This is a genomic window from Streptomyces sp. ISL-1, from assembly GCF_018614585.1.
Taxonomy (GTDB): domain Bacteria; phylum Actinomycetota; class Actinomycetes; order Streptomycetales; family Streptomycetaceae; genus Streptomyces; species Streptomyces maoxianensis.
The window spans coordinates 1-57,329 of sequence record NZ_JAGGOI010000032.1; the positions used below are offsets into that span (position 1 = coordinate 1).

The following is a 57,329-nucleotide window of genomic DNA, read 5'->3' on the forward strand; positions in this document are numbered from 1 at the left end:
CGGACCCCCGCACCCCGGACCCCGCGCCGCGGACGACCGCACCGTACGGCGCCGGGCAACCCGTGGACCCGCACCGCGGACCCCCGCGCCCCGCACCGCGGACCCCCACAGCGACCAGCGACCAGCGACCAACACGTGCGCTCCCCGCCCCCGCCGTGCACCATGGCCCCATGCTGCTCGCCCGGCTCGTCGACGTGTCCCGAGAGGTCGCCGCCACCTCCGCGCGGTCGCGGAAGATCGCCGCGCTCGCCGGGTTGTTCGCCGACGCGCAGCCCGACGACGTCGCCCTCGTCATCTCGTACCTCGCCGGACGCGTCCCGCAGGGCCGCATCGGCGTCGGCTGGAGCGTGCTCAAGGAAGCCGTACCGCCCGCCGCCGTCCCGAGCCTGAGCGTCGCCGACGCGGACGCCGCGTTCACCCGTCTCGCCGAGATCACCGGATCCGGCTCACAGGCCGAGCGTAAACGCCTCGTGCGGGAGCTCATGGCCCGCGCCACCGCCGAGGAGCAGCAGTTCGTGATGCGGCTGCTGATGGGCGAGGTACGACAGGGCGCGCTCGACGCGATCGCGCTGGAGGGCGTCGCCCAGGCCGCCGGCGCGCCCGCCGCGGATGTGCGGCGGGCCGTGATGCTGGACGGGTCGCTGCCCCGCGTCGCCCGCGACCTGCTCGCCGAGGGGCCCGCCGCGCTCGAGCGGTTCCAGTTGCGCGTCGGCAGCCCCGTGCTGCCGATGCTCGCCCACACCGCGAAGTCGGTCACCGAGGCGGTCGGCGCGCTCGGCACCGCCTGCGTGGTCGAGGAGAAGCTCGACGGCATCCGCGTCCAGGTGCACCGCAGCGGGCAGGACATCCGGATCTACACGCGGTCCCTCGACGACATCACCGACCGCCTCCCCGAAGTCACGGACGCTGCCCGGCAGATGACGGGCGACCGGTTCATCCTGGACGGCGAGGTGATCGCCCTGGACGCCACCGGCCGCCCCGTCCCGTTCCAGGACATCGCCTCCCGTGTCGGCTCCCGCGTCGACGTGAACGCGGCACGCGCCGTGCTTCCCCTGTCGCCCGTCTTCTTCGACGTCCTCGCCACCGACGGGGAGCCCACGCTCGACCTGCCCGGCAGCGAACGGCACACCGTCCTCGCCCGCCTCGTCCCCGAACCGATGCGCGTGCGCCGCGCGGTCGTCGAGGACCCCGCATCCAGCCAACAGGTCGCCGCCGCCGAGGAGTTCTTCTCCGAGACGCTGCGCCGCGGCCATGAGGGCGTCCTCGTCAAAGCCCTCGACGCGCCGTACGTCGCCGGCCGCCGCGGCCGCTCGTGGCTCAAGGTCAAACCCGTCCACACCCTCGACCTCGTCGTGCTGGCCGCCGAGTGGGGCCACGGCAGACGCACGGGCCTGCTCTCCAACCTCCACCTCGGCGCACGCGCCGCCGACGGTACGTACGTCATGCTCGGCAAGACCTTCAAGGGCCTCACCGACGAGATGCTGCGCTGGCAGACGCAGCGACTGCGCGAACTGGCCGTCAACGACGACGGGTTCACTGTCACGGTCCGTCCCGAACTCGTCGTGGAGATCGCCTTCGACGGCGTGCAGAGCTCCCCGCGCTACCCGGCCGGCGTCACCCTGCGCTTCGCCCGCGTGCTGCGCCACCGCCCCGACAAGCCGGCCCAGCAGGCCGACACCATCGAGCAGGTCCTGGACTCCCGCGGCTGAACCCCGCGTATGCCCCCGCGCCGCGCAGCTGAGGCGCGCCAAGTTCAGTGCGCTTCAGCGCAGGCCCATCACCTTGTCGGCGAAGGCCGTGAGGTTGCCGACCGTACGGGTGATCCGCTCGTCCAGGGCGAGCGTCTCCTCGTGGAGGCCGCCGCGCAGCTTGGGCTGCTTCCGGCCGCGGATGTACAGCGAGCAGGCGAGGTCCGTGCACAGATACGTGCCCACGGTGTTTCCCTCCCGCCCCGCCGCGCCGGCCAGCGGGGCCGCGAAGAGGGTCACCCCGGACGAGGCGTGTCCCGTGAGGCAGGCCTGGCACATGCTGGACTTGACGGCGCTGGTCCGTCCGGCCGACGGCACCCGCAGGGTGACGCCGACAGGGCCGTCCGCCCGGGGGAGGACGATATGCGCCCGCAGCGGCGCACCCGGATCGCTCCAGCCGAGAAAGTCGAGGTCCTGCCAAGGGAGTTCGGCGAAGTCCATGGGGAGCTTCAGGCGGGTCGCCTCGCCTTTCGTGCAGTTGACGAAGGATGCGCGTATCTGCTTTTCGGTCAGAGCTTCCACCGGTGGAACGTACACAGAGCGCCCCAGGACGGGCATCCCATTTATGGTGGCCGAAGCCGCCGCCGTTTCCTGAAGGGATCCTGGTCATGCCCACAGAGCCGCTGTCGCAGAAGGACATCGAGGACCGCTTGCTGGAACTCCCCGGCTGGTCCCTGGAGGGCGACCGCATCGCCCGCGCGTACCGTCTCTCCTCACATTTCGCGGCGACCGCGATGGTCGTGCACATCGCGCAGATCCAGGACGAGCTGAACCACCACTCGGATCTGACTCTCGGCTACAACACGCTCGCCCTGTCGGTGAACTCCCATGACGCGGGCGGCGCGGTCACCGAGAAGGACTTCGACCTCGCCCAGCGGGTGGAACAGATCGCGCCGGGGCACGGCGCGAGCTGACAAGCGGCCCGCGAAGGCCGCAGGCGCCGGGCCCGCGTGCCCGGCGGCTCCGGTACCCGCGCCGGCCCAGCGGGACGCCTGAAGTACGACGGTCAGGGGCCCGGATCAGTACGGCCCGGGCCCCGGCACCCTCTTGTCAGGCGTTCCAAGCGCCCGACCGGGCCGTGTGCCGCGCGAAGTCCGCGAAGTCCTTCGGCGCGCGGCCGAGTACCTGACGCACGCCGTCCGTCAGTGAGGCGTTGTGCCCGTCGAGCAGCGTCCCGAACAGTCCCGCGAGCCACTGCGCGTCCGGCGCCGGCAGTCCGTACTGCTGGAGCATCTGCGTGTACGCCTCGACGGACACCGGGACGTAGCGCATCTCGCGGCCCGTCGCCCGGCCGATCTCCGCCGCCACCTCCGCGAAGGTGAGCAGCCGCGGCCCCGTCAGCTCATGGACGGCTCCGGTGTGACCGTCCTCGGTGAGCGCGGCGACCATCACGTCCGCCAGATCGTCAGCGTCGACGAACGGCTCCGCGGTCTCGCCCGCCGGGAACGGGATCTCGCCGGTCAGCACCCCTTCGGACATGGCGCCCTCGCTGAAGTTCTGCGCGAAGAAGCTGGCCCGCACGACCGTCATGTCCAGGCCCGACTCTCGCAGCGCGCCCTCGGCCACCACCGCTTCCGGCTCACCGCGGCCGGAGAGCAGCACCAGACGCCGTACCCCGTTCCCGGCCGCCTGCCGGCCGAAGGACCGCATCGCCTCGGGGGCGCCCGGCGCCGCGAGGTCCGGGAAGTACGCGACGTAAGCCGCGTCCGCGCCGCGCAGCGCGGGTCCCCAGGTGGACTCGTCCTCCCAGTCGAAGAGGACCTCTCCCTTGCGCGATCCGGCCCGCACATCCACTCCGCGCGCGGCGAGCCGCTGCGCCACCCGGCGGCCGGTCTTGCCCGTGGCCGCCGTCACCAACACCGTTTCCTGCTTCAGGTTCTCTGCCATGCCTCAAGGTTTGCGGCTGCGGCGTGGACTCTCCATGCTCCAGAGGCTCAATCCCATATGCGTGCGTCTACGCTGTGGTTCATGGACGCTCTCGCCGGGCTACTGGACGGACCGCGGGCCAGGGGGGCCATTCTGCTGCGGATGGTGATGGAGCCTCCGTGGTCCCTGCGCATCGAGGACCAAGCCCCGCTCTCCCTGCTCTGCATGACCGCGGGCGAGGCCTGGATATTGCCCGACGCCGGTGACCCGGTGCTGCTGCGCCCCGGCGATGTCGCGATCGCCCGCGGCCCGGGTTCGTACACCACGGCGGATGAGATCACCCGCGAGCCGACGGCGCTGATCGGTCCGGGCGGCACCTGCCACACCCTGCGGGGCGAACCGCTCGCGGAGTCCATGTACTTGGGCGTACGGAGCTGGGGCAACGACCCCGCGGGCTCGGCAACCATGCTGGTCGGCACCTACCAGATGAGGGGCGAGGCCAGCGGGCGGCTGCTCGACGCGCTGCCCGAGCTGCTCCATCTGCCCGCCGGTTCGTGGAACTGCCCGCTGATGCCGGTGCTCGACGACGAGATCTCCCGTGACGAGCCCGGCCAGAGCGTGGTGCTCGACCGAATCCTGGACCTGGTGCTGATCGCCGTAGTGCGGGCCTGGTTCTCGCGCCCGGACGCCGCGGCCCCGGCCTGGTATCTGGCGATGGGCGACCCGGTGGTCGGCCGGGCGCTGCGGCTGCTGCAGGACGATCCCGCCCACTCCTGGACGGTGGCCTCGCTGGCCGCCAAGTGCGGGGTCTCCAGGGCTGGACTGGCCCGCCGCTTCAACGAGTTGGTGGGGGAACCCCCGATGGCGTACCTCACGGGCTGGCGGCTCACGCTCGCCGCGGATCTGCTGCGGGACACGGACGCGACGGTCGACGCGGTGGCCAGGAAGGTCGGCTACAGCGGTTCGTTCGCGCTGAGCGCCGCCTTCAAGCGGGTACGTGGGGTCAGCCCGCAGGAGCACCGCGGAGGCGTCGTTTTGCCGGAACCGCAACAACATTCGCCGTAACCGCACCGCCGCGCGAACCTTGGGTCCATGAGCCATCACCACGACACGACGCATATCGACTGGGACGAGCTGGGCCCGCTGCTGGAGCGCGGCGCGGAGCTCCAGACTCCGCTGTACCGCCAGGCGGCGGCCTGGCTGGGCGAGCTGCTGCCCGCGACCGGCATCAGGCGGATCCTCGACATCGGCAGCGGCCCCGGAGTGCTGACCACGCTGCTCGCCGAGGCGTTCCCGTACGCCGAAGTGGTCGCCGTGGACGCCACCGAGCCGCTCCTCGCCCGGGCACGCGCTCGCGCCGAGCGCGCCGGGTTCGGCGACCGCATCCGTACACGCCATGCCGAAATCCCGGACCAAATCGGGGAGTTGGGCGAGGCGGACCTGATCTGGGCGGGCAACTCGGTGCACCACATCGGCGACCAGCGCGCCGCGCTCGGCGGCTTCGCCCGGCTGCTGCGCCCGGGCGGGCTGATCGCGGTGGTCGAGGGCGGGCTGCCCACGCGTCACCTCCCGCGCGACATCGGCATCGGCCGGCCGGGGCTCGAAGGCCGGATCGACGCGGCCGCGGGCGAGTGGTTCACCCGGATGCGGGCGGAGCTGCCGGGCGCGAAGGACGAGGTCGAGGACTGGCGGGCACTGCTCGGCGCGGCCGGTCTCACGCCGAGCGGAACCCGTTCCTTCCTGCTCGACATCCCCGCGCCGGCGCCTGAGGTGGTGCGCGAACAACTGGTCTCCGCCTTCACCTGGCAGCGAAAGATCCTGGACGACCTGCTGCCCGCCGAGGATCTGGCGCTGCTCGACCGGCTGCTGGACCCGGAGGACCCGCAGGGACTGCGGCACCGTCCGGACGCGTATCTGCTCACCGCGCGCACGGTGCACACCGCCCGCCTGGGCTGAATCCGGGGCAGGATGACCCCATGGCGAAGAAGTCCAACAAGTCCAGGCCCACGGGGTCTACCTCACTGCTCTCCCTCTGGTCGCAGGACTCCGTGCTGTCGATCGGCTCCGTAGGCTCGGTGCTCTCCATCGGCTCCGTCGGCTCGGCGCTCTCGGTCGGCTCGGTCGGCAGCGCCCTGTCGGTCGGCTCGATCGGATCCGCCCAGTCGCTGTTCTCGGCGGGGTCATGGATGAGCACGGGGTCGATGCTGTCCGCGCAGTCGCGGTGGTCCGCGTTCTCCTGGCGCTCCTCCCACGGCTTCCTGGCCGTGGGTGCGGTCGGCGCGGGCGCGGTCGCCCTGGCCGTCGCCGGGGCGATGCTCCTGGCCAGGGAGTGACGGCTCCGACTGCCACCACGGGCAGCGGCCCGCGGCCAGGGAGCGCGCCCCGCGAGAACGACATCGCCGCCCGGCGCGAACCGGGCGGCGACAGCAGCTTCAGGCAGCGATCAGGCGCCGTAATCGAATGTCGCCGGGTCGGGGCCCAGACGCTTGCCCTCGTCCAGCGCCGCGAACGCCGCCAGATCGTCGGCATCCAGCTCGAAGCCGAACACGTCGAGGTTCTCCTTGATCCGGGACGGGGTCACGGACTTGGGGATCACGACATTGCCGATCTGCAGATGCCAGCGCAGCACCACCTGGGCGGGGGTACGGCCGTACTTCTGCGCGACTGCGACGACCGTCGGGACCTCCAGGAGGCCCTTGCCCTGGCCCAGCGGTGACCAGGCCTCGGTCTTGATGCCGTGCCTGTCGTGGAAGGCGCGCAGCTCACCCTGCTGGAGCTGCGGGTGCAGCTCGATCTGGTTCACGGCCGGGACGACCGAGGTCTCGCCGATCAGGCGCTCAAGGTGCTCCGGAAGGAAGTTGGAGACGCCGATCGCCTTGGCGCGGCCGTCCGCGCAGATCTTCTCGAAGGCTTTGTACGTGTCCACATAGGCGTCCTTGGACGGCAGGGGCCAGTGGATCAGGTAGAGGTCGACGTAGTCGAGTCCCAGCTTGTCCAGCGAGGCGTCGAAGGCGCGCAGAGCCTTGTCGTAACCCTGGTCGCTGTTCCAGAGCTTCGTGGTGATGAAGAGTTCCTCGCGGGGAAGACCGGAGGCGGCGACGGCACGGCCGGAGCCCGCTTCGTTCTCGTAGATGGCCGCGGTGTCGATGCTGCGGTAGCCGGCCTCAAGGGCCGTGGCAACCGCCTTCGCCGCCTCGTCATCCGGAACCTGCCAGACACCGTAGCCGAGCTGCGGCATGGCGACGCCGTTGTTGAGGGAGATGGAGGGGACCTTGCTCACGAGCGGTCGATCCTTAACGTCGTCGGTTGGTACTCCCAGGATCAACGATCACTCCGGCGGACGCATTCCCGACCTCGAAGTTGGCCTGATACAGCTCCGACCTTGTCGGTCCGGACCATTGACCGCGTCTCATCAAGACGCAACCCTATGGCACATAACTGAACTCCGGACACTCATGTGAATGGACATTCAGTCCTGCTCAACCATGCGTCACAGAGCAATCACTCCTGAATCACTCCTGACCCCCACATCTCAGGAAAGCAGGTACAGCTCATGCCGGACAGCAAGGAAACATCGGAGCAGACCATCAACTGGCAGACTCCCGAGTTCGAGGTCGTCGAGACCGCGCTCGAAGTCACCGCCTACGCGCTCACCGACCGGTAGACCCCGGCGCCATGCTGCTGCAGGTGCTCGGCACCGCGGCGGGCGGCGGACTGCCCCAGTGGAACTGCGCGTGTCCCGGCTGTGCCGGGGCGCGCGCACACCCGCACCGGCGCCGTCGTCATGCCTCACTCGCCCTGCGCGCGGACGAGGGCCGCTGGTATCTCGTCAACGCCACCCCCGACATCGGCGACCAGATCGAGGACAGCCACGCGCTGCGGCCCGGGCCCGGGCCGCGCGAATCGCCCGTGGCCGGAGTGATCCTCACCGACGCGGAACTCGACCACACTCTCGGCATCGCCCGGCTGCGCGAGGCCGACGGCTTCGACATCCTCGCCACCGGGCCGGTACGGGACGCCCTGCTCGGCCGGCTGCGCCTGGGCGAGGTACTCGCCCCGTACACCCGTATCGAATGGCGCGAGTTGGGCCACGAGGCGGAACCGCTCGTCAAGAGCGGCACCGTGGAAATAGATGCCGTACCCGTCTCGGCCAAACGGCCGCGGTACGCCACCGGCGCCGGACCGAACGAGCGCACCTGGGTGGTCGCGCTGCGGCTGCGCGAGACCACGACCGGCCGCAGTCTGATCTACGCGCCCGCCCTCGCCCGCTGGACCGACGAGTTTCAGGAAGCTGTCGAGGAAGCCGACTGCGTCATTCTCGACGGCACCTTCTGGGACGACTACGAGCCGGTACGGACGTCGATCTCGGCCAAGACCGCCACCGGCATGGGCCATCTGCCGATCGTCGGGCCGAACGGCACCGCACGACGGCTCTCCGGCCTGGACGCCCGCTGTCTCTATACGCATCTGAACAACACCAACCCCCTCGCCGACCCGGACGCCCCGCAGCACGCACTGCTCGGCGAATGGGGACTCGAGGTCGCCGCCGACCGAATGGTGATCGAGCTGTGAGCGCCACGATCTGGAGCCGGGAGGAGTTCACGACGCGGCTGCGCGCCGTGGCCACCGAGCGCTACCACGACCGCCACCCCTTCAACGTACGGATGCACGAAGGCGCCCTGACCCCCGCCGAGTTGCGCCGCTGGATTCTCAACCGCTTCCACTACCAGCGCCACATCCCCGTCAAGGACGCCCTGATCCTCGCCAAGTTCGACGACTCCGAACTGCGCCGCACCTGGCTGCGCAGGATCCAGGACCACGACGGGGAGAAGGACGGCGACGGCGGCATCGAGCGCTGGCTGCGGCTCGGCGAGGCCGCTGGGATCGATCGCGCGCGGCTCGAATCGGGGGAGGAAGTACTGCCCGGCGTACGGCTGGCGGTCGATGGTTACGTCAACTTCTGCCGGCTCCACAGCCGGCTGGAGGCCGTCGCCGCCTCGCTCACCGAGCTGTCCGCGCCCGCCATCATGCGCCGCAGAATCGCCGCGTTCGAGGAGCACTACCGCTGGATCGACGCCGACGGGCTCAGCTACTTCCGCAACCGGATCGGGCAGGGCAGCCGGGACAGCGAGGAGGCGCTCGCGCTGGTCCTCGAGTGGGCCCACACCCGGGATCAGCAGGAGGCGGCCGTCGCGGCGCTCGCCTTCAAATGCGACGTGCTGTGGTCGCTGCTCGACGCCGTCGAGTGCGCCGGGGAGCGGCCATGACCTGGAGGCCTGTGCTCTCGCGGTCGGTGGTGTTCCGGCACGACCGGGTGCGCGGCGCCGATCTGCTCGTACTGCCGGAGCGGGTGGTCGTGCTCCAGGGCAACGCCGGGTCCATCGTGCGGCTCTGCGACGGGGTACGCGACGTGGACGCGATTGTCGCGGAGCTCGCCGAGCGGCATCCGGGTGCGCCCGTGGCCGAGGAAGTGCCGGTGTTCCTGGGGCGGTTGCGCAAGGAGGGCTGGCTGAAATGACCGAGGTCGTCACGGGAGTCTCCGGAGTCACCAGGGACAGTGGGGTCCAGCCGCCGTGGGCGCTGCTCGCCGAGCTCAGCCATGGCTGTCCCTTGCACTGCGCCTACTGCTCCAACCCCACCGAACTGGTCGGTCGGTCAGAGGAGTTGACCACCGCGCAGTGGGCCGAGGTTTTCCGGCAGGCCGCTGACCTGGGCGTCGTACAGTCTCATCTGTCCGGCGGGGAGCCGCTGTTGCGCCGCGATCTGACCGGGATCGTCGCCGCCGCCGACGGCGCGGGAATCCACACCCAGCTCGTCACCAGCGGTGTCGGGCTGCACGAGAAGCGGCTCGCGGCCCTGACGGCGGCCGGTCTGCGCAGCGTCCAGCTCTCCGTCCAGCATGCCGACCCCCGCGCCTCGGAGCTCATCGCGGGAGCCCGCTCCTTCGCCGCGAAGGAGCGCGCGGCCAGGCTCGTACGGGACGCGGAGCTGCCGCTGGGCCTCAACGTCGTACTCCATCGGGCCAATCTCGACGCCGTCGACGACCTTGTCGAACTCGGCCTTGCCTGGGGCGCGGAGCGGATCGAGCTCGCCAATACGCAGTTCTACGGCTGGGCCCTGCGCAACCGGGAGGCACTGATGCCGGACCGCGAACAGATCGCACGGGCACGCGAAGGCGTCGAGCGGTGGCGGGGACGGCTGGCCGGCCGGATGGAGCTGGTGTGGGTCGTGCCCGACTACATCGACGGCACCGCCAAACCCTGCATGGGCGGCTGGGGGGCGCTCTCGCTCACCGTCGCGCCCGACGGCACGGTCTATCCCTGCCCGGCCGCCGCCGCGCTGCCGGGACTGGACGCGCCGAACGTCAAGGACCACCGCCTGGAGTGGATCTGGCGCGAGTCGAAGACCTTCAACCTCTACCGCGGCGAGGAGTGGATGGGGGACCCGTGCCGCGGCTGCGAGCTGCGCACCAAGGACTTCGGCGGCTGCCGCTGCCAGGCGTACGCCCTCACCGGCGACGCCACCCGCACGGACCCGGCCTGCCACCTCTCGCCGGACCACGCTCTCGTACGCGACCTCGTCGACCGCCCGCGGCTCCCCGGGCCGATGGTCGCGCCCGCGTACGCCTACCGCAAGGAAGGACCATGAATCGATTAGCCACCCTGCTGCTGGCAGCCGCACTCGCCGGCAGCACACTGTCCGCCGTGCGCGCCGATCATCCGCGCCGCGCCCTGCTCCTGACCCTGCTGCGGAATCTTGCCGCCGGCATCGAGAAGCACCAGGACCCGGCCACCGGCCGCTGGTTCCAGGTCGTCGACAAGGGGTCGCACGGCGACAACTGGACCGAGACCTCCTGCTCCGCCATGTTCACCTTCGCCCTGTCCCGCTCGGTGCAGCAGGGATATCTCGACGCGCACTACGCGCAGGTTGCGCAGCGCGGATACCAGGGTGTGCTGGAAAAGATCTCGGTCGGCGGCGACGGCCGCACCAGTCTCACCGACATCTCCATCGGGACAAATGTCGGGAATTACAGCTACTACATCAACCGCGACCGGAAGACGAATGACTTCCACGGTCTCGGCGCCTTTCTCATCATGAACGAACAACTCCGGGCGAGGTAGAGGGAAATGACCGCATCACGCAGAGCCGTACTGGGCGCAGCCATCGGCGCCGCCGCGGCGGGACTGCCCCAGCTCGCGACCCCGGCGAGCGCCGCCTCCTGGCAGCTGCGCTGGTCGCCGTCCGCGAGCGGCGACAAGCTCAAGGCCTTCGAGACCATCGAGGACGACCGGGCGGACTCGCACCCGGCCGCAGCGCCGCACATCTTCGCCGAGGGAGACAACTTCCGGTTCAACATGCACACCCAGGACCGGGACACCAGCACCGACCGGCAGCGCCACGAGGTCACCGGCTGCCGCACCGGCAGCTCCTACCTCCAGTGGAAGTCCGGCCAGACCTGGCGGATCACGTACTCCATGTTCATACCGAGCACGCTGAAGGCGACGACCAGCTTCACGCACATCATGCAGATGAAGCAGCCCGGAGCGGGATCGTCGCCGATCGTCGTGCAGTCGCTGCGACGCGTCAACGGCGTGCAGACCATCGAGCTCAAGGTCATCGAGGGGGAGGTCCTCGTCGGCCGTACGAACCTGGAACCGCTGCACAACAAGTGGATCGACGTCGACTTCCAGATCAAGATCGGCAACGGCACGTCCGGCTCCGTCCGCTGGATCCTCAAGACCGGCGGCAGCACGGTGATCGACAAGTCGAAGTCGGGAGTCGACACCTTCCTCGCGGACCGGGTGCGCCCCAAGTGGGGCATCTACCGCTCCCTCGGCGACAGTTCGGGCTCCCTGCAGAACTGCCACATGCTCCTCACCAATATGCGCGGCTATCAGCTCGTCTGAGGAGGACGAGATGACCAGCTTACGGAGAACAGCCGCTACCGCCTTACTGGGCTTCCTGGTCGCCCTGGGCGTCGCCCAGCCGCCGGCCGGGGCCGAGCCGCCCGCGCCACCGCCGCTCCGGCGGCCGCCCCCCTCGCCGCCGAGTTCAATGTCCGTGACTTCGGCGCGGTGGGCAACGGCTCCACCAACGACACCTCCGCCATCAACAAGGCCATCACCGCGGCCAACACGGCCGGCGGCGGGATCGTCCGCTTCCCGTCGGGGACGTACGAGTCCAAGAACACCATCAGGATGAAGAGCGATGTCACCCTGCAACTGGACGCCGGGTCGACGATCAGCGGCAACGGCGCGGACACCTATGATCCGCCCGAGCCGAACCCGTGGGACGACTACCAGGACTACGGCCACAGTCACTTCCACAACGCCGTGATCTACGGAGACAACCTCACCAACATCGGTTTCACCGGCTCCGGAGTCATCGACGGCGACGGCGCGCTGATCATCGGCAACCCGAAGCCGGGCGAGGCCGACAAGATCATCTCGTTGACCCGCTGCAAGAACCTCACCCTCAGCGGCATCACCCTGCGCGAGGGCGGCCACTTCGCGGCGCTCATCAACGACTGCGACAACGTCGTCTCCGACCGGCTCGTCATCGACACGGCGATGGACCGCGACGGCTGGAACATCATCTCGACCACCAACGTCAGGATCAGAGGCGCCCATCTGGAGGCCAACGACGACGCGCTCGCCTTCAAGAGCGACTACGCGCTCGGCGCGAAGCTCAACAACGGGCATGTCACCGTCACCGACTCCTATCTCTCGGCCGGCTGCTGCAACGCCCTGATGTTCGGCTCCGAGACCTGCGGCGACTTCACCGACTACCGCTTCGAGGGGATCACCATCAAGGGCTCCGGCAAATCCGGCCTCGGTCTGGTCTCCATGGATGGCGCCAAGATCTCCGACGTCCATTACAAGGACATCACCATGACCGATGTCCGCTCGCCGATCATGCAGAAGGTCGGTACGAGAAAACGCTGCGGGAACAACCCCGGCGTCGGCTCCATCAGCAACGTCACGTACACCGACATCAAGGCCACCGGCACCACCCCGTCCTTCTCGCCGACCCTGTGGGGCGAGTCGGGCAGCGGCCGCATCCACGACATCGGCTTCACGAACGTCGACATCACCGTGCCGGGCGGAAACGGCACCATGTCCACCAACCCGCCGGGCAACGACCCCAAGGACTACAACCCCAAGGCGATCGGCACCCGGCCCGCCTGTGGCTGGTACATCCGAAATGCCGACAACGTCCGCTTCACCGACAGCGAGGTGCGGTTCGCGGCCAACGACGGACGGCCCGCCGTCATCGCCAACAACAGCGCCGGCATCCACTTCGACCGCTTCACGGCCCAGCGTGGCAGCAACAGCCCGTCGGACCTGCTCTTCCAGAGGTGAACGGATACTGCGTCGTGGGCAGCGCCAACACCGGCGGCGGCGCGCTGCGCGTGAGCCAGACCGGCTCCAGCCAGAACTGCGACGGCGGCGGCCCCTCGCCCACCCGGTACGAGGCGGAGAAAGCCGCCTACTCCGTGGGCTCCACCGTCGACTCCGACCACACCGGCACGGGCTTCGTCAACACAGCCAACGCGGTCGGGGCGTATGTGGAGTGGACGGTGAACGCCACCACAGCGGGCACAGCCGACCTCGTACTCGCCTACGCCAACGGCACCCCCACCGCCCGCCCCATGGACATCGCCGCCAACGGCGTCACCGTCGCCGCCGACTCCCCCTTCGCCGGCACCGGCGCCTGGACCAGCTGGCGAACCGTCACCCTGCCCGTCGCACTCAAGGCGGGCGCCAACACCGTCCGGGCCACCGCCACCACGGCGGGCGGCGCACCCAATCTCGACTATCTGGACGGCCCGGCATGACCAGTCGCCTCTGGGCGCGTCTGCTCTCGTGCCGGGGTACGCGCCGAGGGCCTTCGGGTCGGCGCGTACCCCGGCCGCCATGCCCTCGGCGAGCACCCTGCCCGGAAACATGCTCAGTGCCTGTTTCCGAACACTGCCCTTGGGAGGCCAGTTGGCCAGACGTGGAAGGGTGACCGTCGTCCGCGTGGGCGGCACTATCCAGTTCGGATTCGGTTGACGTCGAGGTTACTCAGTCAAGGACCGCGAGGTGGTCGGCGGCGCCGCCGTGCCACTCGATCATGAAGAGGGTGGCGTCGTCGCTGGTGCGCCCGCCCCGTTCCTTCTTCAGTGTGTGGGAGAGCCGGCGCAGATCCGCCCGCATTCCGTCTGACGGCTCCTGCCCCAGGCGGTTGACGCACTGGATGAGGCGTTCCTCACCGAAGGTCTCCCCGCCGTCGACGCGCTCCTCGATGATGCCGTCGGTGTAGCACAGGACCCGGTCGCCCTGCCGGAGCGTGTGCTCTCTGATGCGGGGCACCTCACCTCCGAAGCCGACGGGCAGCGTCGTAGCACTCTCCAGCTGCCGCACGACCTGGCCGTCGCGGATCAGCAGCGGCGCGGGGTGGCCCGCGTTGACCAGCTCCAGCTCACCGGTTGTGATGTTCAGGTGCATCAGCTGCGCGGTGACGAAGTGGTCGTTGCCGAACTGCCGGGAGATGGCCTGGTCCATGAACGCGTACTTCTCGGCCAGGCTGACGAACACACGCCGGGCATGGCGGTAGGCGCCGATGGCGATGGTCGCCATCGCGGCGGCGTCCAGGTCGTGGCCCATCGCGTCGATCACGGCCATGTGCAGGATGTTGTCGTTGAGGGCGTAGTCGAAGCTGTCACCGGCGACGCGGTAGGCGGGCTCCAGGATGCCTGCCACCTGAACCTGGGGCACGGTCATCGTCAGCGGCGGCAGCAGCCCCCACTGGATCTCCGCGGACACGCTCATCGGCTCCCGACGCCGGGCCAGGAAGAACTGGTCGGTGTAGGCGTTCTTGGTGACCAGCATGTCGGCGACCAGGCCGGCGAGCCGGCGCAGCAGGCGCCGGTCATCGTCGCCGACGACATCCAGCGTCAGGGCCATGACGCCCACCTGATCGCTTCCGTCCAGCAGGGGCAGATACATCCGCACGCCGCCGGCCTGCGGTACCTCGACGACGTCCACACGCAGGAAGGCCCGGCCGGCGGGGGAGTCGGCCATCGGCTCGGGCTGGCCCACGTGCAGCTTCCTGCCCGGAAGAGGCACCAGCAGCTCCTGCGCATAGTCCTGGAGCAGGATGGACACCTCGCGGCCGCCGATCCTGGCCACCTCCTCCGCGACCAGAGGGGCGATCAGCTGCGGCGGCAACAGCCGCGCCCGATCCAGCAGCAGACCGAGCAACCGCTCACCGAAACCCTCCGACCGATCCACGCTCTCCTCGCCCATGCCCCGCCTCGCCACCTCCTCCCTGCCACCCATACCGGTCACCGCCTCCGCACAACGTGAACCTGGGAAGCCGCCGGAGCGGCTCATTACGCCATGCGCAGCATGTCGGCCCGCGCCCGCAGGACGGGAGCTCGTGTGGATGGTGCCGCCGGGACTGCCCCCGCGTCCTGCGCAGGTCGGCGGTTGGATGCGGGAAACGTGGGTGTGGCCGACGTACGCCGATCCCAGGTCAGGTACCGGGCCATCAGGGTGAGTTGCCGCTTAGGCTTGGGATGTCAGGCCGCTGCCTGCGTCAGGTAGTACGGGGTGATGTCGCGCCGTTCGGCAGGCCGGGCCTTGCGGCGGTCGAGTCGTCGCGGGGCTCCGGGCGGCCAAGTTCTTTGAGCCATCCAACGGCGACAAGCTCACAGCCATACCCAGAACCCCTGGGTCCGCCGATCTTACGAATGACCAACTCAGACCCACGCTTGGAAGGTTGGACAAGCTCAGCGGTAGAGCGCGTCCACCTCGACCGCGTACGCCGCCTCGATCGCCTTCCGCTTGAGCTTCAGGGACGGGGTGAGCAGCCCGAGCTCCTCGCTGAAGGGGTGTGCCAGTATCCGGAAGGTACGGATCGACTCGGTCTTCGACACCAGGGTGTTGGCGGCCACCACCGCGCGGCGGACCTCCATCTCCAGATCCGGGTCCCGCACCAGTTCGGCCGGCGACAGCGGCGGCTTGCCCTGCATGGCGAGCCAGTGGTCGACGGCCTCCTTGTCCACGGTGACCAGGGCCGCGATGTACGGGCGGTCATTGCCGACGGCGATGCACTGGGCGACCAGCGGATGGTTGCGCACCCGCTCCTCCAAGCCCACGGGCGAGACGCTCTTGCCGCCCGACGTCACCAGGATCTCCTTCTTGCGCCCGGTGATGGTCAGATAGCCGTCGTCGTCGAGCGCCCCGAGGTCGCCGGTGGCCAGCCAGCCGTCGTGCAGCACGGCGTCGGTGGACTTCGGGTCGCCCAGATATCCGGAGAAGATGTTTGCGCCGTGCAGCCACACCTCGCCGTCCTCCGCGATGTGCACCGTGGTGCCGGGGATGGGCTGGCCGACCGTGCCGTACCGCGTGCGCTCGGGCGGGTTCGCCGTCGCCGCCGCGGTCGACTCGGTGAGTCCGTATCCCTCGAAGACGGTGACGCCCGCACCCTCGAAGAAGAGGCCGAGCTGCCGGTTCATGCCGGAGCCGCCCGACATCGCGTGCCGGACACGGCCGCCCATGGCGTCGCGGACCTTGCCGTACACGAGCTTCTCGAAGAGCTGATGCTGCAGCCGCAGTCCGGCCGACGGGCCGGGGCCGATCCCGAAGGCCCGGTGTTCCATCGCTTCCGCGTACTTCACCGCCACCTGGACGGCCTTGTCGAAGGGGCCCGTCTTCCCCGCGGCCTCTGCCTTGCGGCGGGCGGCGTTGAAGACTTTCTCGAAGATGTACGGCACGGCCAGGATGAACGACGGCCGGAAGGCCGCCAGATCCGGCAGCAGCGCGCTCGCCTGGAGCACCGGCTGATGGCCGATCTTTACCCGGCCGCGGATGGCCGCGACCTCGACCATCCGCCCGAAGACATGCGCGAGCGGCAGAAAGAGCAGCGTGGACGCCTCGTCGCCGGGCTTGGAGTGGAAGACCGGCTCCCAGCGGTCGATAAGGGTGTCGGTCTCGAACATGAAGTTGGCGTGGGTGATCACACAGCCCTTGGGGCGGCCGGTGGTGCCGGAGGTGTAGATCACGGTGGCGACCGAGTCGGGGGTCACCGCCCGCCGGTGCCGGTGCACCACCTGGTCGTCGATGTGGCTCCCCGCCTGGACCAGTTCGTCGATGGCCCCGGCGTCCAGCTGCCAGAGCCGCTTCAGCCGCGGCAGCTGGTCGATCACCGAGCCGATGGTCATGGCGTGGTCCTCGTGCTCGACCATGCACGCGGTCACCTCGGCGTCGTGCAGCATCCAGAAGACCTGCTCCGCGGAGGAGGTGGGGTAGACCGGGATGGACTGGGCGCCTACCGTCCACAGTGCGAAGTCGAAGAGCGTCCACTCGTAGCGCGTGGGGCACATCAGCGCGACGCGGTCCCCGAAGCGCACACCGTGCGCGAGCAGTCCTTTGGCCAGGGCCAGCACTTCGTCGCGGAACTGCGCGGAACTCACGTTCTGCCAGTTGCCCTCCGCGTCCTTTCGGCCGAGCGCGACCCGGTCCGGATCGTCGGCGGCATGGTCGAAGACCGCGTCCGCAAGTCCACCGACCTGAGGCGCCGCGGCCATGGGTGGGACCGTGAACTCGCGCAATGGCTGCTCCTTGTGGCGCTCCCCGCACAGCGCCGTGACGCTACCCCACCCGGCGGACGGGCGGGAGAGCCTTCCAGAACTGTGGACGAATGGCATCACCACAGGTCAGCCGCGCATATCCGGCCACATTGGGAAGGCTCGGGCGACTTTCTGACCGTTGGGTAAGTAGGCTGCGCCGGAATCTCCACCGAATCTGTACGACGCGATCACCGTCGCTCTACGGGGACGGGGTCGTGGTCCGTACCTGATCGGGGCAGCCGGGGCGAGCGGTGATCGTGCTCAGTGGCCGACCGGTCCGTGCAGCCGGTCGCCGCTCGCGAGGATCGCGGCGGCCAGCGCGTCCGCGGCCTCCTGCGCCGCGTCCCGGCGGCGGCCGTGCAGCAGTACGAAGTCCACCGTGCCCAGCTCCGGCAGCCCGGCTCGGTCGGGAACCGGCACCAGACCCGGCGGGACCAGTGAGCGGGTGTGGGCCATCACGCCGAGACCCGCGCGGGCGGCGGCGACCAGTCCGCTGAGGCTGCCGCTCGTGCACGCGATGCGCCACGGGCGGCCGTGCCGCTCCAGGACGTCGAGGGCACGGGCCCGGGTCACGGCCGGCGGCGGGAAGAGGATCAGCGGGACCGGGCGCTCCGGATCGATGCGTACGCCGTCGGCCGCGATCCAGATCATGCGATCGCGCCACACCAGCTCGCCGTGCGATTCGCCCGCCCGGCGCTTGGCGAGCACCAGATCCAGCCGGCCCGCCGCCAACTGCTCGTGCAGCGTGCCGGACAGCTCGACGGTGAGCTCCAGGTCGACTTCGGGGTGATCGCGCCGGAACGACTCCAGGATCTCCGGGAGCCGGGTCAGTACGAAGTCCTCGGACGCCCCGAAACGCAGCCGCCCGCGCAGCCGCGTACCCGTGAAGAACGCGGCCGCGCGTTCGTTCGCCCGCAGGATCGTGCGGGCGAAGCCGAGCATCGCCTCGCCGTCCTCGGTGAGCTCCACGCTGTGCGTGTCCCGGGTGAACAGCTGCCGCCCGGTCGCGTCCTCCAGCCGGCGCACATGCTGGCTCACCGTCGACTGCCGCAGCCCGAGCCGGCGGGCGGCCTGGGTGAAGCTCAGGGTCTGGGCGACCGCGAGGAAGGTACGGAGCTGAGCCGGGTCGTACATCCTTCGAGGTTAGCCCGCCATCGCGAATCGTGATGACAGTCAGAGTGGTATGTGGGATTCCCGATCGCGCCGATCCACGGGAGCATAGGAGGGCACGATCTGAACCGAGAGCAAGTGGAGCACATGAGCCGCCGCACGCCGCAGTTCCCGTCCTGGCTGCCGATCGATCCGTACATCCTGGCGATACTCGGGTCCGTGGGCCTCGCGGCTCTGCTCCCGGCGTCGGGCGCGGCGGCCGATGTGGCGGGCGGGGCGTCGACCGGCGCGGTGGCGCTGCTGTTCTTCCTGTACGGGGCTCGGCTGTCGACGCGCGAGGCGCTCGACGGGCTCAGGCACTGGCGGCTCCATCTGACGGTGCTGGCCGCGACGTTCCTGCTCTTTCCGCTACTGGGACTGGCGGCGCGCGGCCTCGAGCCGCTGGTGCTCACCCCACAGCTCTACAGCGGTCTGCTGTTCCTGTGCCTGGTCCCGTCGACGATCCAGTCGTCGATCGCCTTCACCTCGATGGCCCGCGGCAACGTCCCGGCGGCGATCTGCGCGGGCTCCTTCTCCAGCCTCGCCGGCATCCTCGTGACACCGCTGCTCGCGGCCCTGCTGCTGGGTGGCGGTGCGAGCGGCTTCTCGGCGGACTCGCTGTTGAAGATCGTGCTCCAGTTGCTGGTGCCGTTCCTGGCGGGGCAGTTGCTGAGGCGGTGGATCGGCGGCTTCCTGACCCGCCACAAGCAGGCGCTCGGGTATGTGGACCGCGGCTCGATCCTGCTGGTCGTCTACACGGCCTTCAGCGAAGGCATGGTCGCGGGCGTCTGGCACCAGGTGACGCCGCTGCGGCTGGGGGCGCTGCTGCTGGTCGAGGCGGCGCTGCTGGCGGCGATGCTGGGGCTGACGTGGTACGGCTCGAAGCGGCTCGGGTTCGGGCGGGGGGACCGGATCGCGATCCAGTTCGCGGGCTCGAAGAAGAGTCTGGCGGCCGGGCTGCCGATGGCGAGCGTGCTGTTCGGGGCGCAGGCGAGCCTGGCCGTGCTGCCGTTGATGCTGTTTCACCAGATGCAGCTGATGGTGTGCGCGGTGATCGCGAAGCGGCGGGCGCGGGACGCGGAGACGGTGTCCTTCCCCTCCTCTTCCTTCCCCGTTGCATCGACTGCCCGGGTCCGCCGCGTGGTGGGCGAGGCCCCCAAGGCCGAGGAGTACGCAGGCGCTGACGCCTCCGTGCCCCGGTGAACGCCGCCGCACGCGAACCCGGGCAACCCGCACCCGTGGTCTGACAAGATCACCCGGTGACGAAGTACGCCATACGCCCCTTCCATGCCCGCCCCTGCACTCTGGTCGTCTGCCGCGGATGCTGCTGCGGCGACGGCCGCAAGAACCCCGGCACCGACCACGAAGGGCAGTTGGCCAGGCTGCGCGCCGCCGCCGCGGGCTCCGAAGGTCGGCTCGCCGTCCGCACCAGTGACTGCCTCGGGCCCTGCGGGCAGGCCAATGTGATCGTGGTCCAGCCCTCCAGCGAGGGCCGGCGCCGGGGGGCTCGCGCGGCCTGGGTCGGCTGGGCGCTCGACGACGACGCGACGGACGACGTCCTGGCGTGGGCCGTCGCCGGCGGCCCCGGGCTCGCCGAACCCCCGGCCACCCTCGCGCTCCAGCTGATCCCGCCGCCGTCCGACGCGCGCCGTCGTGCCCGCTGATCCACCGTCAGCCCGCCCTGCCCCGCCCCGCGCCGCCTGAGTCATTCATGGATTCTTCGCCGGGACGTCGCCGCCCCGGCCCCGTCGTGCCCCGGACCCTCGCCTAACTTGCACACGTTCACCCCGACGAACGCACCGCGGAGACGTCCATGTGCAGTCCGCTTCACCAGCCCGACGGCCCACTCCCGAACGCCGCCAGCCGTCGTACGTTCCTGCGTGCCACCGGACTCACCGGCGCCGCCACCGCTGCCGCAGCCGCCACCGGGGGGCTGGCCGCGGCGCCCGCCGCGGCCCTGCCGCGGCAGAAGTCCGCTGACAACGTTGCCAGTTGGCGTCCCGACCCCGAGAGTCCCAGATTCACGCTCGTCGTCATGCCGGACACCCAGTACCTCTTCGACGGCGCAAGCATCAGTTCCGCGCCCGTCGAGGCATCCCTGCGCTACATAATCGACCACGGACGCGACGAGAACATCGTCTTCCTGTCCCATCTGGGCGATCTCACCGAGAACGGGCAGCCGCGCGAATTCGGACCGCTGAGCGAGGCCTTCGGGCTCCTGGACCGCCGACGCGTCGGCTACAGCGTCGTCGCCGGCAACCACGACATCAAGTCGTCGACCGACGACCAGCGCGGCCGCACCCCCTACCTGGACGCCTTCGGCCCACAGCGGATGCGCCGGCTGCCCACTTTCGGCGGGGCCACGCCCGACGGCTACAACACGTACCACCGCTTCCGCGCCGCCGGGCGCGAGTGGCTGATCCTCGCCCTCGACTGGCGGCCGTCGGCGGCTTCTCTGGCCTGGGCCAGGGACGTCATCGCCAAGCACCCGAAGACGCCGGTCGTACTGACCACGCACGAGCTCGTGTACGCGGACCAGTACGGCGACGAGGCCGAACTCTCCCCGCACGGCAAGCACCTGTGGGACGAGCTGATGGCCGACCACGACCAGATCTTCCTGACCCTCAACGGCCACTACTGGCCCGCCGCCCGCACCACCCGCACGAACACCGCCGGTCACGACGTGCATCTGCACATCACCAACTACCAGAACCGCTACTACGGCGGCAGCGCGATGATCCGCCTCTACCGCTTCGACCTCGCCAGGAACACCATCGACGTGGAAACGATCTCCCCGTGGATCCTCGGCCGCGCGGGCGACGGCCTCAATGAACTGGAGCGCCGCGAGATCGAAATGACGGGCCCGCAGGACAGCTTCTCCGTCCCCATCGACTTCGAGAAGCGCTTCGCCGGCTTCGCACCCGTCCCCGCCCGGGGACCCCGCCCCGCCGCGAAGATGCTCCTTCCCGGAACCGTCGCGTACTGGCGCTTCGACGGCACACACCAGGACGGCTCCCCGGCCGACGCCGCGCTGCGCGTCCCCGATCTGTCGGGCCACCGCAACGACCTCACGCGGGAAACGGTCCCGGGCGCCCCGGCCGACGCCCTGCGCTGGTCGAAAAGCCACCACTTCGACCAGCCGGGCCACGGCAGCCTCTACTTCGACGGCGGCAAGCCCCCGTTGCGCGGCGCGTATCTGCGTACGGAAGCCAACGCACCGCTGAACTCCCACACGTTCCGCTCCGGATACACCATCGAGGCGTTCATCAAGCTCCCCGCCGACTGGGACGCCGGCCGCCACGCCTGGGGCTCGATCCTCAGCCGCCGCGGCACACTCGGCGCCGCCGGTAAGACCGAAGGCGATCCGGAAGAGCCCGTCGCCACCCTCTCCCTGTCCGACGGACCCGGCCCGCAGTGGGCGGCAGCGCCGCTCAACCAGCCCGGAGCCGTCACCAACTGGGGCCATGAGCTGGAGCGCGAGGTCTGGTGGCATCTCGCCGTCGTCAACGACGCAAAGCACACCACGATGTACGTCGACGGCTGCCAGGTCGCCCGTAACCCCGCCACCCGTACCAGCGGCCTCGCCACCATCGGTCTGCCCTGGCTGGTGGGCGGCTACGAGTACGGCGGCACCCTGGACCAGCTGCTGCACGGCTGGCTCGGCGACGTGCGGATCGTCGAACGCGCCCTGCCCGTACGCGACTTCATGAACGCCTGACCCGCGCAGAGCCACCGAAGGAGGAGCACTTCATGCCGAGCCAGAGACCCACTCAGCCCCTGCCGCGCTGGGCGGACCCCGACGTACCCGCCGATTCGCTCGACCCCCAGGGACTTTCGCGCCGCGGACTGCTGTGCAGCGCGGGCCTGTTCGGGGCCGCGTTCGCCGGCGGCGCCCTGCTCGCGCCGACGGCCGCCGAGGCGCACACCCTGGCCGTCGGCGACCCGAACCTCGTCTACCTCGTCGGCGACCACCATGTGCACTCGGTCTACAGCCACGACGCGAAGTACACGTTCTCCCAACTGGCCACCGCCGCCTCCCGGTACGGCCTGGACTGGATGGTCCTGACCGAGCACAGCAACTTCGGTCACGCCAGGGCCGGCGGCGCCGAGGCCGAGCACCGGGAGATCCTCAAGGCCCGCGCCGACAACCGGCGCATGCTGATCTTCCAGGGCCTGGAGTGGTACATCCCCGGCGCCGAGCACTGCACCGTCTTCTCGCCGCCCGGACGCCACGAGGTCGAACTGCTCACCCGCTTCGAGGAGGCCTACGACGGCAAACTCCTCGGCTACACCGCGGGCCGCCCGGACCACCCGGACACCCCGCGCAACGAGGCCCACGCCGTCGACGCGCTCAAATGGCTCGACCAGCAGCGCTGCCGCGGATACGTCGACGATGTCCTGGTCCTCGCCAACCACCCGCTGCGCCTGGGCATCGACTCCCCGCACGAGCTGCGCGCCTGGCGGGACGCGGCCCCCGAGATCATGATCGGCATGGAGGGCGCGCCCGGCGCCCAGGCCGGGGCCTTCCCCGGCTGGGCCGGCCCCGACAGCATCCGCGGCGAGTATGTGAACAAGCCGTCCCAGAACTCCTGGCCGGGCTACCCGGCGGCGGCGTATGTGACGTACGGCGGCTTCGACTGGGCGACCGCGACCGTCGGCGGCCTGTGGGACGCGATGCTCGCCGAGGGCCGGCTGTTCTCCATCACGTCCAACTCGGACGTGCACCGCGTCGCGTACGACACCTGGCGCAACGGCGACTGGCTGCCCGGCCAGAACTTCGACAACACCGGCCGGCTGCCCGATCCGGTGAACACGGCGGAGCCTCAGCCCGGCGGGGACTTCTGGCCCGGCCAGTTCAGCCGCACGCACGTCGGCGTCACTCGCTACGGATACCGGCAGGTGATGGCCGGCCTCAGGGCGGGCCGCGTCTGGGTCGACCACGGCCAGCTCATCGACGGCATCGAGGTACGGGTGAACAGGGAGCACGGCATCGGCCGCGGCGTGACGCTCGGCGGGCGGCTGCGCGTACGCCGGGGAGAGAAGATCGTCCTCAACGTCACCGTCACCACCGCGTCACGCCCCAACCACCACGGGGAAGTGCCGCGCCTCGCCCATCTCGACGTGATCCGGGGCGCGCTACGCGGCCCGGTCGCCGACCGCGACGAGTGGCGGGCACCGGACACCCGGGTCGTGCACACCGCCGATGTCGAGGGCCGCGCGGGCCGGTACACGCTGCGCATCGCGGTGGGCAGGGCAGAGGAGTCCTTCTATCTGCGGCTGCGCGGCAGCGACGGCAAGCGCAACGGGCCCGGATTCCTGGGCGCCACGACAGACCCGCACGGGCCGGTTCCGCACGAGCCCGGCAACGGCGACCCATGGCTGGACACTTGGTGCTACACCAACCCGGTCTTCGTCGATGTCGTGAAGTGATCTCTCACACGAACCGACCTCTGAGACGGAGAGGCCCGGCCGGCGCAGGGGGCGCTCCCCGCCGGCCGGGCCCGTATCCCGTGCAGCGGGGGCGCTTCAGACCCCGGTGCTCAGGGCGAGGCGCTCGTCGCCCGCGTACACGTTCATATTGGCGCCGCGCAGAAAGCCGACCAGGGTCAGGCCCGCCTCGGCAGCCAGGTCCACGGCGAGCGAGGTCGGCGCGGAAACCGCGGCCAGCACCGGGATTCCGGCCATCACCGCTTTCTGTGCCAGCTCGAACGACGCCCGTCCCGAGACCAGCAGAATCACCCGGGACAGCGGCAGCCGGCCGTCCTGTAGCGCCCGGCCGACCAGCTTGTCGACCGCGTTGTGCCGGCCGACGTCCTCCCGGATGTCGAGCAGCTCGCCCTCCTCGGAGAACAGCGCCGCCGCGTGCAGACCCCCGGTCCGGTCGAAGACCTGCTGTGCCGCCCGCAGCCGGTCGGGGAGGACGGCGAGCAGAGCGGGCTCGACGCGGACCGGGGGAGTGTCGGCGATCGGGAAGCGGGCGGTGGTGCGTACGGCGTCGAGGCTGGCCTTGCCGCACAGTCCGCACGAGGACGTGGTGTAGACGTTGCGCTCGAGGGTGATGTCGGGGACGGGCACACCGGGCGCGAGCTGCACGTCCACCACGTTGTAGGTGTTCGACCCGTCGTCCGTGGCGCCCGCGCAGTACACGATGTTGCGCACCTCGGCCGGGGAGCCGAGGACGCCCTCGCTGACCAGGAAGCCGGCCGCGAGGGCGAAGTCGTCGCCCGGTGTGCGCATGGTGATGGCGAGCGGCTTGCCGTTGAGGCGGATCTCGAGCGGCTCCTCGGCCACAAGGGTGTCGGGACGGGTCGACACCGCCCCGTCCCTGATGCGGATGGTGCGGCGGCGCTCGGTGACCCGTCCCATGGAGATCAATTCCGATTCTGTACGTGGTGGGAGCCGAAACGACCCTTGACGATTTCATTCTCCTGCACAGGCGGAGTCATGCCGCGGCCCCTGTCGAGGAGTCCGCGGTGGTCGTCGCCAGCAGATCGGCGAGCGCGTGCACGGCGCACAGCTTCGGTACGGGAGTCCTGGTCAGCGCGGCCAGTTCGACGACGGCCGCGAGCAGCACGTCCAGTTCGAGCGGCTTGCCCTTCTCCAGGTCCTGGAGAGTGGAGGTCTTGTGGTCGCCGACGCGCTCGGCGCCCGCTATGCGCCGTTCCACGGAGATCTTGGGGTGGCAGCCGACCGCGGCCGCGACCTCGAGCGTCTCGCGCATCATCGTCTCGACCAGCGCCTTGGTGTCCCGGTGGCGGCAGATCTGCGCCATCGTGGCCCGCGAGAGCGCGCTGATCGGGTTGAAGGAGATATTGCCGAGCAGCTTGATCCAGATGTCGTTGCGCAGATCCGGCTCGACGGGGCACTTGAGCCCGCCCGCCACCATCGCCTCGCTGAAGTCGAGACAGCGGCGCGACACGGTCAGGTCCGGCTCCCCGATGGAGAACCGAGTGCCTTCCAAGTGGCGTACGACACCTGGGGATTCGAGCTCGGTGGCGGCGTAGACGACACACCCGATGGCGCGCTCGGGCGGCAGTGTCGCGCTGACCGTGCCGCCCGGGTCGACACTCTCGATGCGGCGTCCGGTGTACGGCCCGGGCAGGCCGTGGAAGTACCACCAGGGGATGCCGTTCTGCGCGGCGATGACGGCCGTACGCTCGTGCAGCAGCGGATGCACGAGTGGGCCCGACACCGCATAGGAATTGGCTTTGAGGCCGAGGAAGACATAGTCGACGGGCCCGACCGAGGCCGGGTCGTCGGTGGCGGCCGGCCGCGCGGTGAAGTCGCCGCGCGGGCTGAGCACCCGCACGCCGTCACGGCGCATGGCCGCCAGGTGCGGGCCGCGGGCGATGAGATGGACCTCGGCGCCGGCGCGATGGAGCGCGGCCCCGACATATGCGCCGATGGCACCGGCGCCGACAACTGCGACTTTCACGGGGCTCTCCGTTCGGTTGAGCGACCGAGCGAGGGCGGGACGGTGCGGATGACACCGCGGGCTGAGTCGACAGAATATTGTCTACAGTATGCCTTCGAGGCGGTCAAGAGTCGGCGCATCCTTCGGGAAAGCTCCAAAGTCCGGTCCCCGAACCTGTGGGATCACATGCCGTCGTACCGGGTGGTAGCAGCCAAGACTGGGAAATTCCACTGTCTTATCGAGGGGGAACCGCAAATGACCGGCTCACGCATCGTCGCGCTCGGGCACTACCAGCCCGCCAAGGTGCTCACCAATGACGACCTGGCCGCCATGGTCGACACCAGCGACGAGTGGATCCGCAGCCGCGTCGGGATCGAGACCCGGCATGTGGCCGGACCCGACGAGCCGGTCGACGAGCTGGCCGCGCACGCCGCCGCGAAGGCGCTCGCCTCCGCCGGACTCGCGCCCGACGACATCGATCTCGTCCTGGTCGCCACCTCCACCGCGATCGACCGCTCGCCCAACACGGCGGCGCGCGTCGCGGCCCGGCTCGGCATGAGCTCGCCCGCCGTCATGGACCTCAATGTCGTATGCGCGGGCTTCACACACGCGCTCGCCACGGCCGACCACGCCGTGCGGGCCGGAGCCGCCGCCCGCGCCCTGGTCATCGGCGCCGACAAGATGGCCGAGGTCGCCGACTGGACCGACCGCACCACCTGTGTGCTGGTCGGCGACGGCGCGGGCGCCGCGGTCATCGAGGCGACCGGCACCGGCTCGGACGGAGAGATCGGCCCCGTCCTTTGGGGCTCGGTCCCGGAGATGGGCCACGCCGTACGGATCGAAGGCACCCCGCCCCGCTTCGCGCAGGAGGGCCAGTCCGTCTACCGCTGGGCTACCACCCAGCTGCCGCCCATCGCCCGCAAGGTCTGCGAGCGCGCGGGCGTCACCCCCGAGGAGCTCGCCGCGGTCGTCCTGCACCAGGCGAATCTGCGCATCATCGAGCCCGTCGCCCAGAAGATCGGCGCGGTGAACGCCGTGATCGCCCGCGATGTGGTGCATTCCGGCAACACCTCGGCCGCCTCGATCCCGATGGCGCTCTCCAAGCTGGTCGAGCGCGGCGAGATCGAGTCCGGCGATCCGGTGCTGCTCTTCGGCTTCGGCGGCAATCTCTCGTACGCGGGCCAGGTCGTCCGCTGCCCCTGAGGCCGGCGCCGCCGCCCCCGGGGCAGACTGAACCGCATGGCAGCCAAGCGCAGCGCGGGCCTGTTGCTGTTCCGCAGGCGGGGTACGGACACCGAGGTGCTCGTCGGTCATATGGGAGGGCCGTTCTGGCAGTCCCGCGACGAGGGGGCCTGGTCCGTGCCGAAGGGTGAGTACACCCCTGAAGAGGAGCCGATGGCCGCCGCCCGGCGGGAGTTCGTGGAGGAGCTCGGCGTCCCGCCGCCCGACGGGGAGTGGCTGTCGCTAGGTGAGGCACGGCAGAGCGGCGGCAAGATCGTCACCGTCTGGGCACTCGAAGGCGTCCTCGACACCGACCTGGTGGAACCGGGCACTTTCGTCATGGAGTGGCCGAGGGGCTCGGGCCGGATGCAGGAGTTCCCCGAGATCGACCGGGCCGAGTGGATGTCCGTGGCGGAGGCCAGGGGGAAGCTGGTGACGGGGCAGCGGGTCTTCCTCGACCGGCTGGAGGAGCTGCTCGTTTCCGGCCCGGGGTGACGTGGATCTCGGCATGGAAGCGATTGCGCTCGGTAGACTGTAGACGATAGCCAATTGTCGCTCGCCGTCGCCGGCCAGGAAGGGGACTGTGATGTTGTCCGCAGGACTGCCGCAGGGAACCGTGCCCAAGCTGGAACGCCCCGGTCCGCTGCGTGAGCGGGTCTACGAGGCGCTGCTCGAACTGATCACGACCCGCGCACTCCGCCCGGGCCAGCACCTGGTCGAGAGCGAACTCGCCGGCCATCTCGGGGTGTCCCGCCAGCCCGTTCGAGAGGCGCTGCAGCGGCTGAACACCGAGGGATGGGTCGATCTGCGCCCGGCGCAGGGTGCGTTCGTCCATGAACCGACCGAGGCGGAGGCGGACCAGCTGCTCTCGGTCCGTACGCTGCTCGAGGCCGAGGCCGCCCGGCTCGCCGCGGCGAACTCCGGCTCCGCGGGCATCGCCGCGCTCGAAGAGCTGTGCGTACAGGGCGAAGGGGCCGTCGCGGACGACGACGTCGACCTGGCGGTGGTCACCAACGCCGCCTTCCACGCCAAGGTGATGGAGCTCGCCGGGAACCTTGTCCTCGCCGAGCTGGCGGCACAGGTGGACCGCCGGGTCCGCTGGTACTACACGCCCGTCGCACGACAGCGCGGCCGCCAGTCCTGGATCGAGCACCGGGAGCTGATCGCGGCGATCTCGGCCCGCGACGAGCGGCGGGCGACGGAAGTCATGCGGGCGCACACGGAGCACACCCGCAAGACCTACCACCAGCGCGAGGAGTAGTACGGGTCGCCCGCAACGGCTGCCGTCGCGCGCCACCGTGGCGCGTATTCGCCTTCGTCGCCTTCGTACGAGATGAACCAGAACCTGGTTGCGGCGATCCGCTCGTGGCGGAACTCGGCCCCGGCACAGGGACGTTCACTTCGGAGAGCCGGCAACGGGTCGTCGCGGTGGCCGGGGGCCTCCGGGCCTGAGGGTTCGGCCTGCGAATCCGGCGGCTGGTGGCGGTGAGGCGGCCGGCGCGCCGTCGCCGATGTCGTGTCCGGCGGGGCGGGGCGCGGGTGCGTGATGTGGTTCGGATCGTTCCAGGACGGTGGCCAGTTCGCGGCGCGTGGTGACGCCGAGTTTGGCGTAGGCGTGCTGGAGGTGGTTGTTGACGGTGCGCACCGACAGGTGCAGCACGTCGGCGATGTCCTTGCTGCGGGTGCCGTTGGCGGCGAGCAGGGCGACTTCGCGTTCCCGGTCGGTCAGCGGGGCGCCGGGGGCGGCGGCGGTCAGCAGGGCCGTACGGGCGTCCTCGCAGCGGCCGGCGATGGCGGTGGCCAGGCTGGTGGCGGCGGTGGCGCGACGGGCCTGACCGGCGCGCTGCCAGGCGGCGGCGGCCGCGGCAGCGGCTTCGGCGGCCAGCAGGTCGGCGCCGGCCCGCTCGAACGCCGTGGCGACGTCGAGGAGTTGGTCGGGGGCGTCGGCGGCCAGGGCTGCGGCCAGTCGGGCCCCGGTGCCGGTCAGTACGCCGTCGCTCCGGCGGGCGAGTTCGGCCAGCCGCCCGGCCACCTTCTTGGCGCCGCCAAGACGGGCGATGTCGGTGAGCAGCAGGGCCTCGGGGCTGACCAGGCCTGCGGTGCGGGCGCACCGGGCGGCGTCGGTGAGGACCGTACGGGCCTGGGCCACGTGGCCCCGGGCGGCATGCAGCCAGGCTCGTCCCAGATACTCCTCGGCCGCGAAAACGTCCGGCCACAGGTAGTTACGGGCTTCGGCGCAGGCCAGTTCGGCCGCCTCGAGGTCGCCGAGTACCGCTGCGCATGCGGCCAGGCCGCTCAGCGCCGGGCCCAGGGGCCTGATGTGGTGGTACGCGCGGGCCAGGGCGGCGGCCTCGGCGTACCAGCGGCGGGCACTGGCCGGATGCCCGGCCAGCCACTCGGTGCGGCCAAGGCTGAAGGCCAGCCAGATCTGGGGGACGGGAGTGGAGCTGACCCGGGCGAGTTCGGCGTAGCCGCGCCGGCCCACCTCGCGGGCTTCGGCCAGCCGTCCGTGGCTGCTCAGAGCGTGGTTCACCGAGATCAGCTGGACTGCCGGGTGGGGATAGAGGGTGTGTTGGTCGACTGTGGCATGGGCGGCGTAGGCGCGTTCGGCCCAGGCCACCGCGTCGCCGGTGCGGCCGACCAGTTCCAGCCCGAGTGGCTTCATCAGGGCGCCGGTGAGCCAGGCCACCGGGTAGGGAGCGTCGTTGATGTCTTCTTCCATGTCCTCCAGCAGTTCCAGCCCGCGGACCGCCTCGCCGGAGGCGATCCGCATGGACCCCTCGCAGTACCGCAGCATCCGCAGGGCGTCAGCACTCGTGACCCGGGCGCGGGCGGCCTCGTTGACCGCCAGCGCCTCGTCGGCCTCCGCGGCCCCCCAGAACAGATTGCAGGTGCGTGCCATCGTGACGGCCAGCTCGTCCTGCTCGCTCTCGGCGCCCGCGACGGCCTTGGCCAGCACTCTCTCGGCCTGCTGCGGTTCGCCCAGCTCGAAGAGCGTCTCGCCCAGCATCAGGCGGGTGGCGGTGGTGTGGTGCTTTTCGGGCAGGGCCTGCAGCAATGCGCGGGCCTGCCCGTAGTCGTGGGCGTACCGGGCCAGCGCCGCCGCCTCGGTCAGCGCCGCCGGATCCGCCGTGCCGGTAGCCGCAAAACGCCAGGACGCGACGTGCAGCGCGTCAGTGCGACGCCTCATGCCTCGTACTTCGACCCTTGCGGCCTGCCGCAACAGCAGCGCCCGCCGGCGCGTCACCGGCAGGCCGGCCCGCAGTACCTCGCCGTACAACGGATGCGCCAGCGCGACCGAGGTGCGCCGTCCCTCCTGTCGCACACGCACCAGTCCGGCGTACTCCAGCCCGGTCACCGCCTCCGGTGAAGCGAACTGCTCCGCGTCGGTCAGGGACAGCGGCTCACACAGTGCCAGCAACTCAAGCAGTGGACGGGCCTCGGCACCGGCTGCCGCCAGCCGCGCACTGATCAGCTCCACGAGCCGGGTCGTCCCGCGCACCGGACCCGCAGCCAGTTCCCAGATCTCCCCGTCACTGACCAAAGCGCCCCGGTCCAGCGCCCCGGTGACCAACTCCCGCAGATACAGCACATTGCCACGGCAGGCCGCGTGCAACTCCCACAGCATCCCTTGCGCCACAGGCGCGCCCAGCACCGCCTGCAACAGCTCCTCGACGTCGCCACGGTCCAACTCCGCCAGTTCCACCCGCCACATCGTGTCGCCGTGGCACACCGCCTCCACCGCGTCCCCCACCGGCGCACCGGAGCAGATCGTCCCGAGAAGCCGCACCACACCCGCATCCATCAACTGCCGCAGCAGTACCGCCGAGACGGCATCCAGCAGGTGTATGTCATCAATGAGCAGTACGAGCGCACGCCCGTCCCGACCGGCCAACCGCCGTGCCACTGTGGCGAAGCCCGTCACGGGATCCGACAAGTCCGCCCCTGCAGGCACCAGATGAGCGATCGCGCCCAACGGAACCGTCCCGGCCGCCGCGCTCGCGGTCGCCCGCGCAACCCGGAACCCCATGCCCGCCGCCCGCGCCAGGCACTCCTCGGCCAGCCGCGACTTGCCCACGCCCGGCGAACCGGACACGACAAATCCTTGGCACCGTCGATCCGTCAGCCCCTTGGTGAACAACTCCAACTGTTCGCCGCGGCCAACAAACACATCCGCAAAACCGGGGACTCTCACAGCACCCCTCAAGGTCCGCGATGCTCTGCGTCGGCATGGGATGGCGCCTCAGGTGCGAGCGGCCGGGGCAGGGCGTTCATGGGGTGTCTCTCCCGGTGAGTCCGACGATGAGGGCTTCGGTGGCGGGGCGCAGCAGGGCCGCGCCGTCGGGCGTCAACTCCAGGCCCAGAACAAGGGCGATGGCGATGTCGGCGGCCTGCGCCGGGGTCACGGTCGTGGTGCCGGCCGCGGCGAAGGCTTCGGCGAGCAGGTCGTGCAGATCCTTGGTGAACTGCTGAACGGTGGGCCCGCAGAGCCGGTCGGTGGTGTCGATCAGCTCGGAGGCGTGCGGTGAGTCCTCGACGACTTTCTGGAAGAGGTCGAGCTTGGCGCCGAGGATCCCGCGGACGCGATCCTGTGCCGTGACCTCGGCGACCGCGGCCTCTCTGGCCTGGGCCAACGCCTGGCCGTGCAGGCGCTCGGCAAGCCGCAGGAACGCGTCGTCCTTGTTGCGTACGTACTGGTAGACGGCGGCACGGGACATGCCGGCCGCCCGTGCGATGTCTTCCATGGTGGTGCGGCGCACGCCGTGCTTGGTGAACGTCACGTACGCCGCGTCGAGCACCTGGTCGAGTCGGGAGTTCATGGCTCCATTGTGGTGAGCTGGAAAACGGCGGGGGCATCGAACTCGAACGCGCAACCCGGCGTCCAATGCGGCGCCCCCGCGATCGTCATGCTGACACTTTATGCACGAAACGTCAGGTTGTGCAACAAGGCTGCTTGCCTTGTGCACGGCGGGCCGGGCGCCGGAACCGCTCAGTCGGCCCTTCGCCCTCGCCGGAAACCCTCTGCGGCAGCAAACTGACACTCAAGAGCAGGTGGCACTCGAGGCTGATGGGCGCCGCGTGCCGGAACCGGAAATGAGCAGTTTTTACTCATCCCGTTGCGCTCTTGATCCAGCAGGGTTGCCTCGACTGCGGCAAGCGGGCTGTGCGGCAGCGACAAGCGGCAGGTACCCGACTTCTCCTCTTCCAAGGACTTTCGCAAATGGATGTAACAGTCAATGGATCCGCGCGTCAGGTCGGGAGTGAACCGGACGCCACCGCGGTCCAGTTCCTGCGTGAGACGTTGGGCCTGACGGGCACGAAACTGGTCTGCGGGGCAGGTGTGTGCGGGGCGTGCACGGTCCACGTCGACGGTGTCCCCAAGGTGGCCTGCCTGACCCCGGCGGCAGCTCTGGAGGGCACCTCCGTCACGACTGTGGAGGGTCTGCGGGGCAAGCACCCGGTGCAGCGCGCGTTCGCTGCCCATGACGCGCTGCAGTGCGGCTACTGCACGCCCGGGTTCGTCATGGAGGCCTCGAGTTTCGTGGACCGGTGGCGGGCCGAGCACGGCGACACCACGCCTTCGCGGGCCGATATCGCCGCCGCTCTGGCGGGACACCTGTGTCGCTGCGGTGCGTATGAGGGGATCTACGCGGCGGTCGCCGCGGCGTGCGCGGGCGCACACGACACGGATGACGCTCCGCCTCCGCGGGTGGAGGCGATGCAGAAGATCACCGGCCAGGCCCTCTACACGACAGACGTCCACCCGGCCGGTCTGCTCGACGGCGTCATCGTCCGTTCCAGGCACGCGCATGCCCGCGTCAGGTCCGTGACGGGTGACGACAAGTTGGTCGACCTGCTGCCCGGGGACCGTACGGTCCGATACGTCGGCCAGCCGATTGCCGCCGTCGCGGCCGAGACCCTCGCCGCGGCCGAGGCTGCCGCCGAGCGCGTCCGGGTGGAGTACGAGGTGCTGCCGGCCACCGTCGATCCTGGCCTGGCCGAGCTCCCGGACAGTCCCGTGGTCTATCCCACCAAGGAGGAGCGGAAGCAGGCACCCGCCTCCGCCGAGGGGCTTTTGATACCCGCCAAGTGGAACGGGAACGTACGAGGACCGGTGCGGATGAACTGGCACGGCGGTCTGGCCCTCAAGCGGATCGAGCAGGCCCGCGCGCAAGGGGAGAGCCGGCGTCTGGTCGAGGCCACTTTCACGGCCGAACCACAGGTGCACACACCGCTGGAGCCGCACGCGTGCCTGGCTTCGTGGGACAGCGGCGGCGACCTTCATCTCTGGGTGTCCACCCAGGCTCTCGCCGAGGTTGCCGAGCGCGCCGCCGAGCGATTTCGTCTGCGGCCCGAGCAGGTGCATGCCTCCGCGGTGCACGTCGGAGGCGGATTCGGTTCGAAACTCAGCTTGACCAGCGACGTCGTTGCCGCGGCGGAACTGGCCAGGGTGCATGCGGCCCCGGTGCGGGTCGTCCTCAACCGGGCAGAGGAATTCACCGACGGCGGCCATCGTCCCGGTACCCGGGCCGACATCGCCATGCTCACCGACGACAACGGGAATCTGGCCGCGCTGACCCTCGATGTGCACGGAGACGGTGGCGTGTCCGTCGGGTCGGGCGTGGCCTCGCTGGCACGGTTCATCTACGGGAACGCTCCACGCCGGCTGCGGGACTTCGACATCGTCACCCACCGGCCTCCTGCCACACCCTTCCGCGGACCCGGCGGACCACCCCTGGCCTGGGCGCTGGAGCAGACCGTCGACGAAACGGCCCACCGGCGGGGGGAAGACCCCATCGCGCTGCGCCGCCGCTGGGACGGCAACTCCAAGCGGCGAGCACTGTACGACGTGGCAGCGGCTCTGCCGCTCTGGACGCAGCGGCCCGCCGTCGGTTCCCAGACCGGCCGCTTCCGGCGCGGTGTGGGCGTCGCCGCCGCCAACTGGATGTACTTCCTGGACCCCAGTACGCAGGTCGAGCTCACCGTCGAAGAGGGCATCGTGGTGGCGCGCTCCGCCACCCAGGACATGGGCCAGGGCGCCCGGTCCGTCATCGCCGACGTGATCGCCGCCGAGTTGGGCCTGGCTCCGGACCGGGTGCGCGTCGACATCGGCCGTACGGGAACCGTCCACGGACCCACCTCGGGCGGCAGCCGGACCACCACCTCGATCGCGCCCGCCGCCCGCGACGCCGCCGCTCGCCTGCGCTCCGCGCTGGCCGCCAAGGCTCCGGGGCAGGGCACCGGCGGCGCGGTGGAAAAGCTCCTCGCCGACGCCGAGGGCCTTCGGGTGGTCGGCAAACGCCGACGGGACCGCCTTGGGTACGCCGCTCCCGTACGGGTCGGCGGCGTGATCATCGGCAGAGGCTTCACCGGCGCAGTCCATGTCACCGAGGTCGAGGTCGACACCCGCCTCGGCCACACACGCGTCACGCGCGTCTGGGGCGGGATCGCCGCCGGACGCCTCTACTCGCCGGCTCTCGCCCTCGGCCAGTGCCAGGGGGGCGTCATCCAGGGCATCGGATACGCCCTGTACGAGGAGCGCGTCACCGACCCGCTGACCGGTGTGGTCCTGAGCGACAACCTCGAGGACTACCGCATCCCCGGGATCGGCGACATTCCCGAGATCGACATCCACTTCCACGAGGAGGGCTTCGATCACGTCGACGGCGGCGGCGTCGGGCTGGGAGAAGTCTGCACATTGCCGGTGGCCGCGTCCGTCGGCAACGCCGTCCACGCCGCCACCGGGTGGCGCCCTCATCACCTGCCGATCCGCCCGGACCGGCTCCTGGAAGGACTGCGCGCGTGAACCAGCCCCTCACCCTCGACGAGGCCGCGGCCGTCGTTCTCGACAGCGGCGCGGAACTGCGCGCCGGCGGCACCGACACAACCGCCCGCCGGCGCGGGGGAGTCACTCGCAGTGCCGCGGTCCAGATTCCCCTGCTCCCCGCCTTGCACGGCATCACCCGCCAAGCCGACGGGACCACGCGGATAGGGGCGTTGACCGGTGTGGCCGAGCTGTCCGACGACGCCGGTCTGCAGGCGGACTACCCGGCCCTGACCCGGACGGCGGGTGCCCTGGCCACGCCACAGATCCGTACCGCGGGCACCCTGGGCGGCAACCTTCTCCAGCACAACCGCTGCTGGTACTACCGCAATCCCCACTTCAGTTGCTACCGCGACGGAGGCGAGGGCTGTCCCGCACGTACCGGGATCCACCTGCACGCAGCGGTGATCGACCAGGGGCCCTGCATCGCTCCGCACCCCTCGTCGATCGCGATCGCCCTGCTCAGTTATGACGCCCGGATCGACGTACATGAACTCGGGACCTTGAACGTAGCTGACCTGTACGGCGACGGATCCGACCCGACCCGCGACCATCTGCTCGCCCCGCAGCAGATCCTCACCGCCGTCACCCTTCCGGCTCCGCTCCCCGGCGAACGGGCCGCCTACAACCGGGCCATCAGCCGCGCCGGGGCGGAATGGCCGCTCGTCGAGGCGGTGGCCCGCGTGAGAGTCTCCGACGGCATCGTCACCGCCGCCGGGGTCGCCGCCGGCGGCATCGCCCACACCCCCCTGCGGCTGCCGGAAGTCGAGGACGCCCTGCTCGGGCGTGAGCCGACCCCCGAGATTCTCTTCACCGCGGCGACCGCGGCCACCGAACGCTGCTCACCCCTGCCGCAGACCCGCTACAAGGTGGAGCTGCTCCGTGACACCGTGCTCGACGTGCTCGAAAAGGCGGTCGGGGTCGAGGCCCCGACCGGGGCCGAGAACGCTTGACGATCACTCAGAAACGAATCAGAGAGTCAGAGTTCGCCGATGCGCGAGATTGCCCAGCAATTGCAAGCGTGGCGAGCCGCGGGCCGCGGCTTTGCCGTGGCCACCGTGGTGGCGGTCTCGGGCAGCGCCCCTCGCCCGCCCGGTGCCGCGATGGCGGTGAGCACGGACGGCCAGACCGTTGGCAGCGTCTCCGGAGGTTGTGTGGAGGCGGCCGTGTACGAGCTGTGTCTCGAAGCCCTGCGCAGCGGACAACCGGTGCTGCAGCGCTTCGGATACAGCGACGAGGACGCCTTCGCGGCAGCCCTGACCTGCGGCGGGATCATCGATATCTTCGTCCGGCCGGTGCCGCCGGGCCCGGAGCCGGGCCTTGACGCCGCACTGGACTCCATCAGCGGGGACGAGCCCGTCGCTCTGCTGCGGGTCATCGAGGGGCCGGCCGTTCTGCCGGGGGCCGCGCTCGCGGTTCATCCCGACCGTCACGTGGGCACGCTCTCCGACGGCGCCGACCTCGAACACGCCGCAGTGACGCAGGCCCGTGCCCTTCTCGAAGCGGGAAAGACAGCGACATTCCAGCTCGCCCCGGACGGCCGGTCGTGCGACCCGCACACGCAGCAGACCGTCACCTTCTTCGTCGAGTCCCATGTGCCCGCGCCCCGGATGCTGATCTTCGGCGCCGTCGACTTCGCCGGCGCCGTCTCACGCCTGGGAGGGTTTCTGGGCTACCGCGTGACGATCTGCGACGCCCGGGAGGTATTCGCCACCGAGGCGCGCTTCCCGTACGCCGACGAGGTCGTGGTCGGCTGGCCGCATCTCTACCTCGACCGCGAGTCCGCCGCCGGCACGCTGGACGGCCGCACCGTGATCTGCGTACTCACACACGACCCCAAGTTCGACATCCCCCTTCTGGAGCGGGCCCTGCGGATGCCGCTCGGCTACATCGGAGCCATGGGCTCCCGACGCACCCACCACGACCGCCTCGGCCGGCTGCGCGAGGCAGGCCTCACCGAATCCGAGATCGGCGGACTCCACTCGCCCATCGGCCTGGACCTCGGGGCCCGCACCCCTGAGGAAACCGCCGTCGCCATCGCGGCGGAGATCGTCGCGCGCAACCGCGGTGGCGGCTGCCTTCCGCTCACTGGCGGCGACGGCCCCATCCACCGCGCACGGCACGTCCCCGCAGTTGCCGAAGTCCCTTGAGCCGAAGCCGCCGGGACCGTTCCGCAGACGGTGTACACAGCGGTTCGCTGAAACCGGACCCTAGGCGAACGCGCCCGCGTTGGCCTGCGCCCACTGCCGGAACGTACGCGGCTCCCCCGCGCGCACGCCCGTGAGCGCGGGGATCAGAGACTCGGGGCTGTTGAGATCGCCCGCCGCGGCTTCGGCGCCCGGCGGGAGCCGGGAAGCGTCCCCGCCGCGGCTCAGCCCGCGGACCGGCTCGCCCGCCATGGCCAGCTGCTTGACCAGCGCCGATCCCACGTTCCCCGTGGCACCTGTCACCAGGATCATGCGAATTCCCCTCTCGAAGCCCCGCCGTGTCCCTGAGTTCAGTCTGTGTCCCCCGGTCTCCATCGGCGAGCAGAGCTTTGTCCCGGGTGTGGAGAAAGTTGTACCGGAACACTGCTCAAGTTCTTCCCACTCAGGGAAAGCGCTGCTACGTTCCCCTCGAAAGCACGACGGAGAGGCCTGGAACGGCGGGGAGGGGCACGTGAGACGCATGACCGCTCGACCCGCGAACGCGCACCAGGCGCGACTGCTCAGGCTGTTGCGCGACGGCGGGCCCAACTCCCGTGCCCAGCTGGGCGATCAGGTGGACCTGTCCCGTTCCAAGCTCGCCGTGGAGGTCGACCGGCTCCTCGAGACCGGGCTGGTGGTCGCGGACGGCCTTGCCGCCTCGCGCGGCGGGCGGCGCTCACATAACATCCGCCTCGCCCCCGCGCTGCGCTTCCTCGGCGTCGACATCGGCGCCACCTCGGTCGACGTGGCCGTCACCAACGCCGAGCTGGAAGTGCTCGGCCACCTCAACCACCCCATGGACGTACGCGAGGGCCCGGTCGCCGTCTTCGAGCAGGTGCTGTCGATGGCGGCCAAGCTCGGGGCATCCGGACTCGCCGAAGGCTTCGACGGCGCCGGCATCGGCGTCCCCGGCCCGGTCCGCTACCCCGAGGGCGTGCCGGTCGCGCCGCCGATCATGCCCGGCTGGGACGGCTTCCCGGTGCGCGAGGCGCTCAGCCAGGACCTGGGCTGCCCCGTCATGGTCGACAACGATGTGAACCTGATGGCGATGGGGGAGCAGCACGCGGGCGTCGCACGCTCCGTCGGCGACTTCCTCTGCGTCAAGATCGGTACGGGCATCGGCTGCGGCATCGTCGTCGGCGGCGAGGTCTACCGCGGCACGACGGGCAGCGCCGGCGACATCGGCCATATCCAGGTCGAACCGGACGGCCGCGCCTGCGCCTGCGGCAACAAGGGCTGCCTGGAAGCCCACTTCAGCGGCGCCGCGCTGGCCCGCGACGCCGAGGACGCGGCCCGAACCGGCCGGTCGGAGGAACTCGCCGCCCGGCTGGAGACGGCGGGACGGCTCACGGCCGCGGATGTCGCGGCCGCCGCCGCAGCGGGCGACGCCACCTCGCTCGACCTCATCCGCGAGGGCGGCAACCGCGTCGGCCAGGTCATCGCCGGACTGGTCAGCTTCTTCAACCCCGGTCTTGTGGTGATCGGCGGCGGGGTGACCGGCCTCGGCCACACGCTGCTGGCGAGCGTACGCACCCAGGTCTACCGCCAGTCGCTGCCGCTGGCGACGGGCAATCTTCCCATTGTGCTGGGCGAGTTGGGGCCGACCGCCGGAGTGATCGGCGCGGCCAGGCTCATCAGCGACCACCTGTTCTCGCCGGCCTGACCCCGGGCCGGACGACCGCACGACGCCAGGCGCGCCGCAAGGCGTGAGCACCACCGGCAACAGAGCCACGCGTAACGGAACCACCCGCAACAGCGCCACGCGTAACGGAACCACCCGCAACAGCACAGCGCCCTGCCCGCTCACCGGCCGCACCCGCCGAGGGGATTCGTCATGGCACCAGAACCGGCACCAGATCTAGAACCACCCCTGCTCACCATGTCCGGCATCACCAAGTCGTTCCCGGGCGTCCGCGCCCTCGACGGTGTGGACCTTCAGGTCCAGGCCGGCGAGGTCCACTGCCTCCTCGGCCAGAACGGCGCCGGCAAGTCCACCCTGATCAAGGTGCTCGCCGGAGCCCACCAGCCCGACACCGGAGAGATCACCTGGCGCGGCGACGTGGTCTCCCTCAAATCGCCCATCGCCGCTATGCGCCTCGGCATCGCCACGATTTACCAGGAGCTCGACCTGGTAGAAGGACTGTCCGTCGCCGAGAACGTCTTCCTCGGGCACGAGCCCACCTCGGCCGGATTCGTCGTACGCGGCAAGGAAGCACGGTCGGCAACTGCCCTGATCCTGGGGCGACTCGGACACCCGGAGATCGACCCGGCCCACCACGTCGGCGACCTCTCAGCCGCCCAGCAGCAAATCGTCTCCATGGCTCGCGCGCTCTCCCACGAGGTGCGCCTCATCGTGATGGACGAGCCCTCCGCCGCCCTGGACCCCGACGAGGTCGACAACCTCTTCCGTATCGTCGGCGGTCTGACCGCCGACGGCGTCGCCGTCGTCTACATCTCCCACCGGCTCGAAGAGATCCGCCGCATCGGCGACCGGGTGACCGTGCTCAAGGACGGCCGGGCGGTCGCCGTCGGCCTGCCCGCGCGGGACACTCCCACGCGCGACATCGTTGCCATGATGACCGGGCGGAACGTCGAGTACGTCTTCCCCGAGCGGCCCGACCCGGCCCGCGCGGTGGACCGGCAACCGGTGCTGCGGGTCGAAGGGCTCGCCAGGGAAGGGGAGTTCGCGCCCGTAGACCTGGAACTGCGCCCCGGCGAGATCGTCGGGCTCGCCGGACTGGTCGGCTCCGGACGCTCCGAGATCCTGGAGACGATCTACGGGGCACGCAAGCCCAGCGCCGGACGCGTCCTCATCGACGGCAGCCCGCTGCGCCCCGGCAGCGTCCGCTCGGCCGTCCGCGCCGGAGTCGGACTCGCCCCGGAGGAACGCAAGGCGCAGGGGCTGCTGATGCTGGAGTCCGTCACCCGCAATGTCTCCGTCTCCTCGCTCTCCCGCTTCTCCCGCAGCGGCTGGCTGGACCGCCGCCAGGAGCGCGCCGCCGCGCAGCGGGCGACCAGGGAACTCTCGCTGCGCCCCGACAACCCCGACGCCCGCATCCGTACCCTCTCCGGCGGCAATCAGCAAAAGGCCGTGCTCGCCCGCTGGCTGCTGCGCGGCTGCCGGGTGCTGCTCCTCGACGAGCCCACCCGCGGCGTCGACGTCGGCGCCCGCGCCGAGCTGTACGCCGTGATCCGCCGGCTGGCCGACGAAGGCCTCGCCGTACTTCTCGTATCCAGCGAAGTGCCCGAAGTCCTGGGCCTCGCCGACCGGGTGCTGGTGCTCCGCGAGGGCAGCGTCGTGCACACGGCCGACGCCCGGGAGCTCGACGAGCACCGCGTACTCGATCTTGTGATGGAAGGGAGCCCGACGGCATGACGCAGCCAGCCTCTCCGGCGCAGCAGGACGCGCCGATACCCACCGCCAAGTCCGCACCGGCAGGCGAAGGTTGGCGTCGCCCGCTCGGACTGCGCGCCGATGTCCGCAATCTCTCGCTGCTCGGCGTCCTCGCCGTGCTGATCGCGGTCGGCGGCATCACCAAGCCCGATGAATTCCTCGCCACCAGCAATCTTCAGCTCGTCCTCACCCAGGCATCCATCATCGGCGTCGTCACCGTCGGCATGACCTTCGTGATCACCAGCGGCGGCATCGACCTGTCGGTCGGCGCGATCGTGGCCCTTGCCTCGGTATGGGCGACGACGGTGGCCACTCAGGAGTACGGCTTCGCGGGCATCCTCTTCACCGCGGTGATCGTCGGACTCGGCTGCGGTCTGGTGAACGGACTGCTCATCGCGTACGGCGGGATGGTGCCGTTCATCGCGACGCTGGCCATGCTGGCGTCCGCCCGCGGACTCGCCCTGCAGATCACGGACGGCAAGACCCAGATGGTCACCGTGAACTCCGTACTGGACCTGGGCATCAGGGACGCGTACATCCTCGGCATCCCGCCGCTGGTGCTGGTCTTCGCGGCGGTCACGGTCATCGGCTGGCTGCTGCTGAACCGTACGACCTTCGGGCGGCGGACCGTCGCGGTCGGCGGCAACGCGGAAGCCGCCCGCCTCGCCGGCATCGACGTACGGCGCCAGCGGCTCTATCTGTATCTGCTCTCCGGACTGTGCTGCGGAATCGCCGCCTTCATGCTGATCGTGCTGGCCGGCTCGGGACAGAACACCAACGGCAATCTCTACGAACTGGACGCCATCGCCGCGGCGATCATCGGCGGCACCCTGCTCAGTGGCGGCCGGGGCACCATCGCCGGTTCGGTGCTCGGCGTCCTCGTCTTCACGACCATTACCAACATCTTCGCCCTCAACAACTTGGAGAGCGCCGTCCAGCAGATCGCCAAGGGCGCGATCATCGTTGCCGCCGTTCTGGTCCAGCACCGCACGTTGCGCGGCGGCGACGCCTGACCCCACCCCACCCACTCCCCAGCCCACCCCCCATCTGTCGAAATCCCCTCTACCGCCCAGCTGAAGGGTTGATCCGTCATGCCACAAATCCCAGCCACCAGCCGCCGAGGTCTGCTCTTCGGCACGGCCGCCGTCTCCGCCGGCGCGCTGCTGACCGCCTGCACCAGCAACGAGCCCAAGAAGACCGAACAGGCCGCCGACAACGCGCCGGCCGCCGACGACAAGCCCGGCAAGGCCGTCACCATCGGCTTCGCCGGTCCCCAGGCCGACCACGGCTGGCTCAACGCCATCAACGACAACGCCAAGTCGCGTGCCAAGAAGTACTCCGAGGTGACCCTGGAGATCACCGAGGGCTCCAACGACACCGCGGCCCAGATCGGCCAGGTCCAGACGCTGATCAACAAGAAGGTCGACGTACTCGTCATCCTGCCGGCCGACGGAAAGGCGCTGACCCAGGTCGGTCTGCAGGCCATGAAGGCGGGCATTCCCGTCATCAACCTGGACCGGATCTTCGCCTCCCCGCAGGCGTACCGCTGCTGGATCGGCGGCGACAACTACGGGATGGGCCTCAACGCCGGCAACTACATCGGCGAGCAGCTCAAGGACAAGCCGAACGCCAAGGTCATCGAGCTGGCCGGGCTCGACAATCTGGAGCTCACCAAGCAGCGCACCCAGGGCTTCGACGACGCCCTGAAGAACTACCCCAACATCCGGAAGGTGGCCCGCCAGGCCGCCGACTTCACCGTCGAGTCCGGCCAGGCGAAGATGGCCCAACTCCTCCAGGCACAGAGCCAGTTCGACGCCCTGTGGAACCACGACGACGACCAGGGCGTGGGCGCGCTCCGCGCCATCGCACAGGCCGGCCGCAAGGACTTCCTGATGGTCGGCGGCGCCGGAGCCAAGTCCGCGATGGACGCCATCAAGGCCGACAACAGCGTCCTTAAGGCCACCGTCCTCTATCCGCCGACGATGGCCGCCTCCGCCATCGACCTCGCCCGCGCGCTGGGACAGTCCAAGGGCCTCAGCGGAATGTCCGAGCTGGAGATCCCCGCCTCGCTCACCCTGTACTCCGCCGTCGTGACCAAGGAGAACGTCGACGAGTACCTGCCCACGGGCTTCAGCTGACCGGCGTGCCCACCCCCACCGAGCAACCGATGAGGAGGAACCCGTATGGAACAGAGGGACAGTGAGGCCGCTGCGCCGACACTCGGCGTCGGCATGGTCGGTTACGCGTTCATGGGCGCCGCCCACTCGCAGGGGTGGCGCACCGTGGGACGCGTTTTCGACCTGCCGCTGAGGCCGGTCCTCGCCGCGATCGGCGGCCGTGACGAGGCAGCCGTGCGGGCCGCGGCCGCCAAACACGGCTGGGCCTCGGCGGAGAGCGACTGGCGCGACCTCGTGACCCGCGACGATGTGCAGCTCGTCGACATCTGCACACCGGGGGACAGCCATGCGGAAATCGCGATCGCGGCGCTGGAGGCGGGCAAGCACGTCCTGTGCGAGAAGCCGCTGGCCAACTCGGTCGCCGAGGCCGAGGCGATGGTCGCGGCGGCCGAACGGGCCAGGCAGCGTGGCCAGTTGGCGATGGTGGGCTTCAACTACCGGCGCGTGCCCGCGATGGCGTACGCGCGCCGGCTGATCGCCGAGGGCAGGCTCGGCACCCTGCGGCATGTGCGTGTCAGCTATCTGCAGGACTGGCTGGTCGACCCGCAGTTCCCGCTCACCTGGCGGCTCAAGCGCGAGCACGCGGGCTCGGGAGCGCTGGGCGATCTGGGCGCGCACATCGTGGACCTCGCGCAGTACCTGGCGGGGGAGCCGCTGGTCGGGGTGTCGGCGCTGTCGGAGACATTCGTACGGGAACGTCCGCTGCCGGCCGGGGCGTCGGCCGGTCTGTCCGCGCCGGGCGGCGCCGAGCGGGGGCCGGTCACCGTCGACGACGCGGCGCTGTTCACCGGGCGGCTCGCGTCGGGTGCGCTTGCCTCCTTCGAGGCCACCCGCATGGCGGCGGGTCGCAAGAACGCGCTACGGCTCGAAATCAACGGAGAGCTGGGGTCGCTCGCCTTCGACCTGGAGCGGCTCAACGAGCTGTCCTTCCACGACCACACCGAGCCCGCCGCCTCCTCCGGCTTCCGGCGGATCCTCGTCACCGAGTCGGAGCATCCGTATCTCCAGGCGTGGTGGCCGCCCGGCCATGGGCTCGGATACGAGCACACTTTCGCCCACCAGGCCCGTGACCTGGTCGTGGCGATCGCCACGGGCACCGACCCGGTGCCCTCGTTCGCCGACGGGCTGCAGGTGCAGCGGGTGCTCGCCGCGGTGGAGGAGAGCGCGGCGAAGAGTGCCGTCTACACCCCCGTACCGACATCTGTACGGGCGTTCGTACCGGAGTCCGCACAGGCATCCGCACCAGCATCCGCACAGGCACAGGTCTAGGAGGTCCGAATGCCACGTCCGTTCACGCTCTTCACCGGTCAGTGGGCCGATCTGCCGCTGGAGGAGGTCTGCCGGCTGGCCCGCGACTTCGGCTACGACGGCCTCGAACTCGCCTGCTGGGGCGACCACTTCGAGGTCGACAAGGCGCTGGCCGACCCCGCGTACCTCGACGGGCGGCACGCCCTGCTCGACAAGTACGGCCTCAAATGCTGGGCGATCTCCAACCATCTGGTCGGACAGGCCGTCTGCGACAGCATCATCGACGAACGCCACCAGGCCATCCTGCCCGCGCGGATCTGGGGCGACGGCGAGGCCGAAGGCGTACGGCAGCGGGCAGCCGCCGAGATCAAGGACACCGCGCGGGCCGCGGCCGCCTTCGGGGTGCGCACCGTCATCGGCTTCACCGGTTCGTCGATCTGGCATCTGGTGGCGATGTTCCCGCCGGTGCCGGAGCGGATGATCGAGCGCGGATACGAGGACTTCGCCGAACGCTGGAACCCGATCCTCGACGTCTTCGACGCGGAGGGTGTGCGCTTCGCCCACGAAGTGCATCCCAGCGAGATCGCGTACGACTACTGGACCACCAAGCGCGCGCTGGAGGCGGTCGGCCACCGGCCGGCCTTCGGGCTCAACTTCGACCCGAGCCATTTCGTCTGGCAGGACCTGGACCCGGTCGGATTCCTGTACGACTTCCGGGACCGGATCTACCACGTGGACTGCAAGGAGGCGCGCACGCGCCTCGACGGCCGCAATGGCCGGCTCGGCTCCCACCTCCCGTGGGGGGACCCGCGCCGCGGCTGGGACTTCGTCTCGGCCGGACATGGCGACGTGCCGTGGGAGGACGTCTTCCGGATGTTGCGGTCGATCGGCTACGACGGCCCGATCTCGGTGGAGTGGGAGGACGCGGGTATGGACCGCCTGTCGGGTGCACCACAAGCGCTTGCCGATCTGAAGCGATTCGATTTCGATCCGCCCACGGCCTCCTTCGACGCGGCCTTCGCAGGCGGCGACTAGGACATCGGGCCAGCTCCGAGCCCGCTGGCGGATGCGCCGCCGGGCAGGTCCGGCCTGCCCGGTGAGGGCTTTGTCCTGCAGTGGGAAAAAGTTGAACTTCCCTGCTGCACAAGGGCTTTCCGTCCCGGACGAACCCGGATACGGTCCATGAGGTGTACAGGACATAGGTGGTTCCCGGTGTGACGGCGCACTCCGGATCCCACGGCGACCAGCCCGGTGCGCGGTGCCGTACGAGCACCGCCCCGAGGGCGCGGAACGTACGCGCTCCACCCCCAGCCCGCCCGGCGATTGAGGGCAGAAAAAGCCCCGCCCGTTCGACCGGCCACTACCGGAGGACATTCGTGCACAGGAAAAGGCTCAGAGTCCGCAAGGCACTCGCACTCCTCACCGGCAGCCTTCTCGCCGCCACTTCGCTCGCCTTCACCGCGCCTCACACGGCGCTCGCCGCCGACCCCGAACCGGCAGCGGTCGCCGAGGAGTTCCAGCAGGTCACCCTCGCCAAGGGCGGTGAGGAGACCGGGGAACCGATGTCGCTGGCCGTACTGCCCGACCGCAGCGTGCTGCACACCTCGCGCAACGGGGAGCTGCGGATGACCGACAGCGCCGGCAACACCCGTGTGGTGGGCACCATCCCCGTCTATTCGCACGACGAGGAAGGCCTGCAAGGCATCGGTCTCGACCCCAAGTTCAGCGAGAACCGCTTCATCTACCTGTACTACGCGCCCCCGCTGAACACCCCCGCGGGCGACGCCCCGAACGAAGGCACCGCCGAGGAATTCGCGAAGTTCGACGGCGTCAACCGGCTCTCACGCTTCGTACTCAAGGCCGACGGCACGCTCGACAACGCCAGCGAGAAGAAGATCATCGATATCCCGGCGACCCGCGGCATCTGCTGCCATGTCGGCGGCGACATCGACTTCGACGCGCAGGGCAACCTGTATCTGTCGACCGGCGACGACTCCAACCCCTTCGCCTCCGACGGATACACCCCGATCGACGACCGGCCGGGCCGCAACCCCGCCTACGACGCCCGCCGCACCTCGGGCAACACCAACGACCTGCGCGGCAAGATCCTGCGGATCAAGGTCAACGACGACGCGAGCTACTCCGTCCCCGACGGCAACCTCTTCGCGCCCGGGACCGCCAAGACCCGGCCCGAGATCTACGCCATGGGCTTCCGCAACCCCTTCCGGTTCAGCGTCGACAAGAAGACCGGAATCGTCTACGTCGGCGACTACGGCCCCGACGCGGGCGCGGCCGACCCCAAGCGCGGCCCGGGCGGCCAGGTCGAGTTCGCCAGGATCACCAAGCCCGGCAACTTCGGCTGGCCTTTCTGCACCGGCAACAACAACGCCTACGTCGACTACGACTTCGCGACCAGGACGTCCGGGGCCACCTTCGACTGCGCGGCCCCCAAGAACGAGTCGCCGTACAACACCGGCCTGGTCGACCTGCCGCCGGCGCAGCCGGCCTGGATTCCCTACGACGGCGGTTCCGTGCCCGAGTTCGGCACCGGCTCCGAGTCCCCGATGGGCGGACCCGTCTACCGCTACGACGCGGCCTCCACGTCCCCGGTGAAGTTCCCCGAGGCGTACGACGGAGACTACTTCGCGGGTGAGTTCGGCCGCCGCTGGATCAAGCGGATCGAGCAGGGCGCGGACGGCGCGGTCCAGTCCATCAACCCCGTCCCGTGGACCGGGACCCAGATAATGGACATGGCCTTCGGCCCCGACGGCGCGCTGTACGTACTCGACTACGGCACCGCCTGGTTCGGCGGCGACGAGAACTCCGGCCTCTACCGCATCGAGAACGCCACCGGAGGACGCTCCCCGGTCGCCGAGGCGGCCGCGAACAAGACCTCGGGTCAGGCCCCGCTGCGGGTCGCGTTCTCCTCGGCAGGCACCACCGACGGTGACGGAGACGCCCTGACCTACGCCTGGGACTTCGGCGACGGCGGCAAGTCCACCGAGGCCAACCCCACGTACACGTACAAGAAGAACGGCACCTACACGGCGACCGTCACCGCCAAGGACCCCACCGGCCGGACCGGCTCGGCCAGTGTCCATGTCGTCGTCGGCAACACCGCGCCCAAGGTGACTCTGGAACTCCCGGCCGAGGGAGCGCTGTTCAGCTTCGGCGACGAGATTCCCTTCAAGGTCACGGTCACCGATCCCGAAGACGGCGCCGCCGGGACGATCGACTGCGCCAAGGTGAAGGTGACCTACATCCTCGGCCATGACAGCCACGGCCACCCGGTCACCTCGGCCAACGGCTGCACCGGCACCATCAAGACGTCGGCCGACGGTGGGCACGACCCCAACGCCAACATCTTCGGAGTCTTCGACGCCGAGTACACCGACGGCGGGGGCGGCGGCCAGGCCGCGCTCACCAGCCACGACCAGGCGCAGCTCCAGCCGCGCCACCGGCAGGCCGAGCACTACAACAACTCCTCGGGCGTCACGCTCCAGAACAAGGCCAGTGCCCACGGCGGCAAGACGGTCGGTGACATCCACAACGGCGACTGGATCTCCTTCAAGCCCTACAACCTGACCGGGTCCACCAAGCTCACCGCCCGCATCTCATCCGGCGGCGCCGGCGGCTTCCTCGAGGTGCGCACCGGATCTGCGGACGGCCCGATCCTCGGTTCGGCACCGGTGCCGGTCACGGGCGGCTGGGACACCTTCCAGGACGTCGACGTACCGTTGCGGGCCGTGCCGAGGAAGACAACCGAACTGTTCCTGGTGTTCAAGGGCGGCGACGGAGCGCTCTACGACGTGGACGACTTCGAACTCTCCAACAGCGCACCGGACCGGACCGCCAAGCGCGTACTGGTCTTCTCCAAGACCGCCGGCTTCCGGCACGACTCCATCCCGGCCGGCGTCGCGGCACTCAAGGAACTCGGCAAGACCAGCAACATGACGGTCGACGCCACCGAGGAGGCCGCGCAGTTCACCACCAGCAACCTCGCCCGCTACGACGCGGTCGTTTTCCTGTCCACCACCGGTGACGTCCTGAACGCCGACCAGCAGAAGGCGTTCGAGAACTTCGTCACCACCGGCGGCGGCTTCATGGGCGTGCACGCCGCGGCCGACACGGAGTACGACTGGGCCTTCTACGGCGGGCTCGTCGGCGCGTACTTCGCCTCACACCCGCAGATCCAGCCCGCCACCGTGCGGGTCGAGGACCACACCCACCCGTCCACCGCGCACCTGGACGACGCCTGGGAGCGCACCGACGAGTGGTACAACTACCGCACCAACCCGCGCGGCAAGGCCCGGGTGCTCGCGACCCTGGACGAAACCACCTACCAGGGCGGCACCATGAAGGGCGACCACCCGATCGCCTGGTGCCAGACCTACCAGGGCGGCCGCTCCTTCTACACAGGCGGCGGCCACACCAAGGAGGCGTACGCCGAGCCGGCCTTCCGCCAGCATCTGCTGGGTGGCCTGCGCTACGCCTCCGGCCAGGTCAAGGCCGACTGCAAGCCGCAGACGGGATACCGGCCGATCTTCAACGGCAAGACCCTGGACGGCTGGAAGCAGGCCGGGCCCGGAAAGTTCAACGTCGTCGACGGCGAACTGCGCACCGAGGGCGGCATGCGCATGCTCTGGTACCAGGCCAAGGAGCTGACGTCGTACTCCGTCAAGCTCGACTGGAAGCTGTCGGGTGACGACAACTCGGGTGTCTTCGTGGGCTTCCCGGCCTCCGACGACCCGTGGTCGGCGGTGAACAAGGGGTACGAGGTGCAGATCGACGCGACCGACGCGGCCGACCGCACCACCGGCGCCGTCTACGGCTTCAAGTCCGCCGACATCAAGGCACGCGACAGCGCCCTGCGGCCGCCGGGCCAGTGGAACAGCTACGAAATCCGGGTGCAGGGTGAACGGCTCCAGGTCTTCCTCAACGGCGTGAAGATCAACGACTTCACCAACACCGACCCGGTACGCAGCCTGAAGGACGGCTATATCGGCATCCAGAACCACGGGGCCGACGACCAGGTGTCCTTCCGGAACATCCAACTCAGGGAGCTGCCCTCCTAGGCGCGCCCGTCAGACGACGGCGGGCGGGGAGGCGCCGTACCCCCCGCCCGCCGTCTTCCACCACACCGAATGGCAGGGAGGCAGCCCGTGTCCGCTGAGCCCGCTTCGTCCGGGAAGTTCGCGAACTCCTCGAAGTCCGCGAACTCCGGTCAAGGAAGTACCGGAGTCTGGTTCGTCGGAGCCCGCGGCTCCGTCGCCACCACAGCGGTGGCCGGATGCGCGGCGGTCACCGCCGGACTGCATGCGCCGACCGGCATGGTGACCGAAACGCCTCCCTTCACCGACTCCGGCCTGCCCGCCCTGTCCTCACTCGTCTTCGGCGGCCACGACACCGCGCACTGTCCACTGCCCAAGCGGGCCGAGGAACTGACGGCGGCCGGCGTGCTGCCGCACGGCCTCGCGGCGGCGGTACGCGGCGAACTGACCGCCGCGGACGGCGAGATACGCCCCGGTGGACCGCAGTCCGGCGACACACGAAGCGACGAAGAGCTCATCACCGCCTTCGCCGCGGACCTGACCGACTTCCGGGTGCGCGGGGGCTTGGCCCGGGTGGTCGTCGTCAATGTCTCCTCCACCGAACCGCGGCCCGCGGCGGACGCGGTACGGCTGCCGCCGAGTTCCCTGTACGCGGCCGCGGCACTGCGGGCCGGCTGCCCTTTCGTCAACTTCACCCCCTCCACCGGGCTGCGCACCGCGGCCCTCACAGACGCCGCCGCGGCAAGCGGTCTTCCCCACGCGGGCCGCGACGGCAAGACGGGCCAGACGCTGCTCCGTTCCGTACTCGCCCCGATGTTCGTGCAACGCGCCCTGTCCGTACGGGCATGGTCGGGCACCAACCTGCTGGGCGGCGGGGACGGAGCAGCGCTGGCCGACCCGGCCGCGGCGGCCGCGAAGAACGCGGGCAAGGAACGCGTTCTCGCCGACACGCTGGGCCACTCCCCGCAGGGTGAGGTCCACATCGACGACGTACCGGCACTGGGTGACTGGAAGACCGCGTGGGACCACATCGCCTTCGAGGGCTTCCTCGGTTCGCGGATGATCCTGCAGACCATCTGGCAGGGCTGCGACTCGGCGCTCGCGGCGCCGCTCGTCCTGGACCTGGCGCGGCTGGTCGCCCGCGCGCACGAGGCGGGTATCGAAGGGCCGCTGCCCGAGCTGGGCTTCTACTTCAAGGACCCCGATGGAGGACCCGCCGGGCTGTCCGAGCAGTTCGACGCACTCCTGACGTTCGCCGAGCGGCTGCGGGAGGCGGTGTGAGGAAGCGGGACATGGGAGCGTGGGCCGAACTGCTGCGTGTCTCCGCCCTGTTCACCGTCCCCGGCGACGCGCTCGCCGGCGCGGCGGCTCTGGGAGTCGGCCCCAACCGCGGCACGGCACTCGCCCTCGGGTCCTCGCTGTGCCTGTACGAGGCGGGCATGGCGCTCAACGACTGGGCGGACCGTGACGAGGACGCGATCGACCGCCCGCACCGTCCCATCCCCTCCGGCCGCATCGCGCCGCGGTCCGCACTGACGGCGGCAGCCGCCTTGACGGGAGCGGGCCTCGCGCTGTCCGCTGCCGCCGGCCGCCGCCCGCTGGCCCTGGCCGCCGCCCTTGCGGCGACGGTCTGGTCGTACGACCTCCACTTCAAGCACACCAGGGGAGGCCCGGCCGCGATGGCGGCGGCGCGGAGCCTGGACGTGCTGCTGGGAGCGGTCGCGACGGGTACGGCAGCAGCGGCCCCCGTACTCCCCGAGACCCGGATCTCCGGGGGTACGGGGGAGCGGGCAGCCCGGGCTGCCGCCACGACCCCAAGGGCGCGCGCGGCCCTGCCCGGCGCCGTCGTGATGGGAGCGCACACCTACGCCGTCACCTCCGTGTCGCGGCACGAGGCCCACGGCGGATCCACCCTCGTGCCCCTCACCGCGCTCGCCGCCACCCTCGGACTCGGGGCGCTCGGCGCGCTCGAGCAGCGCACGGCCAAGGGCAGCACGGCGTCCGCACGGCTCCTGGTGACCGCGCTCGCGGGCGCGTACGTCCGCACCGCCGCGAAGCCCTTCCTGCACGCCGCACTCAACCCGTCCCCGCCTCTCACCCAGCGCGCGGTGGGCGGCGGTATACGGGCGATGATCCCGCTCCAGGCCGCCCTTGCCGCCCGCGCCGGCGGTGGTGCGACGGCTCTCGCCGTGATGGGCCTCGTCCCGCTCGCCCGCAAGCTCGCACGGAAGGTGAGCCCCACATGAGCCGCAGCCCCGCTCCCGGAATCCGTTTCGGCTACGGCACGAACGGGCTGACAGACCTGCGTCTGTCCGACGCGCTCGCTCTGCTGGCCGACCTGGGCTACGACGGCGTCGGGCTCACGCTCGACCATATGCACCTGGACCCGTTGGCCTCCGACCTCGCTGCCCGCACCCGGCAGGTGGCCGCCCGGCTCGGGGCGCTGGGACTGGAGGTCACGGTCGAGACGGGCGCCCGGTACGTGCTGGACTCCCGGCGCAAGCACGGGCCGTCGCTGCTCGATCCGGATCCGGACCAGCGCGCCGCCCGTACCGACCTGCTGATCACGGCGGTGCGGGTGGCTGCCGAGCTCGGCGCGCACGCGGTCCACTGCTTCAGCGGCATCACCCCGGCGGGGACCGACGAAGAGACCGCGTGGAAGCGCCTCACCGAGGCGCTCACCCCGGTGCTGGACGCCGCGGACCGTGCCGGTGTCCCGCTGGCCGTAGAACCGGAACCCGGTCACCTGCTGGCCACCCTCGCCGACTTCCACCACCTCCGCGGACTTCTCGGCAGCCCCGCCCCTCTCGGCCTCACCCTCGACATCGGCCACTGCCAGTGCCTGGAAGCGGCACCGCCCGCGGACTGCATCCGCGACGCGGCGCCCTGGCTTCGGCACGTCCAGATCGAGGACATGCGCCGCGGTGTCCATGAGCATCTCCCCTTCGGCGAAGGCGAGATCGACTTCCCGCCGGTCCTCGACGCCCTCGCCGCCACCGGCTACCAGGGCCTGACGGTCGTCGAACTGCCCCGCCACTCCCACGCGGGCCCCGAACTCGCCCGTCAGTCCATCGAGTTCCTGCGTACGAAGGGGGCGCCGGCATGCTGATGACCCGCAAGGAACTGGACGGCCGACTCGGCGGAGCCGCCCGCGCCTGGCTCGACGAGTCACTCGCCGAAGCAGCGCACGCCGCGGACGCGGCAGAGGACGCCACCACCGCGTTTGCCGCACGCTCCTGGGAGATGCGCTTCGCGGCCGCCGGCCGGCACTGCGGCCAGGACAACGCCGACTCCGTCCGTACCCTGCTGCTCATCGAGGCACGTGCCGACGCCGCCACCCTGACCCGCATCTACCAGCAGGGCAGCGCCGCCGAACGCCGTGCCGTCCTCCTCGCGCTGCCCCATCTCGCCCCGCCCCCCTCCGCCGGCCTTCCGCTGGTGGAGGACGCGCTGCGCACCAACGACACCCGGCTGGTCGCCGCCGCGGTGGGCCCCTACGCGGCCGAGCACCTCGACCCTCACGCCTGGCGCCACGCCCTGCTCAAGTGCCTGTTCACCGGTGTGCCCGTGGACGCCGCCGACGGACTCGAACGACGCGTCCGCGGCGATGCCGAACTCGCCAGGATGCTCGGCGACTACGCCGCGGAACGCACCGCGGCCGGCCGTCCCGTACCCGCCGACCTCCACCGCGTCCTCGCCCTGACGTCCCCCACGGAGGAGATCTGATGCGCATCTTCGACCCCCACATCCATATGACGTCCCGCACCACCGACGACTACGAGGCGATGTACGCGGCCGGAGTCCGTGCGCTCGTCGAGCCGTCGTTCTGGCTGGGCCAGCCCCGTACCTCGGTCGCCTCCTTCACCGACTACTTCGACGCGCTGCTGGGCTGGGAGCCCTTCCGCGCGTCCCAGTACGGCATCGCGCACCACTGCACCATCGCGCTGAACCCGAAGGAGGCGAACGACCCGCGCTGTGCGGCGGTGCTGGACGAGCTGCCCCGCTATCTGGTCAAGGACAATGTCGTCGCCGTCGGTGAGATCGGCTACGACTCCATGACCCCGGCTGAGGACACCGCGCTGGCCGCCCAGCTTCAGCTCGCCGCCGACCACGGCCTGCCCGCCCTCGTCCACACCCCGCACCGCGACAAGCTCGCCGGCCTGCACCGAACCGTCGACGTCGTCCGCGAATCCGCCCTGCCGCCGGAACGCGTCCTGCTCGACCACCTCAACGAGACCACCATGAAACACGCCGTCGACAGCGGCTGCTGGATGGGCTTCTCCATCTACCCCGACACCAAGATGGACGAGGACCGCATGGTCGCCGTGCTCAAGGAGTACGGAACCGAGAAGATCCTGGTCAACTCGGCAGCCGACTGGGGCAAGAGCGACCCGCTGAAGACCCGCAGCACCGGCGACGCCATGCTCGCCGCCGGGTTCGGCGAGGACGAGGTCGACCAGGTGCTGTGGCGCAACCCCGTCGCCTTCTACGGCCTCAGTGGCCGGCTCCAGCTCGACACCCCGGAACCGGAGCCCCTGCACGAGGGCAACTCCATCCTCCGCGGCGGGGAATGAGGAGGCAGTCGTATGCGCTTCCGCCACCCCGACGGCACGACCGTCCACCTCAGCTACTGCACCAACGTCCACCCCGCCGAGACCCTCGACGGCATCCTCGCCCAGCTCCGCGACCACTGCGAGCCGGTACGCCGCCGTCTCGGCCGCGACCGACTGGGCATCGGACTCTGGCTGGCCAAGAACGCGGCCCGCGCCCTCGTCACCGACCCCGCCGCACTGCGGGGCCTGCGCGGAGAGCTCGACCGGCGAGGTCTGGAGGTCGTCACCCTCAACGGGTTCCCGTACGAGGGATTCGGCGCCGAGGAGGTCAAGTACCGCGTCTACAAGCCGGACTGGACCGACCCGGAACGCCTCGCCCACACCACCGACCTGGCCCGGCTGCTGGCTGTCCTCCTGCCGGACGATGTCACCGAGGGCACCATCTCCACCCTGCCGCTGGCGTGGCGCACCCCCTTCGACAACGTTGCCGCCGAGCGCGCCCGTGCGGCGCTGACCAGCCTGGCCGAACGGCTCGACGCCCTCGAAGACCTCACCGGGAAGTCCGTCCGCATCGCCGTCGAGCCGGAACCCGGCTGCATCGTCGAGACCACCGCCGACGCCATCGCACCGCTGAGCGCCATCGGCTCCCGCCGGATCGGCATCTGCATCGACACCTGCCATCTCGCCACCTCCTTCGAAGATCCGGAAACCGCCCTGGCCGCTCTCATCGCGGCCGGCGTCACCATCCCCAAGGCTCAGCTGTCCGCCGCCCTGCATGCCGAGGAGCCCCATCTCCCCGACGTACGGACCGCGTTGGCCGCCTTCGCCGAGCCCCGCTTCCTCCACCAGACGCGCACCCGCACGAGCGCGGGACTGCGCGGCACCGACGACCTCCACGAAGCCGTCGCGGGCCAGGCCCTGCCGGACGGAGCGCCCTGGCGGTCGCACTTCCACGTCCCGCTGCACGCCCCACCCGCCCCGCCCCTCACCTCCACCCTCCCCGTCCTCCAGGACACGCTGTCCCGGCTCGTCGGCGGCCCGGCGCCCCTGGCCCGCCACCTGGAAGTGGAGACGTACACCTGGCAGGCGCTGCCCACCGAGCTGCGCCCCCGCAACCGCACCCAGCTCGCCGACGGCATCGCCGCCGAACTCACCCTCGCCCGCGACCTCCTGGTCGACCTCGGCCTCAAGGAACTGCCATGACCGACGCCGAACACCCCACGCCCACCCCTCTGCTGGTCCTGGACGTCGTCGGCCTCACCCCCCAGCTTCTGAAGCACATGCCGAACCTGCGAGCGCTGGCCGGCACCGGCTCCCAGGCCCCCCTGTCGACGGTGCTGCCGGCGGTGACCTGTGCCGCGCAGTCCACGTTCCTGACCGGCACCATGCCCGCCGAGCACGGCATCGTCGGCAACGGCTGGTACTTCCGTGAGCTCGGCGATGTGCTGCTGTGGCGACAGCACAACGGCCTGGTCGGCGGCGACAAGCTGTGGGACGCAGCCCGGCGCGCGCACCCCGGCTACACGGTGGCGAACATCTGCTGGTGGTACGCGATGGGCGCTGACACCGACTTCATCGTCACCCCCCGCCCGGTGTACTACGCCGACGGCCGCAAGGAACCCGACTGCTACACCCGCCCCCCGGAACTGCATGCCGAACTCACCGGTGAGCTCGGCATCTTCCCCCTCTTCCACTTCTGGGGTCCCGGCGCCGACCTGGTGTCCAGCCAGTGGATCATCGACGCCACCCGTCACATCATGGCCACCCGCCATCCCGACCTGACCCTGTGCTACCTCCCTCATCTCGACTACGACCTGCAGCGCTACGGCCCCGAGGACCCCCGCTCCCACCAGGCCGCCACCGACCTCGACGCGGCCATCGCTCCGCTCCTGGCCGACGCGCAGCGGGAGGGCCGTACGGTTGTCGCGCTGTCCGAGTACGGCATCACCCGGGTCAGCCGCACCGTCGACATCAATCGGGCCCTGCGCCGCGCCGGGCTGCTCGAGGTCCACACCCAGGACGGCATGGAATACCTGGACGCGATGGCCTCCCGGGCCTTCGCGGTGGCCGATCACCAGATCGCCCACATCTACGTCCGCCGCCCCGAAGACCTGGAGGCCACCCGCCAGGCGCTGGCGGATCTGCCGGGCATCGAGCAACTCCTGGACGACGAGGGCAAGAAGGCCCACGGGCTGGACCACCCCCGCGCCGGTGAGCTCGTCGCCATCGCCGAACCGGACGCCTGGTTCACGTACTACTACTGGCTCGACGACAACCGGGCCCCCGACTTCGCCCAGCTCGTCGAGATCCACCGCAAACCCGGTTACGACCCCGTCGAGCTCTTCATGGATCCGCAGGATCCGTACGTCAAGGTCAAGGCGGCCACGGCCATCGCGCGCAAGAAGCTCGGTATGCGCTACCGGCTCGCCGTCGTCCCCCTGGACCCGTCACCTATTCGTGGCAGCCACGGCCGGCTGCCCGCACACGACGACGAAGGCCCGCTCATCATCTGCTCCACCCCCCAGGCAGTCACCGGCCGCGTCGCAGCCACCGAGGTGAAGTCCCTGCTGCTTCATCTCGCCGGACTCCACTGAACCAGACGGCACTGACAACGAGGAGTTATCCACATGAGCCGCACCACCAAGAACCACGACCAGGAACTCACCCACCGGCTCAGCAGACGAGGCATGCTCGGCGTCGCCGCCGGCGCAAGTGCCGCCGCCCTGCTCGGCGCGGCCGTCCCGGCGTCAGCGGCCCCCGTCGCAGCCGCCCAGGACATGCGACACGGGCGCGGCGGCCCCGTCCTGCCGCCCGGGCGCCTCGGCATCCAGCTCTACTCGCTGCGGGACAAGGTCTCCACCCTCGGCTTTGCGCCCGTGTTCGCGGAACTCGCGAAGTACGGCTACGACGAGGTCGAGTTCGCCGGCTACACCCAGGGCTCCGCGGGCCCCATCACGCTCGCCCAGCTCAAGCGGCTGGCCCGGGACCACGGCCTGAACCCCATCGGCAGTCACGTCAACTACTACGACGACAACAACCCGGGGGCGTACAGCTTCGCGCAGAACCTGCAGAAGGTGCTCGACGACGCCCAGGCCCTCGGGCTCAAGCACATCGGCACCGCGTCCGGCCCCTGGCGCTACGGGGCGACGGTCGACGGGTGGAAGCGGGCCGCCGAGGACTTCAACACCTACGGAGCGGCCGCAAGGAAGCGCGGCATGAAGTTCTACCAGCACAACCACGCGGAGGAGTTCTCCTTCGCCACCGACAAGCCGAACGTCCGTCTCTACGACGTCCTGCTCGCCGAGACCGACCCCGAACTCGTCTATCTCGAGATGGACATCTACTGGGCGTACGTGGGCCAGTTCCGCTTCGGCAAGCGGGTCGACGGCACTCCTGCCCCCTTCGACCCGCTGCGCTACGTCCTCAAGCAGCCGCACCGCTACCCGCTCTTCCACGTCAAGGACGGCGAGCACAACGAGGCGGCCCGCGACGGCTACACCATGGTGGACGTCGGTGACGGGGACATCGACTACCAGCGTTTCATCTCGGCGGTGAACAAGACTCACGGCGGCCGTCGCGACCACCACTGGCAGGCCGAGCACGACAACCCGGTCGAGTCGTTCGCGTTCGCCCGCAAGTCCAGCGCGCACCTTCACTCGCTCCGGGAGAAGGACTGCTAGGAGCTCGTCGAGAATCCTGCTACCGGCCAGTAGATGGAACGTAAGGTTCCGTCCATCATGGGACGCGAGCATGTCAAAAGCCCTCCGTCCGTACGGGACGGAGGGCTTTCCCTGAGCTGTCCCGAGACCCAGGAGACCCCCCATGCATGCAGGCAAGTGGAGAATCCGGTCGGTGGCGGGTGTCGCCGCACTGGCGTTC

Annotated in this window: 51 protein-coding genes (1 of these 51 running past the window's edge); 40 read left to right on the forward strand and 11 right to left on the reverse strand. The window is 70.3% G+C overall.

The window, feature by feature from the left end; all coding sequences use genetic code 11:
* Nucleotides 1-170 precede the first annotated feature (170 nt).
* The gene (locus J7E87_RS22990) at nt 171-1,709 is read left to right on the forward strand and encodes an ATP-dependent DNA ligase (protein WP_215096391.1); all 1,539 of its coding nucleotides are present in this window, start codon (nt 171-173) and stop codon (nt 1,707-1,709) included.
* 54 nt (nt 1,710-1,763) lie between these two features.
* Here J7E87_RS22990 and J7E87_RS22995 read toward each other — a convergent pair whose 3' ends face one another.
* Nucleotides 1,764-2,270 carry an FBP domain-containing protein gene (locus tag J7E87_RS22995; RefSeq protein WP_215096392.1) on the reverse strand — a complete coding sequence of 169 codons (507 nt, stop codon included), beginning with the start codon at nt 2,268-2,270 and terminating at the stop codon, nt 1,764-1,766.
* 86 nt (nt 2,271-2,356) lie between these two features.
* Here J7E87_RS22995 and J7E87_RS23000 point away from each other — a divergent pair, with 86 nt between their 5' ends.
* Nucleotides 2,357-2,662: a 4a-hydroxytetrahydrobiopterin dehydratase gene (locus J7E87_RS23000; RefSeq protein WP_215096393.1), complete on the forward strand. Its 306-nt coding sequence runs from the start codon at nt 2,357-2,359 to the stop codon at nt 2,660-2,662.
* Between the two features lie 136 nt (nt 2,663-2,798).
* On the opposite strand, the gene J7E87_RS23005 is transcribed toward J7E87_RS23000, so the two are convergent.
* Nucleotides 2,799-3,635: an NAD(P)H-binding protein gene (locus J7E87_RS23005; protein WP_215096394.1), complete on the reverse strand. Its 837-nt coding sequence runs from the start codon at nt 3,633-3,635 to the stop codon at nt 2,799-2,801.
* A gap of 81 nt (nt 3,636-3,716) precedes the next feature.
* On the opposite strand from J7E87_RS23005, the gene J7E87_RS23010 reads away from it, so the two are divergent.
* Genes J7E87_RS23010 through J7E87_RS23020 form a run of 3 tightly spaced genes read left to right on the forward strand, consistent with a single transcriptional unit; the run spans nt 3,717 to nt 5,947 of the window.
* Nucleotides 3,717-4,679 carry an AraC family transcriptional regulator gene (locus tag J7E87_RS23010; protein WP_215096395.1) on the forward strand — a complete coding sequence of 321 codons (963 nt, stop codon included), beginning with the start codon at nt 3,717-3,719 and terminating at the stop codon, nt 4,677-4,679.
* Between the two features lie 27 nt (nt 4,680-4,706).
* The gene (locus J7E87_RS23015) at nt 4,707-5,570 is read left to right on the forward strand and encodes a trans-aconitate 2-methyltransferase (protein ID WP_215096396.1); all 864 of its coding nucleotides are present in this window, start codon (nt 4,707-4,709) and stop codon (nt 5,568-5,570) included.
* 20 nt (nt 5,571-5,590) lie between these two features.
* Entirely contained in the window at nt 5,591-5,947 is a 357-nt protein-coding gene (locus J7E87_RS23020) for a hypothetical protein (RefSeq protein WP_215096397.1), read from the forward strand.
* Nucleotides 5,948-6,057: 110 nt separating this feature from the next.
* Here the strand turns inward: J7E87_RS23020 and J7E87_RS23025 are convergent, their stop codons facing one another.
* Nucleotides 6,058-6,894: an aldo/keto reductase gene (locus J7E87_RS23025; RefSeq protein WP_308313034.1), complete on the reverse strand. Its 837-nt coding sequence runs from the start codon at nt 6,892-6,894 to the stop codon at nt 6,058-6,060.
* A gap of 273 nt (nt 6,895-7,167) precedes the next feature.
* Between J7E87_RS23025 and pqqA the strand changes: the two genes are divergently transcribed.
* The 9 genes from pqqA (at nt 7,168) to J7E87_RS35345 (ending at nt 13,452) form a co-directional block, all read left to right on the forward strand.
* On the forward strand, nt 7,168-7,278 hold the full coding sequence (gene pqqA / locus J7E87_RS23030) for a pyrroloquinoline quinone precursor peptide PqqA (protein WP_215096398.1): 111 nt from the start codon (nt 7,168-7,170) through the stop codon (nt 7,276-7,278).
* An 11-nt stretch (nt 7,279-7,289) separates the two neighbouring features.
* Nucleotides 7,290-8,186 (forward strand): pyrroloquinoline quinone biosynthesis protein PqqB, encoded by an 897-nt coding sequence (pqqB, locus tag J7E87_RS23035; protein WP_215096399.1) that lies wholly within the window; start codon nt 7,290-7,292, stop codon nt 8,184-8,186.
* A complete protein-coding gene (pqqC, locus tag J7E87_RS23040) occupies nt 8,183-8,881 on the forward strand; it encodes a pyrroloquinoline-quinone synthase PqqC (protein WP_308313035.1) in 699 nt (232 codons plus the stop codon). The genes pqqB and pqqC overlap by 4 nt, the downstream gene beginning before the upstream one ends.
* On the forward strand, nt 8,878-9,132 hold the full coding sequence (gene pqqD, locus J7E87_RS23045) for a pyrroloquinoline quinone biosynthesis peptide chaperone PqqD (protein ID WP_251017879.1): 255 nt from the start codon (nt 8,878-8,880) through the stop codon (nt 9,130-9,132). The genes pqqC and pqqD overlap by 4 nt, the downstream gene beginning before the upstream one ends.
* A complete protein-coding gene (pqqE, locus tag J7E87_RS23050; protein ID WP_215096402.1) occupies nt 9,129-10,262 on the forward strand; it encodes a pyrroloquinoline quinone biosynthesis protein PqqE in 1,134 nt (377 codons plus the stop codon). Before pqqD ends, pqqE begins: the two co-directional genes overlap by 4 nt.
* Nucleotides 10,259-10,735 (forward strand): glycoside hydrolase family 88 protein, encoded by a 477-nt coding sequence (locus J7E87_RS23055; RefSeq protein ID WP_215096403.1) that lies wholly within the window; start codon nt 10,259-10,261, stop codon nt 10,733-10,735. Before pqqE ends, J7E87_RS23055 begins: the two co-directional genes overlap by 4 nt.
* Nucleotides 10,736-10,741: 6 nt before the next feature.
* Complete coding sequence (locus tag J7E87_RS23060) at nt 10,742-11,521, forward strand: polysaccharide lyase (protein WP_215096404.1); 780 nt, start codon at nt 10,742-10,744, stop codon at nt 11,519-11,521.
* Nucleotides 11,522-11,689: 168 nt separating this feature from the next.
* Nucleotides 11,690-12,976 (forward strand): glycosyl hydrolase family 28 protein, encoded by a 1,287-nt coding sequence (locus tag J7E87_RS35340; RefSeq protein WP_308313036.1) that lies wholly within the window; start codon nt 11,690-11,692, stop codon nt 12,974-12,976.
* Nucleotides 12,973-13,452 carry a carbohydrate-binding protein gene (locus tag J7E87_RS35345; RefSeq protein WP_308313037.1) on the forward strand — a complete coding sequence of 160 codons (480 nt, stop codon included), beginning with the start codon at nt 12,973-12,975 and terminating at the stop codon, nt 13,450-13,452. The genes J7E87_RS35340 and J7E87_RS35345 overlap by 4 nt, the downstream gene beginning before the upstream one ends.
* A gap of 229 nt (nt 13,453-13,681) precedes the next feature.
* Here the strand turns inward: J7E87_RS35345 and J7E87_RS23070 are convergent, their stop codons facing one another.
* From J7E87_RS23070 to J7E87_RS23080, 3 genes are all read right to left on the reverse strand, one after another.
* A complete protein-coding gene (locus J7E87_RS23070; RefSeq protein WP_251017880.1) occupies nt 13,682-14,938 on the reverse strand; it encodes a PP2C family protein-serine/threonine phosphatase in 1,257 nt (418 codons plus the stop codon).
* Nucleotides 14,939-15,390: 452 nt separating this feature from the next.
* Nucleotides 15,391-17,190, reverse strand: coding sequence for a long-chain fatty acid--CoA ligase (locus J7E87_RS23075; protein ID WP_215096405.1), 1,800 nt, complete (start codon nt 17,188-17,190; stop codon nt 15,391-15,393).
* 303 nt (nt 17,191-17,493) lie between these two features.
* Complete coding sequence (locus tag J7E87_RS23080) at nt 17,494-18,366, reverse strand: LysR substrate-binding domain-containing protein (RefSeq protein WP_215096406.1); 873 nt, start codon at nt 18,364-18,366, stop codon at nt 17,494-17,496.
* A 123-nt stretch (nt 18,367-18,489) separates the two neighbouring features.
* Between J7E87_RS23080 and J7E87_RS23085 the strand changes: the two genes are divergently transcribed.
* The 4 genes from J7E87_RS23085 (at nt 18,490) to J7E87_RS23100 (ending at nt 23,811) form a co-directional block, all read left to right on the forward strand.
* Nucleotides 18,490-19,584 (forward strand): bile acid:sodium symporter family protein, encoded by a 1,095-nt coding sequence (locus J7E87_RS23085; RefSeq protein ID WP_215096407.1) that lies wholly within the window; start codon nt 18,490-18,492, stop codon nt 19,582-19,584.
* A 56-nt stretch (nt 19,585-19,640) separates the two neighbouring features.
* A complete protein-coding gene (locus J7E87_RS23090; RefSeq protein WP_215096408.1) occupies nt 19,641-20,045 on the forward strand; it encodes a (2Fe-2S) ferredoxin domain-containing protein in 405 nt (134 codons plus the stop codon).
* Nucleotides 20,046-20,194: 149 nt separating this feature from the next.
* Nucleotides 20,195-22,099: a LamG-like jellyroll fold domain-containing protein gene (locus tag J7E87_RS23095; RefSeq protein ID WP_215096409.1), complete on the forward strand. Its 1,905-nt coding sequence runs from the start codon at nt 20,195-20,197 to the stop codon at nt 22,097-22,099.
* 32 nt (nt 22,100-22,131) lie between these two features.
* Nucleotides 22,132-23,811, forward strand: coding sequence for a PHP domain-containing protein (locus J7E87_RS23100; RefSeq protein WP_215096410.1), 1,680 nt, complete (start codon nt 22,132-22,134; stop codon nt 23,809-23,811).
* A gap of 96 nt (nt 23,812-23,907) precedes the next feature.
* On the opposite strand, the gene fdhD is transcribed toward J7E87_RS23100, so the two are convergent.
* Together fdhD and J7E87_RS23110 are read right to left on the reverse strand one after the other, a co-directional pair.
* Nucleotides 23,908-24,747, reverse strand: coding sequence for a formate dehydrogenase accessory sulfurtransferase FdhD (gene fdhD / locus J7E87_RS23105; RefSeq protein WP_215096603.1), 840 nt, complete (start codon nt 24,745-24,747; stop codon nt 23,908-23,910).
* 76 nt (nt 24,748-24,823) lie between these two features.
* On the reverse strand, nt 24,824-25,894 hold the full coding sequence (locus J7E87_RS23110) for a 2-dehydropantoate 2-reductase (protein ID WP_374195219.1): 1,071 nt from the start codon (nt 25,892-25,894) through the stop codon (nt 24,824-24,826).
* 156 nt (nt 25,895-26,050) lie between these two features.
* On the opposite strand from J7E87_RS23110, the gene J7E87_RS23115 reads away from it, so the two are divergent.
* From J7E87_RS23115 to J7E87_RS23125, 3 genes are all read left to right on the forward strand, one after another.
* On the forward strand, nt 26,051-26,998 hold the full coding sequence (locus J7E87_RS23115; protein ID WP_215096412.1) for a beta-ketoacyl-ACP synthase III: 948 nt from the start codon (nt 26,051-26,053) through the stop codon (nt 26,996-26,998).
* Nucleotides 26,999-27,034: 36 nt separating this feature from the next.
* Entirely contained in the window at nt 27,035-27,511 is a 477-nt protein-coding gene (locus J7E87_RS23120) for an NUDIX domain-containing protein (RefSeq protein ID WP_215096413.1), read from the forward strand.
* Between the two features lie 91 nt (nt 27,512-27,602).
* Entirely contained in the window at nt 27,603-28,277 is a 675-nt protein-coding gene (locus tag J7E87_RS23125) for a GntR family transcriptional regulator (protein WP_215096414.1), read from the forward strand.
* Nucleotides 28,278-28,412: 135 nt separating this feature from the next.
* On the opposite strand, the gene J7E87_RS23130 is transcribed toward J7E87_RS23125, so the two are convergent.
* Nucleotides 28,413-31,211 carry a LuxR C-terminal-related transcriptional regulator gene (locus J7E87_RS23130; protein WP_374195215.1) on the reverse strand — a complete coding sequence of 933 codons (2,799 nt, stop codon included), beginning with the start codon at nt 31,209-31,211 and terminating at the stop codon, nt 28,413-28,415.
* Between the two features lie 76 nt (nt 31,212-31,287).
* On the reverse strand, nt 31,288-31,836 hold the full coding sequence (locus J7E87_RS23135) for a TetR/AcrR family transcriptional regulator (protein ID WP_215096416.1): 549 nt from the start codon (nt 31,834-31,836) through the stop codon (nt 31,288-31,290).
* A gap of 401 nt (nt 31,837-32,237) precedes the next feature.
* On the opposite strand from J7E87_RS23135, the gene J7E87_RS23140 reads away from it, so the two are divergent.
* Genes J7E87_RS23140 through J7E87_RS23150 form a run of 3 tightly spaced genes read left to right on the forward strand, consistent with a single transcriptional unit; the run spans nt 32,238 to nt 36,991 of the window.
* Nucleotides 32,238-34,823, forward strand: coding sequence for a molybdopterin-dependent oxidoreductase (locus J7E87_RS23140; RefSeq protein ID WP_215096417.1), 2,586 nt, complete (start codon nt 32,238-32,240; stop codon nt 34,821-34,823).
* Entirely contained in the window at nt 34,820-35,794 is a 975-nt protein-coding gene (locus J7E87_RS23145) for a xanthine dehydrogenase family protein subunit M (RefSeq protein ID WP_215096418.1), read from the forward strand. The genes J7E87_RS23140 and J7E87_RS23145 overlap by 4 nt, the downstream gene beginning before the upstream one ends.
* A gap of 39 nt (nt 35,795-35,833) precedes the next feature.
* Complete coding sequence (locus J7E87_RS23150) at nt 35,834-36,991, forward strand: XdhC family protein (RefSeq protein WP_215096419.1); 1,158 nt, start codon at nt 35,834-35,836, stop codon at nt 36,989-36,991.
* A gap of 60 nt (nt 36,992-37,051) precedes the next feature.
* On the opposite strand, the gene J7E87_RS23155 is transcribed toward J7E87_RS23150, so the two are convergent.
* The gene (locus J7E87_RS23155; protein ID WP_215096420.1) at nt 37,052-37,300 is read right to left on the reverse strand and encodes an SDR family oxidoreductase; all 249 of its coding nucleotides are present in this window, start codon (nt 37,298-37,300) and stop codon (nt 37,052-37,054) included.
* Nucleotides 37,301-37,508: 208 nt separating this feature from the next.
* Here J7E87_RS23155 and J7E87_RS23160 point away from each other — a divergent pair, with 208 nt between their 5' ends.
* The 16 genes from J7E87_RS23160 to J7E87_RS23235 all read left to right on the forward strand — a co-directional run.
* The gene (locus J7E87_RS23160) at nt 37,509-38,690 is read left to right on the forward strand and encodes an ROK family transcriptional regulator (protein WP_215096421.1); all 1,182 of its coding nucleotides are present in this window, start codon (nt 37,509-37,511) and stop codon (nt 38,688-38,690) included.
* Between the two features lie 171 nt (nt 38,691-38,861).
* Nucleotides 38,862-40,403 carry a sugar ABC transporter ATP-binding protein gene (locus tag J7E87_RS23165; protein ID WP_215096422.1) on the forward strand — a complete coding sequence of 514 codons (1,542 nt, stop codon included), beginning with the start codon at nt 38,862-38,864 and terminating at the stop codon, nt 40,401-40,403.
* Nucleotides 40,400-41,434: an ABC transporter permease gene (locus tag J7E87_RS23170; RefSeq protein ID WP_215096423.1), complete on the forward strand. Its 1,035-nt coding sequence runs from the start codon at nt 40,400-40,402 to the stop codon at nt 41,432-41,434. Before J7E87_RS23165 ends, J7E87_RS23170 begins: the two co-directional genes overlap by 4 nt.
* A 78-nt stretch (nt 41,435-41,512) precedes the next feature.
* Nucleotides 41,513-42,559, forward strand: a complete 1,047-nt coding sequence (locus J7E87_RS23175) for a substrate-binding domain-containing protein (protein ID WP_215096424.1) — start codon at nt 41,513-41,515, stop codon at nt 42,557-42,559.
* 45 nt (nt 42,560-42,604) lie between these two features.
* A complete protein-coding gene (locus J7E87_RS23180) occupies nt 42,605-43,867 on the forward strand; it encodes a Gfo/Idh/MocA family protein (RefSeq protein WP_215096425.1) in 1,263 nt (420 codons plus the stop codon).
* Between the two features lie 9 nt (nt 43,868-43,876).
* A complete protein-coding gene (locus J7E87_RS23185) occupies nt 43,877-44,881 on the forward strand; it encodes a sugar phosphate isomerase/epimerase (RefSeq protein ID WP_215096426.1) in 1,005 nt (334 codons plus the stop codon).
* Between the two features lie 341 nt (nt 44,882-45,222).
* Nucleotides 45,223-48,921 carry a ThuA domain-containing protein gene (locus tag J7E87_RS23190; protein ID WP_215096427.1) on the forward strand — a complete coding sequence of 1,233 codons (3,699 nt, stop codon included), beginning with the start codon at nt 45,223-45,225 and terminating at the stop codon, nt 48,919-48,921.
* Nucleotides 48,922-49,008: 87 nt separating this feature from the next.
* Entirely contained in the window at nt 49,009-50,178 is a 1,170-nt protein-coding gene (locus J7E87_RS23195) for an inositol-3-phosphate synthase (RefSeq protein ID WP_308313039.1), read from the forward strand.
* An 11-nt stretch (nt 50,179-50,189) separates the two neighbouring features.
* Nucleotides 50,190-51,143 carry an SCO3242 family prenyltransferase gene (locus tag J7E87_RS23200; protein WP_215096604.1) on the forward strand — a complete coding sequence of 318 codons (954 nt, stop codon included), beginning with the start codon at nt 50,190-50,192 and terminating at the stop codon, nt 51,141-51,143.
* Complete coding sequence (locus J7E87_RS23205; RefSeq protein ID WP_215096429.1) at nt 51,140-52,006, forward strand: sugar phosphate isomerase/epimerase; 867 nt, start codon at nt 51,140-51,142, stop codon at nt 52,004-52,006. Before J7E87_RS23200 ends, J7E87_RS23205 begins: the two co-directional genes overlap by 4 nt.
* Nucleotides 52,000-52,623, forward strand: coding sequence for an EboA domain-containing protein (locus J7E87_RS23210; protein ID WP_215096430.1), 624 nt, complete (start codon nt 52,000-52,002; stop codon nt 52,621-52,623). The genes J7E87_RS23205 and J7E87_RS23210 overlap by 7 nt, the downstream gene beginning before the upstream one ends.
* A complete protein-coding gene (locus J7E87_RS23215) occupies nt 52,623-53,471 on the forward strand; it encodes a TatD family hydrolase (protein WP_215096431.1) in 849 nt (282 codons plus the stop codon). Before J7E87_RS23210 ends, J7E87_RS23215 begins: the two co-directional genes overlap by 1 nt.
* 12 nt (nt 53,472-53,483) lie before the next feature.
* On the forward strand, nt 53,484-54,653 hold the full coding sequence (eboE, locus tag J7E87_RS23220; RefSeq protein WP_215096432.1) for a metabolite traffic protein EboE: 1,170 nt from the start codon (nt 53,484-53,486) through the stop codon (nt 54,651-54,653).
* Nucleotides 54,650-56,044 (forward strand): nucleotide pyrophosphatase/phosphodiesterase family protein, encoded by a 1,395-nt coding sequence (locus J7E87_RS23225; RefSeq protein WP_215096433.1) that lies wholly within the window; start codon nt 54,650-54,652, stop codon nt 56,042-56,044. Before eboE ends, J7E87_RS23225 begins: the two co-directional genes overlap by 4 nt.
* A 33-nt stretch (nt 56,045-56,077) precedes the next feature.
* A complete protein-coding gene (locus J7E87_RS23230) occupies nt 56,078-57,130 on the forward strand; it encodes a sugar phosphate isomerase/epimerase (protein ID WP_215096434.1) in 1,053 nt (350 codons plus the stop codon).
* 142 nt (nt 57,131-57,272) lie between these two features.
* Nucleotides 57,273-57,329, forward strand: partial view of an HAD family acid phosphatase gene (locus J7E87_RS23235; RefSeq protein ID WP_215096435.1) — the 5' portion only. The gene runs 606 nt beyond the window's last position; 57 of the gene's 663 nt are visible here — the first part of the coding sequence; the start codon lies at nt 57,273-57,275; its stop codon lies beyond the right edge, outside the window.

Bases quoted from the DNA above. Each gene is read 5' to 3' on its own strand.
- fdhD (WP_215096603.1), bottom strand. From the start codon at position 24,747: ATGGGACGGGTCACCGAGCGCCGCCGCACCATCCGCATCAGGGACGGG.
- J7E87_RS23020 (WP_215096397.1), top strand. From the start codon at position 5,591: ATGGCGAAGAAGTCCAACAAGTCCAGGCCCACGGGGTCTACCTCACTG.
- J7E87_RS23225 (WP_215096433.1), top strand. From the start codon at position 54,650: ATGACCGACGCCGAACACCCCACGCCCACCCCTCTGCTGGTCCTGGAC.
- J7E87_RS23055 (WP_215096403.1), top strand. From the start codon at position 10,259: ATGAATCGATTAGCCACCCTGCTGCTGGCAGCCGCACTCGCCGGCAGC.
- J7E87_RS23095 (WP_215096409.1), top strand. From the start codon at position 20,195: ATGTGCAGTCCGCTTCACCAGCCCGACGGCCCACTCCCGAACGCCGCC.
- pqqD (WP_251017879.1), top strand. From the start codon at position 8,878: ATGACCTGGAGGCCTGTGCTCTCGCGGTCGGTGGTGTTCCGGCACGAC.
- J7E87_RS23175 (WP_215096424.1), top strand. From the start codon at position 41,513: ATGCCACAAATCCCAGCCACCAGCCGCCGAGGTCTGCTCTTCGGCACG.
- J7E87_RS23200 (WP_215096604.1), top strand. From the start codon at position 50,190: ATGGGAGCGTGGGCCGAACTGCTGCGTGTCTCCGCCCTGTTCACCGTC.
- J7E87_RS23005 (WP_215096394.1), bottom strand. From the start codon at position 3,635: ATGGCAGAGAACCTGAAGCAGGAAACGGTGTTGGTGACGGCGGCCACG.
- eboE (WP_215096432.1), top strand. From the start codon at position 53,484: ATGCGCTTCCGCCACCCCGACGGCACGACCGTCCACCTCAGCTACTGC.
- J7E87_RS23060 (WP_215096404.1), top strand. From the start codon at position 10,742: ATGACCGCATCACGCAGAGCCGTACTGGGCGCAGCCATCGGCGCCGCC.
- J7E87_RS23075 (WP_215096405.1), bottom strand. From the start codon at position 17,190: ATGGCCGCGGCGCCTCAGGTCGGTGGACTTGCGGACGCGGTCTTCGAC.
- J7E87_RS23165 (WP_215096422.1), top strand. From the start codon at position 38,862: ATGGCACCAGAACCGGCACCAGATCTAGAACCACCCCTGCTCACCATG.
- J7E87_RS23230 (WP_215096434.1), top strand. From the start codon at position 56,078: ATGAGCCGCACCACCAAGAACCACGACCAGGAACTCACCCACCGGCTC.
- J7E87_RS23215 (WP_215096431.1), top strand. From the start codon at position 52,623: ATGCGCATCTTCGACCCCCACATCCATATGACGTCCCGCACCACCGAC.
- J7E87_RS23080 (WP_215096406.1), bottom strand. From the start codon at position 18,366: ATGTACGACCCGGCTCAGCTCCGTACCTTCCTCGCGGTCGCCCAGACC.
- J7E87_RS23125 (WP_215096414.1), top strand. From the start codon at position 27,603: ATGTTGTCCGCAGGACTGCCGCAGGGAACCGTGCCCAAGCTGGAACGC.
- J7E87_RS23160 (WP_215096421.1), top strand. From the start codon at position 37,509: ATGACCGCTCGACCCGCGAACGCGCACCAGGCGCGACTGCTCAGGCTG.
- J7E87_RS22990 (WP_215096391.1), top strand. From the start codon at position 171: ATGCTGCTCGCCCGGCTCGTCGACGTGTCCCGAGAGGTCGCCGCCACC.
- J7E87_RS23170 (WP_215096423.1), top strand. From the start codon at position 40,400: ATGACGCAGCCAGCCTCTCCGGCGCAGCAGGACGCGCCGATACCCACC.
- J7E87_RS23150 (WP_215096419.1), top strand. From the start codon at position 35,834: ATGCGCGAGATTGCCCAGCAATTGCAAGCGTGGCGAGCCGCGGGCCGC.
- J7E87_RS23205 (WP_215096429.1), top strand. From the start codon at position 51,140: ATGAGCCGCAGCCCCGCTCCCGGAATCCGTTTCGGCTACGGCACGAAC.
- J7E87_RS23000 (WP_215096393.1), top strand. From the start codon at position 2,357: ATGCCCACAGAGCCGCTGTCGCAGAAGGACATCGAGGACCGCTTGCTG.
- J7E87_RS23185 (WP_215096426.1), top strand. From the start codon at position 43,877: ATGCCACGTCCGTTCACGCTCTTCACCGGTCAGTGGGCCGATCTGCCG.
- J7E87_RS23115 (WP_215096412.1), top strand. From the start codon at position 26,051: ATGACCGGCTCACGCATCGTCGCGCTCGGGCACTACCAGCCCGCCAAG.
- J7E87_RS23155 (WP_215096420.1), bottom strand. From the start codon at position 37,300: ATGATCCTGGTGACAGGTGCCACGGGGAACGTGGGATCGGCGCTGGTC.
- J7E87_RS23135 (WP_215096416.1), bottom strand. From the start codon at position 31,836: ATGAACTCCCGACTCGACCAGGTGCTCGACGCGGCGTACGTGACGTTC.
- J7E87_RS23140 (WP_215096417.1), top strand. From the start codon at position 32,238: ATGGATGTAACAGTCAATGGATCCGCGCGTCAGGTCGGGAGTGAACCG.
- J7E87_RS23015 (WP_215096396.1), top strand. From the start codon at position 4,707: ATGAGCCATCACCACGACACGACGCATATCGACTGGGACGAGCTGGGC.
- pqqE (WP_215096402.1), top strand. From the start codon at position 9,129: ATGACCGAGGTCGTCACGGGAGTCTCCGGAGTCACCAGGGACAGTGGG.
- pqqB (WP_215096399.1), top strand. From the start codon at position 7,290: ATGCTGCTGCAGGTGCTCGGCACCGCGGCGGGCGGCGGACTGCCCCAG.
- J7E87_RS23100 (WP_215096410.1), top strand. From the start codon at position 22,132: ATGCCGAGCCAGAGACCCACTCAGCCCCTGCCGCGCTGGGCGGACCCC.
- J7E87_RS23010 (WP_215096395.1), top strand. From the start codon at position 3,717: ATGGACGCTCTCGCCGGGCTACTGGACGGACCGCGGGCCAGGGGGGCC.
- J7E87_RS23210 (WP_215096430.1), top strand. From the start codon at position 52,000: ATGCTGATGACCCGCAAGGAACTGGACGGCCGACTCGGCGGAGCCGCC.
- J7E87_RS23085 (WP_215096407.1), top strand. From the start codon at position 18,490: ATGAGCCGCCGCACGCCGCAGTTCCCGTCCTGGCTGCCGATCGATCCG.
- J7E87_RS23180 (WP_215096425.1), top strand. From the start codon at position 42,605: ATGGAACAGAGGGACAGTGAGGCCGCTGCGCCGACACTCGGCGTCGGC.
- pqqA (WP_215096398.1), top strand. From the start codon at position 7,168: ATGCCGGACAGCAAGGAAACATCGGAGCAGACCATCAACTGGCAGACT.
- J7E87_RS23070 (WP_251017880.1), bottom strand. From the start codon at position 14,938: ATGGGTGGCAGGGAGGAGGTGGCGAGGCGGGGCATGGGCGAGGAGAGC.
- J7E87_RS23120 (WP_215096413.1), top strand. From the start codon at position 27,035: ATGGCAGCCAAGCGCAGCGCGGGCCTGTTGCTGTTCCGCAGGCGGGGT.